Origin of the sequence: Achromobacter sp. LC458 (assembly GCF_001005835.2) — a bacterium.
Taxonomy (GTDB): domain Bacteria; phylum Pseudomonadota; class Gammaproteobacteria; order Burkholderiales; family Burkholderiaceae_B; genus Achromobacter; species Achromobacter spanius_B.
Genome location: NZ_LBHW02000007.1, coordinates 1 through 57,671, shown reverse-complemented (window position 1 = coordinate 57,671; position 57,671 = coordinate 1). Strand labels below are relative to the sequence as shown.

Genomic DNA, 57,671 nt, shown 5'->3' with positions numbered 1-57,671 from the left:
GGCGGCTCCGCGCTGGTGGCGCGCTGCGGGCATTGGCTGCGCGTGAAACAGCATGGCCTGTTCAGGGCCGGCATGGTAACGGGCGCGGTGTTGCTGGGCGTGGCCTCCGGGCTTGAGCTCCATGGACACTGGGCACATGGGCTGCGGCCGCAGGCCTCTGCCTATGCGGCGGCCGTGTACGCGGTGTCTGGCTTGCAGGCATTTTTTGCATTGATCGCCATGACGATGGGCGCGTTCACGGTGGCACGCTCGGTTGCGGGCCGGCTGTCCTACACGCGGCGCGCCTGCTATCACGCCACGATGATGATGTGGCACTACATCGTGGCACAGGGTCTGTTGGGGTTGGGGCTGATGCACGCCTTTCCCCGGCTGGTGGGGTAGGGCGATGAAGCTGCCTCTGACCCCGCGCCTGACCTCGCCACTCGGCCGCGACCTGTTGTTGCTGATTGCCGGCCCGCTCATCTGGATGGTGCACTTTCTAAGTATCTACATCGTCAACGCATTGGCATGCGCGCGGCCCGATTCCGCGTTCGCGATGCAGGCGGGTGGCCTGCCAGTGTCGTCCTGGGTAATTATTGCCGCCAGCATCGCCGCGTGGATGGCAATGGCGGTGGCCGCGCGCCACGCGGCCCGACGGTCCAGGCATGAAAACGCCCCGGACGGCGCGCGCTTTCGCGCTTGGCTGACCGGGGCGTTGTGCGTGTTGTCGGCGTTGGCGGTCGTTTGGCAGACCGTGCCGGTTTTCCTGGTGGCCGCCTGCGGCTAGCGGCCTGGCGTCAAGGCTACTTTTTCACGCCCTGTTCCAGCGTCTTTGCCATTTGCAGATGCTGCTGCAAGATGGGCAGGGTTTCAGCCGCAAACTGCTTGACCTCCGGGTCCTTGGCATTCTTGGACGCGTCTTCAAACAGCTTGACCGCATCTTCATGCGCCGACACGCCCACGCCTTCCGCATAGGCCTTGTCAAACCCGTCGTCGCGCATGCCCAGCGTCTTCAACTTGGCTTGCTGCATCAGCGACGGCTCGGTCGGCGCGTCATAGCCCTTGCTCTTCGCCAAGCTGGCCAGCTTTTGTCCGGCCTTGCCGTGGTCGTCGATCATCTTCTGCGCAAAGCTCTTGATTTCAGCGTTCTGCGACTTCTGCAGGGCAAGCTTGCTGCCTTCCACTTCCATATGACCCGACTGTGCGGCATTTTCCAGAAAATCGCGGTCTTTGCTGTCCAGCTTGGAATCGGCGGCCATCGGCGTGGCGGGCGCGGCGGGCGAAGTCTGCTGCGCAACAGCAGCGGTGCCGACACCTAGCGCGGCAACCGAAAGCAGGGCGGCGGTAAGGGTGCGAGTTTTCATGTACGTCTCCCAAGGGGGTGGCGCGGCGCGCCGTTGATAAGAACTACCCTTGTGCTATCCAGCAAACCGCGTTCCCGCCGTCATGGCTTGTTCTCGGATTCCTCAAGCGTGGAATTCTCCGGCACGGGATGTTCGGTCTGGTTGATTACGCTGAATTCGCCGGTGGGTTCCAGGTACGCGCGCTTGACGCGGCCGATGTCGCCCACGCCTTTCAGGCGCAGTTGTTCCATCAATTCGCCCCGGCTGATGTGTTCGCGCTTCAAACCCGCCACAAGGATGCGGCCATCGCGGATCAGGCAGATACGCTGCGGTTCCAGAAAGCGCTGCAAGGGCGGGATGTAATAGCACAGGCGATCCAGCAGATAGCTCCACCCGACAATCGTCGTGACGACGATGATGCCGTCTCCCATGGAATAAGAATCGCCCGACATGGCATTACCCGCCGCGTCGGCCACCAGCACCAACACGAGCATGTCCGCCACGCCCAACGATCCTATGTCCCGGCGGCCCGATATGCGCAGCAACGCGTACAACACCCAATACATGGTGGTGCCGCGGACCATCATTTCCGCGAACCCGGCTTGAAGCGCAAAAATTTCAGCAATATCCGACATCGTGGCGACAACACGTAAGCCGCGCTGGGGCGGCGATGCCGAGGAAGCAGCAAATGTTGTGCCTGTGGGGGTGGGGCTGCTGCCCGTCGTATCCGTCGCCCCACGAATGCCTTAACGTGCTAACGCATCCTATACAGCTCGAAATGGAAATGACGCGCGACCGGGAAGCCGTGGGCGGCAAGATCCTTGCGTAGCGCCTCGCCCAATGCGGAGGGGCCACAGAACCAGAGGCTGGCCTCGCGCCATGCGGGCACCAGCGCACGCATCCTTTCACCATCGAGCCTGCCGTCGCGCGCGCGAATCAATAGGTGCAGCCGCACACCGGCTGCCTCGGCGCGCGCCCGTAGCCGGGCAAGCGCGGCGTCATCGACTTCGGTGGTCATGTGAATCAGGTCGATTGCTGGCGGCGTGGCAGGGTGGGAGTTGCCGTTGCCGTTGGCACTCGCATCGGCATTCGCCTTGGCATCGGCCAGGGCGTCCATGCGGGCCAGGAAGGGCGTGATGCCGATACCGCCCGCCACCCAGATCTGGCGCGGCATGCCGTCGTCAAACGTGAAGTCGCCGTAGGGGCCCTCGATGCGTACCGCCTGGCCCGGTTTCAGGGTATGCGGCAAGCGGCGGGTATGGTCGCCCAGCGCCTTGGCGATGATGGTGATGCGGGCCGCGTGGGGTTTCCAGGCGGAAGCAATCGTATAAGGGTGCGGGCCTTCCGACGCATTCGACATGGCAAAGACGAACTGGCCGGGACGATGGCCCGGCCACCCCGGGCTGGTTTCCAACTCGATTTCCAGCGATTCCACCCCCGGAAAATGCGTCAAGCCGACCACCTTCGCCCACACTTGTCGCCCGCTGTTGGTGGCCCGAAGCAGCAAGAGCACGGCGGCCACGCTGCCGGCCGCCATCAATGCGGCGGCAAGCCACCCCACCGGCTGCGTCCAGTAGGCGTAGTCCAGCAGAACCACGGCATGCACGACCAGCACCAGGAATAGGGCCGCGATAATCCGATGCGTCTTGTAGAACAGCCGATAGGGAAAAAAGCGCAGCAGCGCCAGCACCACCAACACCACGACACCGTAAAACGCCCATTCGCCCAGCGCTTCCGCGTCGTGCCGCCACCGATGCAGAAACGTGTCGACGACATCAACCGGGGGCTGGCGCGGCGGCCGGGCGCCGGGCTCGAACCAGCCCCACTGGATCGCCGGCCGAAAGCCGTTCTTGAACAACCAGTGCAGCAGCGAGAAGAATAGGGCACCGATGCCCAACCATTTGTGCAGCCGGTACATCTTGTCCAGGCCGCCCAGCGGTCGCTCGGGCCAGCGCGGGCGCGCCGCCAGCACCAGCGCCAGGCTCATACAGGCAAGGGCAAGCAAGCCGGACAACTGGATCAGCGCGGCGCGCACCGTATAAGGACTTGATGCGCCCCACAACCGGGAATCGGCCAGCGCCCACAACAGCGCGACCAGCAGCAAGGAAAAAACCAGTGTCAGCTTGATCGCGCGCATCTTGCTCCTCCGGGTTCAGCGCGCATGGGTCCGGGCAAGCGCTGTCGACGTGGTTGATGGAACCGGCCATCAAGATGCCTCTGCGGTGACGGGATACCGCGACCCTCTCTGTCACCGAATTGTTCGATGAATATAGTCCTGCATCCGGCGAAAGTCTTGGACAAAGATCAAGGTTTTCAAGGCGCCATTGCTTCGCGCGCCAAGCGCGCGACCTCTTGGGCCACGCCTTTGCGTTCGCTGTACCGGTCCGTCAGGTAGTCGCAGCGGTCGCGCACCAGCAAGGTGAACTTGACCAGTTCTTCCATCACGTCGACCACGCGGTCGTAGTAGGCGGACGGCTTCATGCGCCCGGCATCGTCAAATTCCTGGAACGCCTTGGCCACCGATGATTGGTTGGGGATGGTGACCATCCGCATCCAGCGGCCCAGCACGCGCAGCGCGTTCACCGCGTTGAAAGACTGCGACCCGCCCGACACCTGCATGACCGCCAGCGTGCGGCCTTGCGTGGGGCGCACGCTGCCGGTCTCCAGCGGCAGCCAGTCGATCTGGCTCTTGAAGACGCCGGTCAACGTGCCGTGCCGTTCGGGGCTGCACCACACCTGGCCTTCGGACCACAGCGACAGCGCACGCAGCTCGGCCACCTTGGGATGATCGGCAGGCGCGCCGTCCGGCAACGGCAGGCCGTGCGGATCGAAAATGCGCGTCTCGGCGCCCAATCGGTTCAGAATGCGAGCGGCTTCTTCGACCAGCAGCCTGCTGTAAGAACGCTCGCGCAGCGAGCCGTACAGCAACAGGATGCGCGGCGGATGGGACGCGCCATGGGCCAGGGAGAGCTTGTCGTGGCTGGGCACGTCCAGCAGGGCTTCGTCCAACGCGGGCAGGGCTCCGTTTGAAAGGAAAGGGGAAGGGTAGTTCGTCATGGCAACAAGTCTCTTTCTGCTTGAATCAAATGAAGTCTGGGCCGGCTCATCCACGCAGCCAGCCAGAAAGTGGCGGCCAGCACGCCGGCCACCGCGACGATGGCGATCAGCGCCGTGTCGTAAGACGCGTCCACCGCCCACAATGCCGCGGCGCCCACCGGCGCGGCGGCACGCGCCAAGGTCATGGGCACCGTCAGCAAACCATTGATCGCCCCATAGGCATGGCGGCTTAACATTTCGGGCACCACCATGCCACGCACGATCGTGAATATGCCGTTGGCCGCGCCGTAGACCACGCAAGCACTTGCCACAGTCAGAAAATCAGCGGGCAGGAACGCCAGCGCGGCAAAGGCCAGCGGAAAGATCGCGACCACCACGGCTCCCACCGCGCGCATCGGCGCTTGCGCCGCGAACAGGCTGACCATGACGCGCCCAGCCACCTGCGCCGGGCCAATCAACGCAATGGCCTGCACGACCGATGCGGTGTCGAGGCCGCGCTCGCGCAGCAATGGATACATATGAAAAGTGAAGGCCGAGAACAAGGCTGCATACGCCGTCAAGGACACCAGCAACGTCCAGAAAACCGGCCGGTGCAGCGCGACGACGACGGCCTGACGATTGTGCTCCCGCTGCTGCGCGGCATTGGAGCCGCCTGCCGGCTTCGCGTCGCGCGCCGGCTGGATGAAGAGCAGGTAGGCGCTAGAACAGACCAGTACATTGACCGCGGCCAACGTCAGCAGCGCTGCGCGCCACCCCCATTCATCCAGCAACCATTGCACCAGCGGTATGAAAACCGTGCTGGCGAATCCGCCCCACAGCGTCAACGCCGTGATACCGGCGCGCGAATGGCCGGGCCCGACGCGACGCGCGACAACGGCAAAGGCCGGCTCGTACAGCGTGGCCGCCTGCAATGCCCCGATGGCGCCAACCAGCACGTAGAACGCCACCAGCGACGTCACTTGTGACCACAGCATCAGCAAGCCGCCCGCTGCCAGCGAAGACAGCCCCATGACCCAGCGTCCATGACCCCGGTCCACAGCCAGGCCGACGGGGTACGCCGACAACGCCGCCAGGATCAGGCCCAGCGTGGCGGCGCCGTAAAGATCGGGCTTGCTCCATCCCAAATCGGCGCCCATGGCCTCCGCAATCAGCGGAAAGCTGTAATACAGCGAACCCCAGGAACAGATTTGGCCTATACCCAGTGCAGTGACCAGGCCGTGCGCCTTGTCGGGACGGGGGGCATCCGGGGCCGTCGGGCGGTTTGCCATGGGGAGGCGCTAGCGCACGCGGCGTCCGCTGTCGTCGATCACGACTTCGCCATCTTCCTTGGTGAAAGCGCCGCGCTGCGGCTGTTCCAGAATGTCCAGCACCAGCTCCGAAGGCCGGCACAGACGTACGCCGGCCGATGTGACGACAAAGGGCCGATTGATGAGGATGGGGTTTTCAAGCATGGCGTCGAGCAAGGCGGCTTCGGACAGCGATTCATCATTCAGTCCCAGCGCCTGATACGCCGATTCCTTCTGGCGGATGGCGTCTCGTACCGACAGGCCGGCGCGCGAAATCAGGTCGACCAGTGTGGCGCGATCGGGCGGCGTCTTCAAATACTCGATGACTTCCGGCTCGATGCCTGCGTTGCGAATCAGCGCCAGGGTGTTGCGCGAGGTGCCGCACTTCGGATTGTGGTAGATGGTGACGGAGCTCATGGGGGTCCTGTGATGTGCGGTTAAAAGTCGCAACGAAAGAAAGAAGGCAGAAAGGGGAAGGGCAGGCTCATCGCGCTGGGTCGGTGTCCAGGGTCGGCTCGACGCAGGCCACGCCATTGCAACATTCGGCGGTCAAGTAATCGACCAGCCCGAACATCAAAGTGGTGTTCGCGCGGTAGCGCAGATAGCGTCCTTCCTGCTCGACGGTGAGCAGGCCGGATTGCGTCAGCGCTTTCAAATGGAAAGACAAATTCGTCGGCGGTAAGTCGAGTTCGGCGGCAATCTGGCCCGCGACGCAGCCGTCGGGCGCAGCGCGCACCAACAGACGAAAGATGTCCAGCCGGACCCCGGAGGCGAGCGATTCGAAAACAGTGACGGCGGTGTTTTTGTCCATTTGCGGATACTACAACAATTGTTGAAGTATCGGAATATCTGCTTTACTTCTTTATGAGGGTTCCACTACATTCGAACAATGGAAATTAACGACGCCGTAAAAGCCCTGTCCGCGATCGCCCACGAATCGCGGTTGACCGTATTTCGCCTGCTGGTTCAAGCGGGGCCGGGCGGCCTGCCGGCGGGCCACCTCGCCGAGCGGACCGGTATCCCCCCATCGTCCCTGTCTTTTCACCTGAAAGAACTGGTGCACGCCGGCTTGTTGCATTCGCGTCAACAGGGCCGGTTTGTCATCTACGAAGCTCGCTTCGAATCCATGGCGGCGCTATTGACCTATTTGACGGAGAACTGCTGCGGCGGCCAGCCCTGCATGCCGGACGCGGGACGCCATTGGAGCTCAAGCAGATCGGCGCGCAGCCGCCCGTGATCTGACGCGGGGGCTCCATGTTCGCAGCAATAACGATCTTTGCCATTACCTTGGTTTTAGTTATCTGGCAGCCCAGGGGCTTGGGCATAGGCTGGAGCGCCAGCCTGGGAGCAGTCGTCGCTCTAGCGGCGGGCGTGGTCCAGATGTCGGATATTCCTATCGTGTGGAATATCGTCTGGAACGCCACCGCCACGTTCGTGTCGGTCATCGTCATCAGTCTGTTGCTGGATGAGGCGGGCTTCTTTGAGTGGGCGGCGTTGCACGTCGCGCGATGGGGCAGGGGTAATGGCCGCGTTCTGTTCGCACTGATCGTCCTGCTGGGCGCGGCAGTAGCGGCATTGTTTGCCAACGACGGCGCGGCGCTCATCCTTACTCCCATCGTAATGGCGATGCTTCTGGCTCTGGGCTTCAGCCCGGCGGCGACGTTGGCATTCGTGATGGCGGCGGGGTTTATCGCCGACGCGGCCAGCCTGCCGTTGATCGTGTCGAACCTGGTCAACATCGTGTCGGCCGATTTTTTCGATATCAGCTTCGGACGCTACGCCGCCATCATGGCGCCGGTGAACCTCGTTGCGGTCGTGGCGTCGCTGGGCATGTTGTTCTTTTACTTCCGCAAACAGATTCCCACGGACTATGACCCAACCCAGCTCAAACCAGCCGCCGTGGCCATCCGGGACTTGAACACATTCCGGTCCGGATGGGCGGTGCTGGTGCTGTTGTTGGTCGGTTTTTTCTGGCTGGAGCCCTTGGGGGTGCCCGTCAGCGCGGTTGCCGCGGCGGGAGCAGTGATATTGCTGCTGGTCGCCGGTCGTGGACACAAGATCAGCACTCGCAAGGTAATCCGGGAAGCGCCCTGGCAAGTCGTCGTGTTTTCTTTAGGGATGTACCTGGTGGTGTACGGGCTGCGCAACGCCGGGCTGACCCAATATCTGGCGGAGTTGCTGTCATGGATTGCCGGGCAGGGCATCTGGTCCGCCACGATGGGGGCCGGTATTCTGGCGGCGCTACTGTCGTCCATCATGAACAACATGCCCACGGTACTGATCGGCGCCTTGTCCATCGAGGCCAGCCAGGCGTCCGGCGTGGTCAAGGAAGCAATGGTCTACGCAAATGTCATCGGCAGTGACCTGGGCCCGAAGATAACGCCCATCGGCAGTCTGGCCACGCTGCTATGGCTGCATGTGTTGGCGCGCAAAGGAATGACTATTTCGTGGGGCTATTACTTCAAGGTGGGGGTTGTGTTGACGTTGCCGGTGCTGCTGATCACGCTGGGCGCGTTGGCGATCCGACTGGGGTAGCGCGTGGCGACTAGCGCCTTGGCCGACCCAGCCGATCCATTACTTTACATAATACACATTATGCGCATTACGCCAATGCGGCAGGGTTCGGCGAGACCTGCCGTCTTAGATCAAGGTTTCAACATCCGTTCAGCCTCTTTAGACAAGTCGACGCCGCCCCCCTCGCTTTTTTGTTCGCCCCAGCTATATGCGCTACCGCCCGTGGACAACGCCATGCAGACGTCCAGCTTTTCCAACCCGGTCAAGTCCACCAGGTTGATCCGTAGCCGCGGCTTCTCGCGGTGTATTTCTTTCGCCGTGGCACACACGTCCTCTCCGCAAGAATCATCGCCACCCGCGAACACAAAAATCAATCCATCTCGTTCCTTGCCATCCATTTCCGCCGCAGCCGCTCGCAGACTGGCGGCCAAGGGAGCGTTGCCCTCGTTCCTGGCTTGCCGTACGAGTGCCAGCAACTCGCCGCGCCTGCTGGCTTCAAATGCTCCATGGCCCGCGTCCGCTACACATTTTTTGCCGGCGTACCGCACAAGACGTGTTTCGGTCGCCGGTGGCAGCACACCGATGATTCGCTCGATTTCCCGCTTGGCGAGTTCCTTGCGCAGGGTCGAACTCAAAGCGGTCCGGCGCGTCATGGCGGCGGACGTATCCAGCACAAATGCGACCTGCGTCGGCCATTGTTGCGGGGGTTCGGGTGTCGGCTCCGGCTCTGGCTCGGGCTTCGCTACCTCCACAGCCACTGGCTTGGCTACCGGAACCACGGGAACCCTTGCTCGAATCATGAACCACCACCAAAGCAATGCCAGCAATAGCACCAGTGCCAGCAGTGCGATCAACCCGAGCCACACCCATCGCCGCATCGGGTTTGTCGGCGGGCTTGACGCGGGTTCGGCGGCCACAGGCGTTTTGTTTGGCCACCACGTCATCAACAGCCGACCTTCAACGCTATACATCGTCGCCGGCTCGGCGGGCGTCAGCAATCCGCGCAGCAATTCGGCCTGCGGTTGCATGCCACGAGACTCCAGCGTATGGGCCAGGCTGCCAAGCTGGGTTAGGTGTTGTGCATGCCGTTGCAACAGAGCGCTCTGCTCTTGCTCCGATAACTGCGCGAACGGCGTCACTTGCCCCTGCTGTGTCGTCCACCACTCAATGGCCCCGTCGCGACCCGGTTTGGGAATGGCATAGACCTGGGCCACACTAGGCGGAAAATGCCGCTCGATGATTGCCACGCGCTCGTCGAAGCCGCGTACGAGGTGCTCTGAAGTTGAACCACTGGGATTTATATCCCGCTTAAATCGCTGCACAGTTTTGGTCTGATAATAGATTCGGCCGATGAGGCGATGTCTCGCTCATCGGCTCCCGCCCTAGGGGGCTTGCAGAACGCTGGTGCGCACGCGCTTTACCATCTGTTCCAGTTCTTGAACCTTGCGTTGACGCGCCGCTATCTCTTGGCTGCTGTCATCATGCGCGATGGGTTGGGCCTGCAACGCCGCGAGATCTTTCTCCGCCAATTGCAGTTGCACGTTTAGCCGAGCATTCGAGCCGCTTTGTTGTCGAACCCGGTCAAGCAGTTTGCGGGTGGTCGCCACGACGTTGTCACGCGCCCTCTCCTGCTCTTTAACGGACTGTCCGATCGATGCGCGCTGAGCCTCCAATGCGCTCAGAGAATCGCGGAACATCGCATTTTCCGCCTGCGCGGAAGTCAGCCGTGCTTCCTTGTCGTCCACCGTTTTCCGGTATCCGCCCGATCCGTCGCATTGCATCTTTTGAATGATGCTCACGTCACGGTCATTGGGATCGCAGGCGCCGGGCGGCAAGGCCGCGCAGCCGGCGAGCCCCATTAGCATCAATGGGAAAAGCAAACGCAGGTTCATACCGTTTTGCCCCAGTCAAGCGAATCACGCTGCGTCGTCAAGGTACCCATGGCGCCGCGCAGCTTGTCCGCCTCGACTTGCAGCTTTTCAATCTGGGCATCGAGCTTTTTGATATCCACCTGTGACCCCGCTTTCGTGGATACCGAGGCTTCTCGATAACTGCCAATCTTGTTATCGATGTTCTCCTGTTCTTGCTTGATGCGCGCAATGTCGGCGTCGATATCACGCAATTTCTTGCGCGCGACCGTTTGGTCGATCGTCCCCTGTGCGACGTCAAGCCGCAACTGTTCAATCTTTTGCGTGTCCGTTTCAATCACGGCCTGAAGCGTCTGAGACCGTTGCTGAAGCTTGGCGGTGTCCTTTTCCACATCTTGCGTGATGGCGTCAAGCATTGCGCCTGTGGATTTGTACTGACTGCGGCGGTAATCCAAGTAGTAGTTCGTGCCCATGGCAATACCGCAAGCGCCGATGCCCGCGATCACCGCGCACATTGCCTTCTTGTTGGCAGGCGCGGCGAGCAGGCACGCCGTCACACCGACTGCCGCCGCGCCCGCGCACGCGCCAAAGCCCGAGCGACTAAAAAACTCGGCGTCGTTACCTTCCGTCAGCCGGGGATCCAACTGCGCACCGCTCAACATAGAGCTCCCCGTGCTTGCACAACCGCTGATTGCCAGCGTGGCAACGACCAACCACGCGATAGATGCGCGACGCAAACCCTTCCCAAATGCCCGCATGAACTTCTCCTTTTCTTAGTTTTTGATGGCTGCGATGCAAGTCGGCAACCAGTTTTCCTTGTCCACTTTCCAAGACTTCAAATAAACCTGCTGATGCGTCCAGTACACGTTCAGGAACGGCTCCAGACCTTTAAGTTTCTCGTTTTGCTCAAGCATCTTTTTCACCACTGGCACTTGCTTGGCGATGTTTTCCTTGCCATACAACGTCGCGGCGTCAACCAAACTGCTTGCGTAGTACTGATTCGTCTGCGCAAGCTCATAACGCCGCTTGTCGATGTTGGCTTTGTAGGTTGTGCACTCCGCCGCGTCAGGCGACGCTTGGCAAAGATCGTCGTACGTCTTCTGGACGTAATTGACATAGCGGCCGTCGTCCCGCAATTTGGTACATAGAAAGGCGCCCAGATTCAAGCTTGCGCGGATTGCCTGATCGCGGGCCTCTTCCTGTTTGAGGTTGCTGGCCCTCAGCTTTCCTTCGAGATCCTTAAGCTGCTCTTTGAGTTTGCGGTCCTCGACTTTGCCGGCAAGGTCTCCAAGCTCCTGCACGGCGCTTTTGCCTTTACCCGTAGCGTCGGCGGAAACATTGCCGCTACCCAGGGACTTCCACCCGTCCTCAAGCTGCTGAATCCTTTCTCTGGACGTCAGTTCCGGCGCGGCGATAACCCAACGCACGCCTAACGTGTTGTCTTTCTGCTCGCCTTCTTCGCTGTAATAACGCCCCTCGCGCCGTGCGGCAGAGCGGATGCCCTCTTCAGCCTTGCGGAAGTCACCGCCGCGAACAACGAACGCGCCTGTGCCGCCGTGCTGCCGGTCCAGCTTGTTCAGCCGGAACGGGTCCTGGGTCATTTCCGCGGCATTGCCCAGCATGTCGTGTAGGCCGAGAGGATTGGGCTTCAACAATCCGATCTGCTGGAGCTTTCCATTGGACGATTGCGCGCCCGCATACCATTCATAACCGCCCAGGCCGTCCGGCATCGGATAGCGGGTTTCGACATAAGCGGCGGGGTCCACGTTCACGCCACCCCGAGCCGCGAATTCCCACTCGACTTCGGTAGGTAAGCGAACGAATCCACTAATGTGGTCCTCTTTGGGCAACGCGTCCTTTTTCTCGGTGCGCAGCCAGAGGTTGTACAAGTGGGCCGCGTGCACCGCATCGAACCAACTGATATGGGTCACGGGGATCATTCCGGCTCTCGCGGGCGCGGCACAGGCCTTGTCATTCCCGCCGACAAGCGTCAGCAACGCGCCGTATTGCTGCGTGCTCAACTCGTATTTGGCGATCAGGTAATAGCGCGCAGCGTTCTTCGCTTTCGTATCAGTGAAGCTGCCGGCGATGTGCGCCAACCGGCGTTGCTCCACGAAGGCAAATGTCTCGGTTTCCTGCCCCACGGAAATAGGCAGGTCGTCCAATGGCCCGGCTGCCGGCACGATGACCTTGCGAAATACGATTGCGCCATCGCACGGCAGCGGTAGGACGATGTCGCCTTCCTGCGGCTTCGGGTTGTAGTAGCGCTCTTCCCACTGGGATGCGGACTGCGCCGTCCCCGCAAACGAAAACGCAAACAGTGCAACGAAGACAATCCAATTAGATTTCACGCAAACTCTCCGCGGGTTGAATGCGCCGCGCGCTCATCGCGCCCCAAAGGGAGGCCAGGATCGCGACCGCAAGCGTCAAGGAAAATGCCGCCATGACATGGGCCGGGGTTACTTGCGCGGCAAAGCCACCGGTGTCCACGCTTGAACCCAGCAACTGGTTAAAAACCCGGCTGACGGCGGCATAGACGCCGATGCCTATCAGAAATGCGATGGCAGTCAACGCCAACGCCTGAATAACGATGTATGTGGTGATCGCCGCGCCGTTCATGCCGATCAGCCGCAACGTCGCAATTTCACGGCGTTTACGACGGACATTGGCGAGGAACGCGCCAACCAGCGACATCAGACAACCGAATATCGAGGTGCCGGCGATCACGCCGAACACGGTGGACAGCAAGTGATCGATCGCCTTCACGTTGCGTATGTCGGCCAAGCGGCTTGCCGTTTCTATGCGTTGACCATTAAGCACCGCCTCCAAGGCCTGGACAGATTCAATGTCCCGCGCGTACACGCGCGCCTTTGCATAACGACGTTTGGCGCCGGTAATTGGCTGCCCGTCCGCTTCGTCTTTGGCCAGCCCCGGAACGGCATAGCCGTCCCGGTACCACTCCATGTCCTGAAGCAACGCCAATCGCACGAACCCCGCGGGCCGGGGATAGGCTTCGGCTGCCAGCACCGCGTACACGGTCACGACAAGAATTCCGTGCTGGTCCTGCCCGTCCAGCCGGCGCGCGACCTTCATGCGAACGGCGTCGCCGGGTCCGATCTGGAGCTTTTTCGCCGCCTGGGCACTTAGCACCACCGCCCTGCCCTCCAGCCCCGAGACGTCCATACCGGCCAGTATCGGGTCGCCTTGCCCGGTGGGCACAATTTCCGCTCCATCCACGAACTGCGAGCCGCTGACATATAAATCCGCTTGCGTATTCAGTGACCTGGTAAGGCCAACGACAAAGCCGGCCTCGGGCCGCCGTGCCAACGTTTCCAGCCATGCGTCGTCATAGCTTCCGCTGCTCAACATGCGTACCTCCAGATTGCGGGGGTCGCTCAGGAGTTGGGCTTGCAGCGCGCTTACGACGCCGTGCTTTAGCCCGAACAACAGCAGCAGCGGAGCAATAACCGCCACCAGGGACGTCACCATGCATAGCGAAACCAGCCAGTCGTGCTTCAGGTCGGCGCAAGACAGGCCGGCAATGTGGCGAAGCTTCATTGCCGCTCCTCGTCCAGCACGAATTCGCTTCTGCCAGGCTCGAGTACGGGCCGCATGCTGGGCAAGCCGAACTCGCGCACCAGGCTCCAGTCGTGCGAGACGATGACGGTTGCCATCCCCGCACTGCGCGTGAGCTCGATAAGCAGACCGAAAAGGCGGCGGGCATTGTCGGGATCCAGCGCGGAGGTGGGCTCATCGGCCAGCAATAGTCGCGGACGATGCGCTAGCGCGCGGACGACTGCTACCCGCTGTCGCTCTCCAATGGACAAGGCGGCGGGCTTCTTCTCGAGCAGATGCGCCAGGCTCAATGTATCGATCGCGAAGCCAAGTTCATCGTCCATCCCCGGCAAACCCAACAAACGGCGGGGCAACATAATGTTCTCGAAGGCGGTCAGATAAGGCAGCAGGCCACCCGATTGGAGGACAAAGCCCAATCGCACCGATCGCACAGCGGCCAGTTCCCGATCGTGTCTTCGTTGCAGCAGCGGCGTGACATCGATGTCCGCGCCCAACACATATCGGCCGATATGCGCGGGCGACAGCAGCAGGCCAATGCCCTCGAGCAAGGTGCTCTTTCCGCAACCGCTGTTTCCAACGACGGCAAGAACGTCTCCCGCATTCAAGCGTAAGGCGGGCAGGTCGACTCGATACGCGTTCGGACCAATACCTCGAATCAGCCGCAGATCCTCGATGTGAAGCATCACAACAGGCTCAAGGCATCATTTCCAATGGCACGGGATACACATGATCCCGTTGGTCGCTGTCTTTGGCCAACGCCACCCAGCGATCCACATCCGCGTTGTACAACTGATAGTGCTTTAACTTGACGTTCAAGTTGCGGATGAACTTCTCTTGCGCCAGACCATCCATGCTCTTCCAGGTTTCCTCATCCAGGTTAAGCACTTCACTTTGGTACGGCAGGCCTTCGAGGTATTCCGCGACGAAGCCCATTTCGGACAGTTTCCTATCCGACTGCTTGAGCTGATTGGGGTCGGCACCCATGGTGGCCGCAACCGCCCGCAACTGATTGAACATATCAGCGGGCGATATCAGACCTTGATTGGCGGCGTCCACAATCTTACGCATGACGTCGTTCAAGTCGCTTAACTGGCCTTTCGTCAGCAAGACCCGAACGTCGGTCGTTGGGACGTTTTGTTTAATCAGATCGCGGTCGCTGATCCACGCCTGGAATACCGGAGGAACGCGGGCCCCGATTTTCTCGCCAAGATAAGCCAATTTCATCGCGTTGCCGACGAGTTCTGCCTCGTCTTTCATTTTCTCGTCTGCGTTCACCGGCTTACGACCCGGATCGCTGGCGTTGGCGGCGCTGCCCACTGCGTCTTCACCCATATAGGCTGACTTGACCTGCATCGTGATGGCGCTGGCCAGCATGTCTACCTTCTTGCCGAACTCGTCCACATCGCCAGCGTTCACGGGGTAATAGAGCGAGACGTTCGTGCCGCCATATGTAGACAGGTTGCGGTATTGCGCCTCTGCGTGCGCATGGTTCTTTACGCCTGCCGGCGTTTTCAGGTGCAACGTGTAGATCGCCACGCCCGGCTTGGAGGCTTCAAGTCGAACCTGACTGGCATCCAGGCCGGTGGAGGACAGCTTGTTGTCGGCTTCGATCGCTCCGGCGTCCGTTATCAGGACGACATATCGCGCACCAAAATTTCGCCAATCTACGCTGTTGATGGCGTCCATGACGCCCGCGTACGCGTCTTCATCAAACAGGCTGCTGGAAACCTTGGCTTGTGTCAGCCCTGATACCTTGTTCAGAAAGTCCGCACCGCTTTGGACCTTGTTGGGGTCCGCATAGATCTTGCTGACGTACTCAAGCCCCGGGACGGCCTTCACGTTCGATCGAAAGGCCACCAAGCCAAATTTGACGCGATCGCCCAGCTTTTCATGATCGATCTGTGCGTAGACTCGCTTTACGGCTTCCCGCGTCCGATCAATGTAGGGGTTCATCGAAATGCTGGAATCCACGACAAAGACCACCGCCGCGGAAAACTCCTTGATTTGATTCACTCGCTGCTCGGCAGTCGAAGCCTCCCCCGCAACCGAGGCGGCGGCGGGCGCGGCCATGCTGACCGAGGCAACATTCAGGACCCGGGTGCGGAAGCCCTGCTCCGTCATAACCTCTTCGCCGCTCAGAATTGGCAAAAGATAGAAGTTCTTTTGCATATCCACGAACAGCTCTGGCTCCTGTGCCACGATGCCGTCCGCCTTGCCGTTGAGCTTCAACTGGTGCCTTGCCGGTGCAATCTTGTCGACAGGGTCAATCGCGTTCAGGACAGCGTCCAGGCCGTTTCGATCTTTGAAAAACAGCGTACGCTCACGCCCTGCCGGATTGGTGAAGGCCAATGACAGCTGCATGTTCCAATCCACGGTGCACGACTTTTCAACCCACCCAGCGGTCTTGCCGTACGAGTCCGGCCCAACGTTGAGCCATTTGACGTTGGCAACGTCCTGCACGGCGTAGACATAGAAACGGGTGAACGCAGGCTGTAAATTGCCCGATGCCGCCCCAGGGCTTGCACGCAATTGACAGCCCGGCGTCGTAAGGACGCGCTGATACAACGTCTTTTTCCCTTCTTGTAGCAAGGGTGCGGCCGCCATCGCGACGGACGTGGCGCCCAGTAGTGCGCATCCGAGCGACAAGGCAGCGAATAGTTGTTTAACAGGGGTGGGCAACATAGGCATCTGGCGACTCGTCATACGGAACACGTATCAGTTGGGCAAGGACTGCAGGCTGGCGAGCGCCCCGGCTTGTTTCGGATCGCGCTCCAATACGGCTTCATACCAATAACGCGCAGTGGCCGCTTCGGCCTTGAAACAAGTGTTCTTGGATGATGCCGGGTCATATTCGGCGGCGTACGCCAGCGCGATGGTGATATCGCCAGCGTTCGCGCGATTCGCATACAGCCGTTGCGCAATCTCGCACTGTCCCGAATCGCGCGCTGCCCGAATTACCTTAAGCAACGCTTCGGATTCCTTGACGTCGCGCACGCACGCCTGCACAAAACCCATCTTGTCCGCGCTTGCATCGGCCAGCGACGCAACGGTACAACCCGCAGGCGGCAAGGCCGCAGGAGCGGATGCCGATGACGGTTGCGGATCGGCGTCAACGGACCTGTCCTTCCAAAGGAAATAGTAGGCGGCGATACCTGCAGCCACCAGCAATGCGGCCAGACCCAGTGCAAGCGCCAATGTGCGACGTCCCTGCCCGGACGCATGCCTGGAATTGATTTCCGGGGCTGGCTCCGGCTTCGGCTCCTGCTCGATGGCGGCTTGCGGTTCGACGGGTTCCTGAACAGCGGGAGCGGCCAGCTGGCTGCTGCTGCCCACGGTGGGCGCCGCCCCGGCGGCGGCGCCAGGCAATACATCCGGTTCAATTCGAAATGCGTACTGAACGGCCGCCCCACCTGCCACACGCAGGAACCCGCGGCAACGCGGCCCTTGGGTGCCCGCCAGCAACGGGTCGACGAATTCGGGTCCCACTGGCATGACCAGCGTCTGCGCACGCAGGCTCGCACCTTGCAAGCGGATCCACTGCTCGTCGCCGACCCATTGCCGATTGACGACGTCAAGGTGCGCCGCCCCTTCGCTGCGTCGTACCGACAGTTCGACATGGTCGGCGCCCTGCTCCCAAGGAGTGACATGCAGCTCAGCGCGCCCGGGCGATACCGCCTTCAGAAGAATAATTGTCATCGAATTGCACTACGCCTCTCGGACGTTGGCAAGAATGCGTGCCAACGCCTGGTTCTGTTCAAGATTGATTTCGCTACCCGCCGTATGGCCTGCGTTATGCAGCACAACGTCTTGCAGACCGGTTAACCAATAACCAACGTAATCCGCGTTGGTATCGAGCGGTACTTCGTGCAAGTCCGGCAGGCCGGCTGAGTCTAGGCTCGTAGTGCGGGCGAAGAGCTTGTGCTTGTTGACGATGCTGACAGGTCTTTTCTCGAACTCGACATTCAAAAATCCCAACCAGGCAACAAAGTCGTTAAGACCCAGCTGCGCGCGCAGCACTTGCCGCATCACCAAGTGCTCGCGCTTGGAGCTGCTGTCCTGACGCGCGGTCAGGCGCCCTTCGATCATTGCTTGCAAATTGACGCGGTTGGCGGTGGTAATCAATTCATCCACCAAGATCTGCGCCACTTCCCGTTTGACGCCCATGGCGTCAAGCAGGCGTTTTCGCTCAGGCAGATCACGCAGGTGCGCCACCCAGCGTTGAAAAACCGCCTCGGCGTACAAATGATCGGCCGTCCTCAGCGTCAATTTGATAGAAGAGTTGGCCCCCGACTCCGCTTGCGTAACGGTGTCTGGCTTCGCAAATGGGTTGTGCTCGGCGGTATCTTCGAATGCAAATGGGTTGACTTCTTCCGCGTCGTCACACGCCTGCGAATCTTGCGCCGTCGGCTTGGGCGCTTGCGCGTGCAAACCGTTCAAATAGAGTTCACGCAGGTCTTCCTGCGATAGTTCCATGGCTTGCATCAGAATCGGGATCCATCGACGGCTGGCGTAGAGCGCCTGCGCCAATTGCTGACCTAGTTTCCGCTTCTTTTCGACGTCGTCCCCGTCGATGTCCTGGTGATAGCTGGCCAGCCGCGCCAAGGCGCTGCCCCTGCCCTCAAGTTCATCATGCAATTGCTGGCGCAAGCGCCCCAATTTGAATTCCAGATCGGCGATCCCTTTGATCCCCGCCGCCAGCCGGTTCATGCCGCCGTCGTTCTCCGTCATGACCGCGTCCCAGGCCAGCCTGGGGTCTGCGATACGGCGTCGAATGTCCGGGTGATCGCAAAAGCTCTCGCCCAGTCGTTCCAAGGCCTGGCGCTTATCCGGATCGATCTGCTCTTTTCCCTTGCCCAGCTTTTTGACAAAGGAGCTGTCCATGCCGGGCTTGCGCACGAGGTAGACGTTATTGAACTGCACGCCACCGGACCAATCCTTCATGAACGGCAGATTGCCAAAGCGCTCTTCCATTGCGCCGCGCAGCATGCCCGCCCACCCCTCGTCAATCTGGGAACCCCCTTCGTGGGTCAGCATCGCCTGGAGGCGCATGTCGAACATGGTCAGGGCCCAGAACAGGCCGCAGGCCCGTTCGCTTCGCGATTGCGCGGTCTCGCCTTGGGTACATTCCACCCAGCGCTCAAGTACTTGCGCGGTTTCGCTGACCTCGCCCTGCTTGTACGAGCAAACCACGAGGCCGTTCATGGCCTGCGTGATGGTGTAGTTCTCAAACAAATAGGCAACCTTCCCGCGCAGCAGCATTTGGCCGACAGGGTTGCCTTCAGAGGAGATCTCCGATAATTCGCGCGCCTTGTATCGCCCGCGGTAACCCGGAAAGTCCAATAGGTCGACCGATGACACTCGTGGCTCGGACTCCGTTTCGACCAGCGGGAAAATAAGCTCCACGGTCAATACGGCCAGATGCGAAATCAGGAGTTCTGTCGGGGCGCCCAGCTTTCCATCTACGACGGGACGGACAGCGAGGTTTTTGTCCCGTTCCGAGCCTTGCCGCAACAAGACGTCCACCGACATGATGCTGTCGCGGCCATACTGCAGCTCGTCTCCTTCCCGAGTTGCCAGCGCCGACAGCGGCAAGTAGGCCGTCTCTGCATTTTTCAGTTTTCCCAAGCTGGCCGCGACGGCCGCATACATCTGCGTGAATTCAGGCAGTTCTCCCCACAACACGGAAAACAATTGAGCGCGCTCGTCCGGTGAGAGATGCGGCGCCAGCTTCATTGCGTGCTGCCAGTACCCATTCTCCAATAGCCGCAGCGGCTTTGCGAAGGACGCGCGTGCGTAATCCCATAGCGACACCACGTCGTCGGCATTGACGCCGCGTTGTATCGCCCCGCCGTCCCTTCCGTGGAACCGGGCCAGCATCTGTTCTATACGGGCTTCATCGAGCCGATATTCCACGCGGTGCTGGTCGAAATCGTTGAACCAGGAATTGCTCAGGATCTTGGCAAGGTCAATCTCGCGAAACAGGCGCACTTCAACCGGATACGCATCATCTTCCGAAGGCTGCGCATTGCGGGTAAAGCGCGTCACCAAGCCCGTCGCCTCCTTGCCCGTTCCGGGGGGATTGATGTGCGTGATGAAGTTGACCAGTTGGCCGCCGTAGTTGGCTTCGAATTGACCACGCTGATCGGCACCAAGCGCAGATATCAAGTACGACTTTCCCGCCTGGGACTCACCGAAAAATCCGATGGTCATGGGCGACTGCGCCGCGCGCATAAGGTCGCGGCTTTTATTGCGTAATTGGCGCAACTGATGGACCAGGCTATCCGCCTCGCTGTTCAACTGCTTGGAGTTGCCACGTACCTGGTCGACCCAATCGATGGCGGCGCCGGCTCCCTCCAAAAGGGCGTTCCACTGGCGGGCGAGTTCGTTTTGCTGTTGTGTCATGGTGTCAGATCTTCACGCTGCCGCTATCGAGCCAATACGAGTCCTGCCCCAAGCCGGCGTGCAGCAGCGTATTCATCTCAAAGCGGATATGGCTCTTTTGAATCTGGACGGCGTCCGCTCCCTCTACCCGTTCGATGCCCAATTCATCACTGATCAGGCCTTGCCGGCGATCGCGCTCCGAAGGCTGCTGCACGGTGAAGTACACGTGAGCCCGGGCGTCAGGCACGCTAGCGTCGCGCTCCTGGCTTTCGCGGAATTTCTTCTGCCAGGCAGGCTGAAATCCCAACAGGTAAATCGGCGCGGCGGGCCAACGTTCGCAAGCCAATTGCCGATACCCCAGGCGTGTGTCCGCGTTCAGCAAATACGGTTTTGCATCGCCGGAACCATCCCGGGGCAGCTCAATGCAGCCATCTTCCGGAGGCAAGCCGTCGGGCGTGCGAGTCTTGATGTCCGAATAAAGGACGTCCGCCTGCTTGATCAGGTTATTGCCGTCGATCCGGCCAAAGTAGCGGATCAGGGGCAAGGGTCGAATCCTGGAAGGACTGAAGTAGAAATTTGCCAGGCGGCGATTTTCAGTAAGCCAGCACACCATGGCACCGACCGCCGCCGTCGTCTTGGGATCGCCGATCAGACCGCCCTTGTGAAACGGGAACCAGGTGCCGCTGCGGTAGTTCTGCATTGGCAGCACGCGGCCAGAGGGCAACGCGGCAAGCTGGCGGATCAGCGTCTGCACGCCGGGCAGGCACGACGGGCGCCCGGTCAACAACAGTACATCGCAGTCGTAATGCGCAACGACTTCGCTGAGCGAGGTCAGCGTCTTGCAGATGTTCAGGCCGTCCGTCAGGAAATGCTTGTGCAGGACCGCCGGATCGAACGTCAACTCGATCCCGCCCAGATCAAGAATGGTCGGCACGCCCAGATCACTGCTGAGGTTTTTGGACACGAAATCGCGTACCGGCGCGCTGATGCGGTTGTCTGTTCCGAGCCAATGCGCCCATGTTGCTGTCCGCTTGCGGCTGCCTTGTTCCAGATCGAAGCGTTCGTATTCAGCCAATAGGGCCAGTGCCAGCGGATAGAACGCCTGCAACGTCAGTTGTTGACGCAGCACCATGTCGCCAGCGCCAAGGCTGCGAGCGCCGCAAATCCGATCCGCAAGGTCGCCCGGATGTTGGGCGCCCTTCTCTTTCAGCGCCGCTTCAAACGAGGGCAAAATGAAATGCCGTATGACGTCCAGAACGATGTCGTCACCGGCAACCTTGAAGCCGTCACGGAACCGCTGTACGGGCGTGATCGGCGCGTTGCTGCCGCTGCCCGCCGCGTCGCGCTGCATTACATATTCATTGATAACAAGGTCCGTCGTGCCCCCGCCGATGTCGATAGAGGCGACGGTGATCGATTCATGATCTTGTTTTCCGGGTCTTGCAATGGTCTCGAAGAACTCCTCCGGATGTCCGCCGAAGTTCTCGCCGATCTCGGTATACAGGTAGACCAGCTGCGCGCACGTCGCCTCGTCCCACTTCACCACCACCTTGGGCAAGGGAACATGCAGGCGGTTCTCGTCGCCGGCATCGTCATGCGGGTCGTCGTTATAGTCGGCGGCATGCCAGCCCATGCTCTTCCAAAGCAGGCCGAGCGCGTCGCGTACACGATTGCGGAACTTGGTGCGCTCAACTTGCGGCGTGCTGGGCGGTACCGTCAGGATGACGGTTCGCAACCAGCGCGAGGTCGCCGCATTTTCTTTATCTTTGCGATACAGAATGCTATTGATCTGGGCTACCGCTTGGGTAAACACCTCGTTGAGCATGAGCGTCATTAATGAAGACCGCGAATACTTGGTCTCAAAAACGGATTCCACGCCTTTAGTCACATACAGCGCCCGCCCTTCGTCATCAATCAGGTCGGCTAATGGCTTCAGGGTGGCCATGGGCTCCTGTTGCCCTTTCAAGCTGCTTGTATTCAAACGCCAAACTTGGTCGTAGGGGCGAGAATCCCATAAATAGCGCTTTGGGCTGGACAGGCCCGTGGACCCTTCCGTACCTTCGCGCAACGCGGCCAGTTTTGATGCCTCTGTCCCCACTCGCGTCATGCTGCCCCACGCGAACGCATCGTGCCGCCCGCTTTGCATTGACCACTGATCCAAGCCCAGATTGATCTTCGCGAATTCCACGCGCGATTCAAACGGATGGTCGTAGATCTGCTCAGGCGCGCTCATGTCACGCAGCACCAGGTGAGTGTTGCCATGCAATCCGCGATTATTCTGCTCAGGATCTTCGACCAAAATGCCGCAAGTACGGGAATTACCCACGTCCAGAACCAGGTCCACGGCGATGGGTTTACCCGCACCGACCGCGTTGCGCAGTTTTACCTTCACCGTCGGAACCGCCACCTGCGCTTCTCTATTGGGATAAGTGGTGGGCGCAGGTCCCCGCAATAGGCTCAGCAGGTTCAGGTAATGCGCGATGTGGCGCTTTTGGGCCAACTCGCTCTGAATGTCCTCAAGCTCGCGCTTGGCGGCCACACATTTGTCCTTGAAGACCTCGGCCAACCACTCTTTCACCCAGATCAGGTCCAGGAACCAGCGCATCTCGCTAAGATGCACTGCCAAGCGAAATGCCTGCCCGTTGCGCAGATCTTCGTCGTTGGGCGCGAGATAGGCCACGCCCTCGCGTTTGGGCATGATGCGGGTATCGAACGCGAGCGTCAGCCGATGGGTATGACCGTGTTCATCAGGCGTGGCGAGCCTGACGATACGTAAACGGCTCCAGTTGTTCGGCCCCTGGTCAAAACGGGTCGGCGAGAGGTATCGAAAAAATGGCACCGGCAGCCAAAGCCCGTCAAGGATATCCAGGCTTTCTTTCATGCTCACATCATCCAGACCCGGAGCGGGGTGCCCCCGGTCCATTTTCTCAGCTTCGGATTCAAAACACAGTGTGCCGTCGTTGGCCTCGAAAAGACGCGCCAGCAGGCCATTGCCCAACAAGGCAAACTGACCCGCCGGCTCGCGGCGCAGGTCGAGCGTTACCGCAAGATCGAGAAACTGGATGCCGGTGTCTCCAAAGAGATCGACCGTTTGGATTTCGGTATAGGTGTCGACTTTAGGCAGCATGACGGTATGAGTCGCTTCAGGACTACGGCTGGCGCATGGTCAGCGGGAATTGTTCGGAGCCGTAGTTGCCCGAGCAGGCGGCAACATGGGAGGCGTTCGGTTCGCAACGGATAGCGGGCATTTCATAGGTCGAGCCGTCGTTACATGAGGCCTGCGCGCCGGTGCTGATCAGCAATGCACCACTGGCTACCACCGCGCTTACCGGCGCTTGGCATTTCGAGCCATTCCGCCTGTCCAGCGTGACATGGCCCTTGCCTTTTTCGAATTGATATTGCAGGCGGAGGGGCTCGCCGGTATTGCGGTCCTGAATTCCAGCCCGCACGCGCCAATCCCCATTCAGAAAAGCCGCGGTGCCGTCCGCCAGTGCGGGAGGCAATACCAATGGATTGCCATCGGGGCCTCGGCCCGCCACTGGCGCGCTGGCATCGCCCATAGGCGGTGCAGTCTGGGCGCGCGCGTCTCCCGTCGCCACGCCGCCGTCGCCAATTCCATGGGAAACATCGGGCTTGAGCGCCTGGACGTCGTTCGCGGCCGTGCCTTCCGCTGCCGCCTGTATTCCGTTCGTGCCGCCGGCGGAAGCTGTCTGCGAGCCAACAAGCGCTGCGGTCGGCGCATGGCCTGCGATGGACGATTCCGCATGGGGCATGTCCGCCCGCGTCCGATCGACCGGCGGCGTCTGTACGAGGGACGCCGAGCGATCGTCAACCGGAGGCGCCGATATCTGCGCTGCGCCGATCAGTGGCAGCCCTGCCAGGACAGGCACTGAAGGCGCGCAAGCGCGAAGGGCGAAGAGCAACAGCGCCGCCAACAACAGCGGCAATAGCAGCCACCACCACCGGCTGCGCCACCACGGCGCGGCTGCGGTCAGCGGCGCGCTCACGGGCGCCACTGGCGCCGCGACAGCGGGGGGCAAAGCCGTTCGGTACGGTGCAGGCGAAAGCAACGAATGCAAAGGAGCTACCGAACGGTCTGCCCCGGCATTCAAAAAGCCCCAAAATGTGATGACAGGTTTGCCGTTGACCAGATACACATGGCTGGGATCTGGATGGTGAAGGACCCATTTCAGCAACGAGCCGAACAGCGATTCGGAGTTGGCCGTCAAGTCGGCGCGCAACGCTTCGACCTCCTGACGGACGGTCGCAAGCTGCGTGGAAGCGATGGATTTTTCGTCTTCGGTGGCTGCGGTCCAGGGCACGACCGGACCGGCGCTAGGCGCATACCAATCAACCAGACTGCCATCCGCGCTGGCCTGGGGAATCGCAAAATGTTCTGCCAGGTCCCCCCGCCGTCGCTTGAGCGTAGAGAGGATTTGCGACGCGGCCATATAAACCGGCTGGCCACGCTCGCCTAATGCGTCGTACTGATCGATTCTTTCGCTACGAAGCTTTACTCCGGACATGCCGTGGCCACCACATCAAAAATATGGCCCCTAAAATTAGGGGCCAGAAGAAGGATGACAACAAATTTAACATAAATTTAGTAATATGTTTAACAAATTAACTTCTGTTATTACATACAGCACCATTCATTCAGATAAATCGCCTTCTAAACCGCGATTCGACTTGTCAAAAGCGGGCGGCCGGTGTGGCGCGACAGAATCGCGCCGGCAAATCCGCAAGTAATTGTTACTTAATCCGCCCAATCGTCGCCCCGGCCGCCACCGACTTACCCGGCGCTGCTTCCTGTTTGAGCACGCCGTCCCGATGCGCCAGCACTTGCATTTCCATCTTCATGGCTTCCATCGTGGCGATCAGTTCGCCTTGTTTGACGGTGGCGCCGTCTTCCACCTTCCAGGCTTGGATGGTGCCCGCGATGGGTGCCGGCACGCTGTCGGCGGTGGCGACATTGCCGGCAGACTGCGCTGCGTCCGCCGTTGCGGCCGCGCCGGCGGATTGCAGGCCTCGGAGCAGTTCGGCCGGCAGGCCCAGGGACACGCGGCGGCCGTCGATTTCCACGGCGGTCCGGTGCAGTGTCACCGTGCCCAACGGCGTTGGGCGCACTGCCGCCTCCAGGTCATTGGCAAAGTCGGTTTCGATCCAGCGCGTGTGGACCTTGAAGCCGGTGTCGTCGCCCAGGAAGTCGTCATGCGCCAGCACCGCGCGATGGAACGGCAGGACCGTGGCCACGCCTTCAATGCGGAATTCGGCCAGCGCGCGGCGGGCGCGCGCAATGGCCTGTTCGCGGGTGGCGCCGGTGACGATCAGCTTGGCCAACAGCGAATCGAACGTGCCCGGTATGGTCGAACCCGACTCCACGCCGCTGTCCACGCGCACGCCCGGTCCGGACGGCGGCGCAAACTGCTCGATGCGGCCCGGCGACGGCAAGAAGCCTCGGCCCACGTCTTCGGCGTTGATACGGAATTCGATGGCGTGGCAGCGCGGCGCGGGCGCGGTGGTGAACGACAGCGGCAAACCGTCCGCGATGCGCAATTGCTCAACAACCAGATCCAGCCCGCAGGTTTCCTCGGTGACCGGGTGCTCGACTTGCAGGCGCGTGTTGACCTCCAGGAACGAAATCGCGCCCGATGCGCTCAGCAGGAATTCGACGGTGCCGGCGCCGACATAGCCGGCGTGGGCGCAGATGTCGCGGGCGGACGCGTGGATGCGTTGGCGCTGGTCGTCCGTCAGGAACGGCGCGGGCGCTTCTTCCACCAGCTTCTGATTGCGCCGTTGCAACGAGCAATCGCGTGTGCCCAGGACGACGACGTTGCCGTGCTTGTCGGCCACCACTTGCGCTTCGACGTGGCGCGGCCGGTCCAGGAACTGTTCCACATAGCATTCGCCGCGACCGAACGCGGTGACCGCTTCGCGCACGGCGGATTCGTACAGGTCGGCCACGTCTTCCATGCGCCACACGACTTTCAGGCCCCGGCCTCCCCCGCCAAACGCGGCTTTAACGGCAATCGGCAGGCCGTGTTCGTTGGCGAAGGCCAGCACGTCTTCGGCGCCGTTGACCGGGTCTGCCGTGCCCGCGACCAGCGGGGCTCCGACCGCCAACGCGATCTTGCGCGCCTGGACCTTGTCGCCCAGCCGTTCGATGGTTTCCGGCGACGGGCCGATCCACGTCAAGCCGGCGTCGATGACGGCGCGCGCGAAGGTGGGGCTTTCGGACAGGAAGCCGTAGCCGGGATGCACGGCGTCGGCGCCACTGCGCCGCGCGACGTCCAGCAGCTTGTCGATGTTCAGATAGGAATCGGCGGGACGGTCGCCGTCCAGCCCGTACGCCTCGTCGGCCATGCGCGCGTGCAGCGCGTCGAAATCGGCGTCGGCGTAGACCGCAACGGATTTGACGCCGTAGTCGGCGCAGGCGCGGATGATGCGGACGGCGATCTCGCCACGGTTGGCAATCAGGACTTTCTTCATGGCAGGCAGATTCAGTTAGGTCGGGTTGACGGACACGGCCGGAACATCAACCGGAACGAAGTCGGAAATGGGATTGAAGCGCACGCGAGCGCCGATGGGAATTTGCGCGGCGCGGTCCAGATGCCACGGCGCCACCGAGCCAATGACGGGGTAGCCGCCGGTCAAGGGGTGGTCGGCCAGGAACAAAACCGGCTGGCCGCTGGCGGGCACCTGGATGGAGCCTTTGCGGGTGCCTTCGCTGGGCAGTTCGGCGTGATTGGCGCGTTGCAGCGGCGCGTCGCCGTTCAAGCGGATGCCGACGCGGTTGGACTGCGGCGTCACCGTCCAGGCCTGGCGCGACAAGAGCGCAACCGCCTCGGCATCGCACCAATCCGTGCGCGGCCCCAACACCACGTCCAGCACCACCTCGACGTTGGTCGTGGGCAGATCCGCCGGGGCAATTTCGGGTGCACCGACGATGGCGCCCTGCCCGGCTGGCCGGATGCCGATGCGGTCGCCCGCCGCCAAGGGCTCGGGGCCGACGCGGGCCAAGGTGTCGGTTGAGCAGCTGCCCAGCACCGATTGCACGTCGAAGCCGCCGCGCGCGGCCAGGTAATAACGAATGCCGGCGGACGGCTGGCCCAGGGACAGCGTGTCGCCGTCATCCAGCGCAATCGCCTGGTACGTGTTCGCCGTCCACGTGCTGCCGGCGGCATTGCGCAGCGTGACGTCGCCAAGCGCGCCGGTCACGGCTACGACGCTGGGGCCGTGCGCCCGCAGCTGGAATCCGCCGTAGACGATTTCAATGGCGGCTTCGCCAGGCGCGTTGCCCACGAGGCGGTTGGCGGCGCGCAGTGCGCCCCGGTCCATGGCGCCGGACGCGGCCACGCCCTGACGCGCCTGCCCTGCCCGGCCCAAGTCTTCAAACACGGCCTGTAATCCGGGCGATACGACTTCCAGCGCGGGTGTGGCGCGGGAATCGCTGGCGGCCGCGTCGGCGGAAGTCGAGGACGAAGCCTGGGCGGAGGTTCCGGTCGAAGTCCCGGTCAAAGTTCCGGTCGAAGTTCCGGTCGAAGCCCCGGCTGAAGCCCCGGCATCAATGAACCGCACCCGATACCCCGGTTGCAGCAACGCCGGCGTCTCGCGCGATAAGTCCCACATGGGGACCGGGGTCACGCCCAGGATCTGCCAGCCGCCGGGGCTGGCTTGCGGGTAGACGCCGCTGAATGTGCCGGCCAATGCGACGGCGCCCGCGGGGATGCGGGTGCGCGGGGTCTTGCGGCGCGGCACGTCCAGCGTGGGGTCGCCGCCGCTGAGATACGCGAAGCCGGGTGCGAAGCCGGTGAAGGCCACGCTGTACGTGCCGCCGGTGTGACGGCGCACGACTTCGTCCGGCGTGATGCCCAGCAACTGCGCGACTTCGTCCAAGTCTTCGCCGTTGTAATGGACGGGGATTTCGATCAGCTTGCCATCGCGCGCCACGTGGGCCGTGGTGTCGCGGGAGCCGATGTCGGCAATCAGCGCATCGCGCGACACCAGGCTGGGTTGAAAGATGACCAGCACCGTGCGCGCGGCGGGAACCATTTCGGTGACGCCAGCAATGGGCCGGTTTTGCAGCGCGGCGAACAGCGCCAGCGTCTGTTCAAGATCGTCCAGTTCGACCAGTAGCGCGTCGGTGTTTACAGGCAGAAAACGCACACGGCCTCCTAGGCGGATTGTGCCGGGGCAGCGTCAATGAAAGACCGGATGGCGACACCCGACTGTTCAAGCTGGCGCCGCAGTTCGCGCGCCATGTCCACCGCGCCGGGGCTGTCGCCATGCACGCAAATGGAATCGGCTTGCACGCGCGTCAGGCTGCCGTCGATGGCTTCGATGACGCCCTCTTGCACCAGGCGCAGCATGCGCGCGGCCACGGCCTGCGGGTCATGCAGCACAGCGCCCTTTTCGCGGCGCGATACCAGCTCGCCCTTGGGCGTGTAGGCGCGATCGGCAAAGGCTTCGGCCACCACGCGCAACCCGCGTTCACGGGCGCGCGTCAGCAGGGGCGAGCTGGCCAGACCCACCAGGACCAACGTGGGGTCGATTTCCAGAATGGCGGCAATTACGTCGTCACCCTGGCGCGCATCGTGCGCGATGGTGTTGTAAAGCGCACCATGCGGCTTGACGTAGCGCACGTCGGTGCCGGCGGCGGCGGCCAGCCCCTTCAAGGCGCCGATCTGGTAGATGACATCGGCGATCAGGTCGGTGCTGGCCACGTCCATATTGCGGCGGCCAAAGCCGGACAGATCGGGATAGGACACGTGCGCCCCAACCGTCACGCCGTTATCGTGCGCGGACTTCAGGGTGGCCAGAATGCCCGCGGGGTCGCCCGCATGAAAACCGCACGCCACGTTTGCGCTGGACACCACCGCCAACATCGCGGCGTCGTCGCCCATGCGCCATGCGCCCAGGCTTTCGCCCAGGTCGCTGTTCAAATCGATCCCAGCCATGTCTTATCCTTAGTCCACGGACGCCGGGCAGGCGGATTTCCGCACGGTGCCCCGCTTGTAGTGTGGAACGATAGTTACACAATTGTTCTACAAATTGGTTAGTATGGTAGATCAAACTTGCCCAAGCGGCTATCGGTAATTGCCCCAACCGCCTATGACCACCTCCGACGCGCACCAGACCCTGACCGATAAGGTCACTGAACAGATTCGCCGCCGCTTGATCAATGGTGAATTCATGCCGGGCCAGCGGCTATCGGAAGCAACCCTGACGCAATCGCTGGATGTGTCGCGCAACACTTTGCGCGAGGCCTTTCGCAACCTGACCAAGGAAGGCTTGCTGACTTATGCGCCCAACCGTGGCGTGGCGGTGGCGGTGCCCAGCATGGCGTCCATTATCGACATCTACCGGGTGCGGCGCATGATTGAATGCCAGGCGCTGGCCCAGGCCTACCCGCACCACCCCGCCCGCCAACGCATGCGGCAGGCGGTGGACGACGCGCTGGCGTGTCGCGAGCGGCAGGATTGGGCGGGCGTGGGTACGGCCAACATGGCCTTTCACATGGCCATCGTCGAACTGGCCGACAGCGAACGCCTGAACGCGATGTTCGCCTTGCTGCTGGCCGAATTGCGCTTGGTATTCGGCCTGCTGCAAGACCCGGAATTCCTGCACGCCCCGTATGCCGACATGAACGAGCAGATTCTGCAACGCGTCGAAGCGGGAGATTTTGGCAAGGCGGCCGATGCGCTGAAGGACTACCTGGCGCAGTCCGAGCGCATCGTCCTGGCCAGTTACGCGCGCCGCGTGGCCAATTGAAAGCGCCACGACCGTAGCGCGTCAATCACCAGGAACACCAGCAGGCTGACGCCCATTACCGGCAGGCACCAGCCCAGCACGGCGGCCGCCGCCAGCGCGCCCAGCCGCGCCGGCCAGCCCAACGCGGCCCACGCCTGCGTCAGCGTCTGGCCATTCGCGCCCGCTGCCGGCCGGCGCAGCCACCACATGCGATAACCCAGCACGATCATGGTCGATAGCGCCAGGCCGATGGCGCCCATCAACAACTGGTTGGGCCAGCCGAACAGGATGCCCATGTGCATGTCCACGCCCCAGCGGATCAGCTTGGCGATCAGCGGAAAGGTGTCGAAGTCGGCACGGCTGGTGATGGCGTAGGTGGTGGGGTCGATGGCGATGGTGTCGACTTGGGTCGGCCAGGACCGGTCGACTTCACGCACCATCCACGCCTGGCCGGCGCCACGCGGTGGACGAATCTCCAGCTGCGTGCTGTCGATGCCACCCTGCCGGGCCGTTTGCAGGATGCGGTCGAACTGCGCGACGACGTCTGAGGGGGCATTCATGGGCGCATGCGTGGATGCATGCGTGGATGCATTCATCGGCGCATTCATCGGCGCATTCATCGGCGCGGCCGCCTCGGTGGACGCACCGGTAGGCGACATCGCCCCTGCCATCTGCATGCCGCCATGATGATGCGCGTGCTCATCCCCGCCGGACGCCTGCCCGGAGGCGGCCTCTGCCCCCGTCCCGGCTCCCTGCCCTGCCGTCGGCAGCTTCAGCGAAATCGCCGGCGTGATCCATCCCAATTGCGCGCGCAGCTGATCCACGCGGCCGCCCGCCCAGTTCGACCACGTCAAGCCCGTGGCGGACAAAAATATCAGCCCCAGCGCCAGCCACAAGCCCAGCAAGGTGTGCCAACGGCGCGCCCGCAGACGCGGGCTGCGCGCGCGGGTCGCCGCCGCGCGGCGGCGCCCCGTCCACCACAACACCAGACCGCCCAGCGTGGCCAGCCACATCCAGGACGCGGCCAGTTCGCTGTAATTGCGCCCCAGTTCGCCCAGCATCAGATTGCGGTGCAGATAATCCAGCGTGGTGCGAAACGGCAGCGTGCCGCTGGTGCCGTAGACCATCATGTCGCCCTTGATGGCCAACGTGACGGGGTCGACGAACACCGCCCGGCTCTCCGAATCGCCCATACCGGCCTGCGTGAACATGACGCGGGTGGTTTCCCCCGGCGTGGGCGCGGGGCGCACGGCGAACAAGCGAGGGCCGCCCGCGCCCAGGTGGGCCTGCGCCGCTTCAACCTGTTTGGCCAAGGGTTGCGCGGGGCCGGTGGAGGCGGTGCGCAGTTGGTCCGCGTACAGCAGGTTTTCGATCTGCGGGGTCAGCACGAACAACGTGCCGGTAACAGCCGCCACCAGGATGAAGGGGCCGACGAACAGGCCGATATAGAAATGCAGGCGCGTGATCAGCGCCAGGAAAGCGCTGGGGGCCGCGGTTCGCGTGCGCGCGGGCGCGGCGGCGGTATCCAGGGTTTGTGTGGACATGAGAACTCTCGAATAGGAAACGGGGCCGCCCCAGGCGGGGGGCCAAGACTAGCCGCAAAGATCGGGCCGCAAAGATCCGGCCGCAAAAATCGAATCGAAAGTGCGGCCAAGGTCATGCGCACTAGGCGCATGCGTGCAGGGTCAACCGTCTATCGAGGGTGGTGCCCGGGGGCCCAGCGGGGGGCCCGTGGCGGGCATGGGCGGGCGCGGGCCGTCCACCTTCAGCGGGGGCTGCGCCAGCCAGTGCAGCAGCACCGGCGCCAACGCCGCCAAGGGCGGCAGGTTCAGGATTTGATGCGCGCTCAGGCCAAACGGACATTCCTGGCCCGCGCCGCGATCATCGCCCTGCCCTGAACCGTGGTGATCGTGATGGCCGTGCATCTCGTGATGGCCACCGGTGGACGCCTGCCGTAACGACATCGCCTGCAACGCCGCCAGCGCGTTGCCGCCCGCCGTGCAAAAGCCCAAGGTCAGACGGCCTTGGCGCAGCGCCTGCGCGTCCGGCATGTACCCGGTCGGCACCCACGCCCGCGCCACCAGCAACAGCAGCAGCAACAGCCGCCCGAAATCGGCGGCCGTGGCAAAACGCGGGTAATGGGGTAAACGACGGGGCGATCCGGTGCGCATGCGTCCAATCCACAACGCCGGCGGGCGCCGGCGTCTTGGCGGAATTTTACGCGCCGTCTTGGGTTTGCGCGACACCCGCCCCGCCGGCCCGCCTGCAAACGTTGCTTGCCGCCGTCCGTCTTCGGGCATAAATTCGATGTTGCCGATTTCCGCTCAAGGCCCGCTGTGGCTCTGTCTTGCGGACGGCGTCCAAAGGTTGTTTTTGATCTTTTAAGCCCGCGAGGAGCGATGCGATGAAAGTGAAACACCTGTTAGGTCCGGCAGCCTTCGCGCTGTCTACGCTGTGCACCGCGCCCAGCATGGCGCAATCCGCCGACCCCGCCCCGATGGTCACCGGCAAGCACTGGTCGGAGTCCGACCCCAACATCAAGAAGGCCTACCTATTGGGGATCGCCAACCTGCTGCAAGTGGAACGCGCGTACCAGGAACGCCGTGCGCCACCCGACAACCAAACGCTGGTGCCCCGTTTTGCCAAGGGGCTGCAAACGCACACGCTGGATTCCGTGCGCGAGGGGCTGGACAGCTGGTACGCCGCGAACCCGTCGCGGCTGGACCGGCCGGTGATCGAAACCCTGTGGTTTGAGATCGTCATTCCTGGCGCCAAGCGCAAGCCTTGAAGGAGCCGTCATGAAAGTCATCCGATCGATTCTTGTGTGCGTCGCGATCAGCGCGCTGGCGGCCTGCACGAATATGTCGTCCAAGCAGCAAGGGACCATGTCCGGCGCGGCGATAGGCGCGGCGGCGGGCGCGGGCATTGCCGCCATCGCGGGCGGCAGCGCCTGGACCGGGGCCGCCATCGGCGGCATAGCCGGTGGCGTCGCGGGCAACATCCGCGGCAGCAATTAGTACGCCGCCACTGCTTGCACACCATCACGTCAGGCCCGGAACGCACGGCGAGAGCCGCCGCGTTCCGGGCTTTTTTGCTCAGGCTGAAGTCGCCTGAACCTGGACCGAGGTGAAACCGAAGCCGGCTTGAACCTCGCCGGGCGCTCCCCGGAACGTGAAGCGCCGTAGCACTCCGCTGCCGGCTACTTGCCGCCCTGCTGCTCCCGCCAAGCCTGGTACTTCGCCTGGTTTTCTTGATTGGGCGGATACAGGCCGGGCAACTTTTCGCCCGCCTCGACCTGCTGCATGATCCAGCCTTCCAGCCGTTCCTGCTCGATGGCTATGTCGACCACCTCGTCCAGCAACGCGGCCGGAATCAGCACCGCGCCGTCGCGGTCCAGCACGATAACGTCGTTGGGAAACACCGCCACGCCGCCGCAGCCCACCGGTTCCTGCCAGCCGACAAACGTCAGCCCTGCCACCGAAGGCGGCGCCGCCGCGCCGGCGCACCAGACCGGCAGCCCGGTGCCTTCAACGCCTTCCAGGTCGCGCACCACGCCGTCCGTCACCAAGGCCGCCACGCCGCGCTTGTGCATGCGGGCGCACAGGATATCGCCAAAAATGCCGGCGTCCGTGACCCCCATGGCATCGACCACGGCGATGCAACCTTCGGGCATATCTTCAATGGCGGCGCGCGTCGAAATGGGCGAGGCCCACGATGCCGGGGTCGCCAGGTCTTCGCGCGCGGGCACAAAGCGCAGCGTGAAGGCGCGTCCCACGATACGGGTGGCGCCCGGCGCCAGCGGCCGCGCACCGCGCACCCATACGTTGCGCAGGCCTTTCTTCAACAGCACGGTAGTCAGCGTGGCCGTCGTGATGCGCGACAGGGCCGTGACGACGCGCGCGTCCAAGGGCTGAGGGGCAATCGTCATAGTGCGGGGTCTCCTTGCGCCGACTGGGCGGATATACAGGTTGAGGTTGTCGATTGTGACGCCGGCCAAAACGGTGCACAACCCTGTTTTTACAGATTCTGAATCCGCTTTTTATGCCTGCCCGGCCAGGCTCTGGCACCGCTTTTCCGCCACGGTTCGCTCCCTGCGGGCCAGGGGAATTTTGACCGGCGCGGGCAATTCCGTGTCCGGCAAGCTACCAGGAGGGAGCCCCGCCGGACAGGATTCCCCTATGAAAATCCGCCTGCGCAGGGGCTCAGGCACGAAACTTGCGCAGGGTGCGGATCTACCACCTCCGGAGAGTCCATGCCCGCCCCGACCGACGAATCCCGCCGGAGCCTGACGGTCCTGACCGTCAATACCCATAAAGGATTCACCAGTTTCAACCGGCGTTTCATGCTGCACGACCTGCGCGAGGCCTTACGCCTGGCCGCGCCTGATGTGGTGTTCTTGCAGGAAGTCCTGGGCGAACACCAGGTGCACGCCGAGCGGCACCAAGAGGCCTGGCCGGCATTGTCCCAGTACGAGTTCCTGGCCGACACGCTGTGGTCGGACTACGCCTACGGCCGCAACGCCGTCTACCCGGCCGGCCACCATGGCAACGCGATCCTGTCGCGCTACCCCATCGAGCGCTACGAGAATCATGACGTCAGCGTGGACGGCCATGAAGGCCGTGGCCTGCTGCACTGCGTGCTGCGCGTGCCGGGCGATGCGCCGGTGCATGCCATCTGCGTACATCTGGGCCTGCTGGAAAAGCATCGCGGCCAGCAAATGAACCGCCTGTGCGAGCTGGTGGCGCGCGACGTGCCCGAAGGCGAACCGCTGTTGATCGCCGGCGACTTCAACGATTGGCGCGGCAAGGCGAACCGCCAGATGGCCGGCTGCGGCACCGAGGAAGTGTTCACCAGCCGCCTTGGCCGCCCGGCCCGCACCTTTCCCGCACGTTGGCCGCTGCTGCGGCTTGACCGCATCTATGTTCGAAATGTGCGCGACTGGCGGCCGATGCCGCTGGCCTCGCGCGTGTGGTCGCGCCTGTCCGACCACGTACCCCTATCCGCGGAGATTGCATTATGAGTGCCGGTGAATTGGGATGGCGGGAAGGCAACCGCTACACCTTGCTTGAGAACGGCGAGGCTTATTTTCCGGCCGCGTTCGAGGCCATTGACGCCGCCCAGCGCGAAGTCCTGGTCGAAACCTTCATCTTGTTTGAAGACAAGGTGGGGCGACAATTGCAGCAGACCCTGATCGCGGCCGCCAAGCGCGGCGTCAGCGTGGACCTGCTGGTGGACGGCTATGGCTCCGATGTGCTGACGCCCGAATTCATCGGCGAAATGACCGAAGCCGGGGTGCGCCTACATATCTTCGACCCGCGCCCTCGCCTGCTGGGCATCCGCACCAACGTGTTCCGTCGCATGCACCGCAAGATCGTAGCGATCGATGGCGCGTGCGCGATGATCGGGGGCATTAATTTTTCGGCCGACCACCTGGCCGACTTCGGCCCCGAGGCGAAGCAGGACTATGCCGTGCGCATTGACGGGCCCCTGGCGGCGGACATTGCCGATTACGCCCGCTCGGCGCTGAACCGCAAGCGGCCCCGTCGCTGGCGCCGCGCGGCCGCGGCGTCGGTGCCCGAGGGCGACGGCGGCGGCCGCCTGGTCGTGCGCGACAACGACGGCCACACCACCGACATCGAACGCTACTACCGCGCCGGCCTGCGCGCCGCCAAGCGCGACGTGCTGATTGCCAACGCCTACTTCTTTCCTGGCTACCACCTGCTGCGCGACCTGACCAAGGCCGCTCGCCGTGGCGTGCGCGTGCGCCTGCTGCTGCAAGGCGAACCCGACATGCTGGTGGCGCGGCTGGCGGCGACCATGCTGTACGACTACCTGAAGAACGCGGGCGTTGAAATCTACGAATATTGCAAGCGCCCGCTGCATGGCAAGGTGGCCTGCGTGGACGACGACTGGTCCACCGTGGGCTCCAGCAACCTGGACCCGCTAAGCCTGGCCTTGAATCTGGAAGCCAACGTCGTGGTGCGCGACCGCTCGCTGAACGCCGCGCTGCGCGAAAGCCTGGACCGCCTGATCGCCCAGGACTGCAAGCCCGTGCCCAGCGGCCCCAAGTCCACCCGGGCGCTGCGCCGCTTCTGGGTGGGCGTGGTGGTGTTTCACTTCTTGCGGCGTTTTCCGGCGTGGGCGGGTTCGCTGCCGGCCCACAAGCCGCGCCTGCAAACCATCAAGCCGCCCACCCCCGACGAAGGTGAGACCGCATGAGGGTATATCGAACGACATTCATGCGCACCTTGCGCCACCGCTGGCCGCGCATCAAGAAAGTGCTGCCATGGCTGATCCTGGCGGTGGTCGCCGCGCTGCTGTTTTATTTCGGCCGGTCGGTGGACTGGCCGCAAGTGTGGCAGGCCATGCGCCGCATACCGCGCGACGCCATCCTGATGGCCAGCGGCCTGGTCGTGCTGGGCTATCTGAGCTACGCCGCGCTGGACCTGCTGGGCAAGCGCTACACCGGGCACAAACTAGGCTGGCCCACGGTGCTGGCCGTGGCCATGGTCAGCTACGCGCTGAACCTCAGCCTGGGCGTGCTGGTGGGCGGCCTGGGCGCGCGCCTGCGCCTGTACGCGCGGCTGGGCTGCCGCAAGGCGGTAGCCACGCGCGTGGCGGTGTTTTCGGCTGCATCGAACTGGATCGGGTATGCCTGGGTGGCCGGCGCGGTGTTCGTCAGCGGCGCCTTGCCGGTGCCCCAAGGGTGGGACGTGGGCAGCGGCGTGCTGCGCCTGCTGGGCGCGGTGATGCTGGTGGGCGCGGCCGCCTACCTGTGGGCATGCGCCCGCGCGCGGCGCCGGTCGGCCACGTGGATGGGCCAGCGCGTGACGCTGCCACGCGCGCGCATGGCGATTATGCAATGCGTGTTCGCCGGGCTGTCATGGATGTTCATGGGCGCCGTCGCCTATGTGCTGTTGCAGGGCAAGGCGCCCTACCCCGTGGTGCTGGGCATTCTGCTGTGCTCAAGCTTCGCCGCAGTGCTGACCCGGGTGCCGGGTGGGCTGGGCACCACCGAGGCCATCTTCGTGGCGGTGCTGGCGCCCGGGCTGCCGTATTCCGAAGTGCTGGGCGCGGCGCTGGCTTACCGCGCCTGCTACGCACTGGCGCCGATGTGCCTGGCGCTGGCCGCCTTTCCCTTGTTCGAAGCGCGCATCGCGTGGCGCAAGAAGCACGCGCCGGCCGGGCGGGAACAAGACTTGCTGCACCCCCGGCCATGAAGAAAAATCCGCCCCTGATAGCGTCCGATCTGGTGGTGGCGTACCCGCGCCGCGCCACTGCGTCCGAACACGAGATTGCTTCACAAGAGGCCATGGCCGCCCGCCTGGCGGCCTTGCTGGGCAGGCGTTTCGACCCCCACTTCCGGCCCACCCGGCACCGCGACGAGCCGCCTCCGTACTACGTGCCCGACCGCACCATCATCGGCGCGATACGCGCGGCGCGCCTGGGCATCACGCGCCCTGCCGACCTGTACGGCGGCGTGGCTCCGCATTCCTTCGTGGCGGGCAAGGCCATCACCCACGGCCTGGTCACCGCCCAGGCCCGTGCCCCCAAAGCCTGGGCGCACGAGCTGGGCGACGCCCTGCGCGACGTGGTGTTGAACGGCTACACCGCGTTCACCGTGGCCGATGCCGAAGCCGCGGGCTTGCAGCTGCTGCGCCAGGGGCCGCTACGCCTTAAACCCGTCGATGCCACGGCGGGGCGCGGCCAGGTGGTCGTGCGCAACGCCGACGAACTGCGCGCGGCGCTGGCCGAGCAAGAGCCGCTTGTCATGCGCCGGCTGGGGCTGGTGCTGGAAGAAGACCTGCAAGACGTGTCCACCTACAGCGTGGGTTGGGCGCGCGTGGGCAAGATGGAAATTTCGTACGTGGGCACGCAGTCGCTCACGCCCGACAACCAGGGCATACCGGTCTACGGCGGCTCGGTGCTGCGCGTGGCGCGCGGCGGGTTCGACGACCTGCGCGCGCTGGACCTGAACGAACACGAGCGCCAAGCCGTGGCCCTGGCCTGCCAGTACGACACCGCCGTGTCTACCGCCTACCCGCAATTGCTGGCGTCGCGTCGCAACTACGACGTGGCGTTTGGGCAAAGCGCGTCCGGGCAGCCACGCGCGGGCGTGCTGGAACAATCCTGGCGCGCGGGTGGCGCCAGCCTGGCCGAACTGGCGGCCATGCAGGCGTTTGCGTTGTCGCCGTCGCTGATGTCGGTGCGCGCCGCCACCCGCGAGCGTTATGGCGAACAAGAACCTCGCCCCATCCCGCAGCACCTGGTGTATCACGGCGTGGATTCGGCCGTGGGCCACATCAGCAAGTGGGCGGGCGTGCTGGAGGAGGACGCCGATGGCGGCGCATAGTGATCCCATCGCCTTGTCGGTCGACGGGCAGCAACTGGACGGCACGTTTCTGACACCGGAAGACAAGGTGCCGGGCGTGTTGTTCATCCACGGTTGGGGCGGCAGCCAGCAGTTTGACCTGGCGCGCGCCAAGGGCATCGCCGCGCTGGGTTGCGTCTGCCTGACGTTCGACCTGCGCGGCCATGCCGCCACGCGTGAACAGCAGCTGCAAGTGACGCGCGAGGATAATCTGCGCGACGTCATGGCGGCCTACGATCGGCTGGCGTCGCACCCGTCTCTGGATTCGGGGTCAGTGGCGGTGGTGGGCAGCAGCTATGGCGGCTACCTGGCGGCGCTGCTCAGCGGCCTGCGCCGCGTGCGCTGGCTGGCGCTGCACGTGCCGGCGCTGTATCGCGACGAAGAATGGCTGCTGCCAAAAAACCAGTTGAACCGGGAAACGCTGCGCGCCTATCGCAATAGCTATGTCGCGCCCGAATCGAACCGGGCGCTGAAGGCCTGCACCGAATTTGCCGGCGACGTGCTGATCGTCGAAGCCGAACACGACACGTTCATCCCGCACTCCACCATCATGAGTTACCGGTCGGCGTTCCGGCGCTCGCATTCGCTGACGCATCGCATCATTGACGGCGCCGACCACGCGCTGACGGAAAAATCCGCGCAACGCGCCTACACGGCGATCCTGGTGAACTGGGTTACTGAAATGGTCACCGGCGCGCGGATGGGAGATCCGCGGCCAGTGCCGTGATGCACGACGGCCGGGCACCCAGGCCCGGCCAGACGCCTTACCAGTAGATGTCCTGCTTGTAGTATGTGTGCAGATTGCGCGCCCACGTTTCGTCGGCCATGCTGGGCCAGTTGTCCTTGTCAAAGCCCGGGGCGTTCTTCAAGGTTTCTTCGTCGATGTCCAGCACGAAGCACTTGCGGTCGGTATCCAGCGTCAAGGCCGCCCAGGGAATGGCAAACAGCTTGTCGCCGATGCCCAGCACGCCACCGCGCGACAGCACCGCGTAAGCGACCCGACCACGCGGCACGTCAATCATGATGTCCTTGATGGACCCCAGATCTTCGCCGGCCGAGTTGTAGACGTCATTGCCTTCCAGCGTGCCGGCGGCCATGACTTCGGGGCCGGGGCCGCCAGGGCTGCTCTTGGGGCCGCCGACGATATTGGTTTGATGTTGTTCCATGTTCTATCTCCTTTGCGGGGCTTGCGCCCTGCGTACTGGTGGTAGGGACAGGCAACTCCGCAAGCGCCGTGCCCAGCTGCCCGGACACGGCGACGACATCCATTGCGCGATGCTCGATACGCGACGCCGCGTTCAGCTCGCCCACCACTGCTTGATCGTGGCGCGCAGCGCGGCGGCGCCCGTGGCGGCGTCTTCCTTGCGCAGCGCCGTCATGTACGCCTTGAACTGCTTGGCCGAAATGTGCGGCGGCATCGGCGGCACCTCGGGGTCGGTCACCACCTCCAGCACCGTCGGGCGGCCGGCCGACAGCGCGCGGTCCCAGGCGGGGCCGACTTCCTCCGGGTCCGTCACGCGTATGCCCTCCAGCCCCAGCATGCGGCCGTAATCCGCATAGGAGAAGTGCGGCAGCCATTGCGAATCGCCAAAGCGCGGGTCGGCGCCCATGACGCGTTGTTCCCACGTCACCAGGTTCAGGTCGCCGTTGTTCAACACCAGCACGACCAGCGTCGGGTCCGACCAGTCCTTCCAGCGGTGCGCGATGGTGATCAGTTCATTGATGCCCAGCATCTGCATCGCGCCGTCGCCCACCAGCGCCACCACCGGCCGGCCGGGGTGGGCCAGCTTGGCGGCCACCGCGTAAGGCACGCCGCTACCCATGCTGGCCAGGCCGCCCGACACCGAACCCATCATGCCTTCGCGCAGATGCACGTCACGCGCGTACCAGTTGGCCGCCGAACCTGAATCGCAGGTGACGATGCAACGCGGCGGCAGCCGGCTGGACAGCTCCAGGAACGGGCGCTGCGGATTCACGCCCTTGGCGTCGACCATGGCGCGCGACACCACCGTTTCGCGCCACCGCGCCACCTTCTTTTCAATGCTCTTGGTCCACCGGTCCGACGCCTTGGGTTGCAACTTGGGCAACAGCGCCTGCAAGGTCAGGCGGGCATCGCCCACCAGCCCCACTTCCACCGGATACCGCAGGCTGAGCTTGCGCCCGTCCAGGTCGATCTGCACCGCGCGCGCCTGCCCTTCCTTGGGCAGGAATTCGGCATAGGGAAACGACGTGCCCACCATCAACAGGGTGTCGCATTCGTTCATCATTTCCCAGCTGGGCTGCGTGCCCAGCAGGCCGATGGCGCCCGTCACGTACGGCAGCTCGTCCGGCACCACCGCCTTGCCCAGCAACGCCTTGGCCACGCCCGCGCCCAGCCGCTCGGCCACGGCGCGCACCTCGTCGCCCGCGTCCAGCGCGCCGGCGCCCACCAGCATCGCCACGCGTTCGCCACTGTTCAGGATGGACGCGGCGTTATCCAGCGCCGCCTCGGGCGCCACGGCGGCGTGCGCGGTCAGGCCAATGCCGGTATGCACGGTGCCGTGCTCGCGCGGCGGCGTTTCCACGGCTTCCAGGTCTTGCACATCATTGGGAAAGATCAGGCAGGTCACGCCGCGCCGCTCCATGGCGATACGCATGGCGCGGTCGATCATGTGCCGCGCCTGCACGGGCGAGGTCACCATGTGCACGAAGTCGTGCGCCACGTCCTTGTACAGGCTGACCAGATCCACCTCTTGTTGGTAATCGCCACCCAGCGAGCTGCGGGCTTGCTGGCCAACGATGGCCACCACCGGCTGGTGGTCCATCTTGGCGTCGTACAGGCCGTTAAGCAGGTGGATGGCGCCGGGGCCCGAGGTGGCCATGCACACCCCCACCTGCCCGGTGAACTTGGCATGGGCGCAGGCCATGAACGCGGCCCCTTCCTCGTGGCGCGCCTGGATGAATTCCAGTTCGCTGTTTCTTCCAAACGCGCCAATCAGGCCGTTGATCCCATCGCCGGGATATCCGAACACGCGCTGTACGCCCCATTCGCCCAGGCGGGCGAGGACAAAATCGGAAACGGTTTTCAAGTTGACGCTCCTTATGGTCGGTTCAGTCGGTTCTATTGCTTCAATCGGTTCAATCGGTTCAGCAAAAACCAGAACCTGCGCGCGCCGCAATCGCCATGCCTGGCTGGCCCGCTGGCTCCGTCCCCGACCGCCGTTCCCCACGACTGTAAAGACGGCGTTTGTTGCGCCGCTCCCAAATTTACAAACGTCAGCAACAACGACTCGCACCCCAGGGTAAGCCCGCCTTTTCCCTATGCGGCCCACCCTTGGGCACGCCACTTGCGCATATGACGGCCTTACGGAACCGGGCCCACTTTTTCAGCGGCCCTCCGACTTTCCCCGGAGCAACAAGCATGGCGACGACAATTCTCATAGTGGCTGCCGAAGCATTCCCGCTCGCAAAGACGGGCGGCTTGGGCGATGCAATCACCGGCATGACGCGGGCGATGATCCAGCGAGGCATCCCCGCCACCGTCCTGCTGCCCGCCTACCGAGGCGCGGCCAAGCAGTTGGACGGCTTGCGCGAAGTGGCGCGGCTGGAAGACCTGCCGGGCGGCGACGCGCGCCTGCTGGCCGGCGTGTGCCCCACGTCCGAGCTGTCTTTCCTGCTGCTTGAGAACGATGCGCTGTACGACCGCGCCGGCCTGTATGTAGATGAGGACGGGCAGGAGCATCCCGACAACGGCCTGCGCTACGCCGCCTTGTCGCACGCCGCCGTGCGTATCGCGCGCGGCCTGCCGGGGCTGGCGCGCCCCGATGTGGTGCACGCGCACGATTGGCACGCGGCCTTGACGCCGATGCTGATGCGCGAGGCCGGCATCCAGGACGTAAAAACCGTCTTGACCATCCACAACATGGCTTTCCAAGGCCAGTTCCCGCTAGAGGATGCCGCCGCCTATGGAATCCCGCCCGCCTACCGTGGCGAGCACGCCGCCGTTGCCTGGAACAAGCTGAACTTCATGAAGGCCGGCATCGCCCATGCCGACCGCGTCACCACCGTCAGCCACACCTACGCGCGTGAAATCCTGACGCCGGCATTCGGCTGCGGCCTGGACGGCTTGCTGCGTGAACGCGCGAGCGACCTGATCGCCATTCCGAACGGCATCGACACCGCCCTGTGGGACCCGTCGCGCGACCCGCATCTGGGCCCGTTGCGCTACACCGCGGGCGATCTGGCCAACAAGCGCCTGTGCAAGACCGTGCTGCAACGCGAGTTCGGGCTGACGCCGGATGCGCAAGCCACGCTGGTCGTCATGGGCAGCCGCCTGACCGACCAGAAGATGGCCGACGTCGCGGCCGAAGCCTTGCCGCGCGCCCTGGATGCCCACCCCGAAATGCAGGTGGCCATCCTGGGTCAAGGCGACCGTCGCCTGGAAACCGCCTTGAAGGCGCTGGCCGACCGCTACCCCCAACGTTGCGCCACGCGCATTGGCTACAACGAAGCGGGCGCGCATCGCCTGCACGCCGGTGGCGACGTCCTGCTGCACGGCAGCCGTTTCGAACCCTTCGGCCTGACGCCGCTGTACGCCATGCGTTACGGCACCGTGCCGATCGGCTCGCGCGTGGGCGGGATGGCCGACACCATTGAAGACCCCGGCTCGGATTCGCCCTTGACGGCGATGGCGTTCGCCAACGGCCTGCTGTTCGACGGCGACCACCCCGACGCCATGGCCGCTGCGCTGGCGCGCGCGATGCACTTGCGCCAGCACCCGATGCTGTGGCGCGCCATGCAGCGCAATGCCATGGGCACCGACTTCAGCTGGCAGCGTGCCGTGGGTGCGTACGAAGAATTGCTGCAATCCCTGACCGGCCGCTCGCAAGTTCAAGAGCAAGCGGTTGCGGAACCCGCGCCGGCCCGGTCGGCCGACACTCGCCAACGGCGGACCCGGCAAGCCCGTGGCTCCATGCCGATGCCCATCTGATCACAAGGCGCACACGCATGGCCGCTGCCCCCAAGCCCGTCCCCTCCCCGCCCACCGCGTTGCGCATCTGCCACGCGCCACAGGGTTTGCCGGACGGCGCCCCGGCGGCAACGGCCGACGCCGCGCTGGATGCCCGGCTGGCCCGTATCCAGCGCGCCGGATTCAACGCCGTGTTGATTCCGCCGCCCTGGGTCCGGTCGGCCGATGCGCACACCTTGGCGCCCATTGACGCGGACGCCAGCCCGACCGGCGACGGCACCGAACCCATTACCGAACGGCTCGCCCGCCTGTCGCGCGCCACCGCCGCACAAGGGCTGACCTTGATGCTGCACGTGGTGCTGGACCGCGTGTCGGTGGACGCCACGCCCACCACCGCGCCGCCCGGCTGGTATCAGCCGCCGCCCGACGACCCGGCGCGCGACCCCCGCCTGCCTGTTAGCACGTGGGGCGTCATGGCCCTGGCCGGCGAGCCGCCGCCGGAGTTCGCGCAGGCCTGGTCGGCGCGGCTGGCGCGCTGGATGCAAGCCGGCGTGGCCGGCTTTGTATTCGAAGCCCCCCAGCGCCTGCCCGCCACCAGCTGGCGCGGCGTGCTGGACCCGCTGCGCCAACACGCCACCGCCCCGCATTGCCTGGCCTGGACGCCGGGGCTGACGGCGCATCAGCTGGACACGCTGCGCGACGCCGGTTTCGACGGCGTGTTTTCTTCCCTGCCGTGGTGGGATTACAAATCCGCCTGGCTGGCCGAAGAAGCCTCGCGCCTGCAACGCGTGGCCCCGGTGCTGGCCAGCACGACGCCGCTGCACGGCGACGCCCCGAACAAGCCGCATGCCGATGCGCGGCTGGCGTGGGCCGCTGCCTTTACCGCCAACGGGTGGATGGCGGCGGAAGCCGACATCGACGCGTCGCCCCAATTGCAGGACATCAACCAGTGGCTCAGCCTGCGCGACGCGCCTGCCGGCCCGCCGCGTGTGCTGGGCGGCCGCGACGGCCGCGCCACGCTGGTGCTGCGCGATGAGCCCGACGGCGCCACGGCGGTGCTGGCATTGAACCCGAACGTAGCCGCCCCGGCGCGCATCGATTGGGACGCCGTGGCGTCCAGCCTGCCGCCTGGCGACATCCTGCCCCAACGCATGACCGACGCGCCCCTGCTGGCGGGTGACACCCTGCCCGCGGGCGGTTGCGCCCTGATGGCCGTGACGCCGATGCCGCCCGTGCGCGAAGCCTCGCGCCATCCCGGGCCGCGCACGGAAGGCGGCGCGGGCCTGCGCATCGCCATCGAAAGCGTATCGCCCGCCGTTGACGACGGCGCGCACCCCATCAAGTGCACGGTGCACGAACGCATCACCGTCCAGGCCGACTTGCTGATGGACGGCCACGACCGCATCGCGGGCGAAGTCCGCTGGCGCGCCGCCGATGAAGCCAACTGGCGGCGCACGCCGCTCAAGCTGCTGTCCAACGACCGCTGGCAAGCCAGCTTCCGACCGCGCCGCATCGGGCCGCACGAGTTTCAGGTGGCGGCGTGGTTCGACGTCTGGGAAACCTACCGCCATGACCTTGAGGTCAAGCACGCGGCCGGAGTGGACGTGCACCTGGAAGTGTCCGAAGGCGTCTTGCTGCTACGCGAAGCCGACAAGCGCGCCAGCCAGCACGCGTATCCGGCCAACAGCGTGGCCGTGGTGAAGGCCGCGTTGAAAGCCCTGCCCGGCGCCAAAGCCGACATCGCACCCACCGACGCGCACATTGCGCTGCTGCTGGGCGCCGAGCTGGCGCAGGCGATGCGGGAACTGGACGCGCGCCCGTTTGAAACCGTCACGCCCGACCCGTATCCCGTCTGGGTCGACCGCCCGCAAGCCTGCCACAGCGCCTGGTATGAATTGTTTCCTCGGTCGCAAGCCCGCGAGCCCGGCCGCCATGGCACGTTTGACGACGTCATCGCGCGCCTGCCCGACATTCAGGAAATGGGCTTCGACGTGCTGTACCTGCCGCCGATACACCCCATCGGCCTGCGCAATCGCAAGGGGCCGAACAACAGCCTGATCGCCGGGCCGGACGACGTGGGCAGCCCGTACGCCATCGGGTCGGCCGACGGCGGCCACGACGCCATCGAGCCCAAGCTGGGATCGCTGGATGATTTTCTGCGACTGGTCAGCGCCGCGCGCGAGCACGGCATGGAAATGGCGCTGGACTTTGCCATCCAGTGTTCGCCCGACCATCCCTGGCTGAAGTCGCATCCCGATTGGTTCTCATGGCGCCCCGACGGTTCCATCCGCTACGCCGAGAACCCGCCCAAGAAGTACCAGGACATCGTCAACGTGTCGTTCTACGGCTCGCCGCCCCGCCGCGCGCGCAAGCTGGCGCTGTGGCGCGCGCTGCGCGACGTGGTGCTGTTCTGGGTGGACAAGGGCGTGCGGATCTTTCGCGTGGACAACCCGCACACCAAGCCGCTGCCCTTCTGGCAATGGCTGATTGCCGAGGTGCACGGGCAGCACCCCGATGTGCTGTTCCTGTCTGAAGCCTTTACCCGGCCCAAGATGATGTACCGCCTGGCCAAGGTGGGCTTCACGCAGTCGTACACGTACTTCACGTGGCGCAACGAACGCGCCGAGTTGCAGGCGTATCTGGAAGAAATCTCGAACCCGCCGCCGGCCGATTTTTTCCGCCCGCACTTCTTTGTGAACACGCCGGATATCAACCCGGTGTTCTTGCAGACGTCGGGGCGGCCGGGATTCTTGATCCGCGCCGCGCTGGCCGCCATGGGCTCGGGCCTGTGGGGCGTGTACAGCGGCTTCGAGCTGTGCGAGTCCGCGCCGGTGCCGGGCAAAGAGGAATATCTGGATTCCGAAAAGTACGAACTGCGCCCGCGCGACTGGCGCCAGCCCGGCAACATCCGCGCCGAGATCGCGCGGCTGAACCAGATCCGCCGCGCCAACCCGGCCTTGCAGACGCATCGCGGGCTGACCGCGCTGCGCAGTGGCAACGACCGCGTCCTGGCCTTTGTCAAAGCCACGCCGGGTCTGGGCAACGTGGTGCTTACCGTCATCAGCCTGGACCCCTTTCAACCGCAAACCGCATATCTGGAGGTGCCGTTCTGGTTGTTCGGCGACGCCAGGCCCGCTCATCTTGAAGTCGAAGACCTGTTGACGGACAGCCACGAGACCTGGCGCGACGCGACGCGCACCGTGACGCTGTCCCCCGACCAACCCTATCGCGTCTGGCGGCTGTCCCTGCATGGTTGACGCCCGGAGCCCACGATGATCAGTGAAACCAATCCCATCAAGGATGACGGCCTTTGGTACAAGGACGCCGTTATCTATCAGCTGCATGTGAAGTCGTTCTTCGACTCGAACGACGACGGGGTGGGAGACGTGCCCGGCCTGATCATGAAGTTGGATTACATCGCCAGCCTGGGCGTGAACACGATCTGGCTGCTGCCGTTCTACCCGTCGCCCCGGCGCGACGATGGCTACGACATCGCGGACTATCGCGGGGTGCATCCCGACTACGGCACGGTGGCCGACGTGCGCAAGCTGATCCGCGAAGCCCACGCCCGCGGGCTGCGCGTCATTACCGAACTGGTGGTCAACCACACGTCGGACCAGCACCGCTGGTTTCAGCGGGCGCGCACCTCGCGCCCGGGATCGGCGGCGCGCAACTTCTACGTGTGGTCCGACAACGACAAGGCCTACGCCGGCACGCGCATCATCTTTTGCGACACGGAAAAGTCCAACTGGACGTGGGACCCCGAGGCCAACGCCTACTTCTGGCATCGCTTCTATTCCCATCAGCCCGACCTGAACTACGACAACCCGCAGGTGCTCAAGGAAGTGCTGTCCGTCATGCGCTATTGGCTGGACATGGGCGTGGACGGGCTGCGGCTGGACGCCGTGCCGTACCTGGTGGAACGCGAAGGCACCAACAACGAAAACCTGCCCGAAACGCATCAGGTGCTCAAGCAGATCCGCGCGGTGATCGACCAGGAATACCCGGGCCGGCTGTTGTTGGCCGAAGCGAACCAGTGGCCCGAGGATGCGCAGGAGTATTTCGGCGCGGGCGACGAATGCCATATGTCGTTCCACTTTCCGCTGATGCCGCGCATGTACATGGCCATCGCGCAGGAAGACCGCTTTCCGATTACCGACATCATCCGCCAGACGCCGGATATTCCGGACACCTGCCAGTGGGCTATTTTCCTGCGCAACCACGACGAGCTGACGCTGGAAATGGTGACCAGCCGCGAACGCGATTACCTGTGGAGCGTGTACGCCGCCGATCCGCGCGCGCGCATCAACCTGGGTATCCGCCGCCGGCTGGCGCCCTTGCTGGAGCGCGACCGCCGCCGCGTCGAACTGATGAACAGCCTGCTCTTGTCCATGCCCGGCACGCCGGTGCTGTACTACGGCGACGAACTGGGCATGGGCGACAACGTGCATCTGGGCGACCGCGACGGCGTGCGCACGCCGATGCAGTGGTCGCCGGACCGCAACGGCGGGTTTTCGCGCGCTGACCCCGAGCGCCTGCCGCTGCCGGTATTGATGGGGCCGTTGTACGGCTACGAGGCGGTCAACGTCGAAGCCCAGCAACGCGACCCGCATTCGCTGCTGAACTGGACGCGCCGCATGTTGGCGCAGCGCCGCCAGACGCATGCGTTTGGCCGGGGCACGCTGCGCTTCATCCAGGCCGGCAATCGCAAGATCCTGGCTTACTTGCGGCAGTGGAACGACACTACCATCCTGTGCGTGGCTAACCTGTCGAACGCGGCGCAACCCGTGGAACTGCCCATGCAGGAATTCAACGGCCGCGTGCCGGTGGAAATGCTGGGCGGCACGCCGTTTCCGGCCATCGGTGAACTGCCCTATCTGCTGACCTTGCCGCCCTACGGCTTTTACTGGATGGACCTGAGCATGGACGCCGCGCCGCCGGGATGGCATGCCAGCGGCCCCGCCCAGATGCCCGAGCTGACAACGCTGGTGTTGAAGTCGCGCGGTGGCGCCGCGCTGACGGACTCGTCGCGCAATGTGCTGGAAAACGAAGTGCTGCCCGAGTACCTGGCGCGCCAGCGCTGGTTCCCGGGGTCGAAGGCGCCGTCTCGCGCGCGCCTGGCCTACGCCACGCCCTTTGCCGCCAGCAGCGCGGGCATGGGCGGCGGCCGCAGCGCCGGTGGCGAGTTCTACTGGGCCGAAGTCGAACCCGAAGACGGCATAGACGACGGCCTGCGCGTGCAAGCCCCGTTCGTGTTGGTGTGGGACGAAACCGCGCAGGTGCAATACCCCATCGCGCGGGTGCGGCGTGGCCCGGAAGTGGGCACGCTGGCCGACGCCTTCCTGCAACCCGGCTTTGTGCTGGGCGTGATCGACGCGCTGCGCGCCAAGCAGGAACTGGACGGGCGCGACGGCGGCAAGCCGGGCGACAAACCCGGCGTCATCCGCTACCTGCCTGAACCCGGCCTGGCCGACGTGGACTTTGGCACGGAACCCGAATTGCAGTGGATTCGGGCCGAACAATCGAATAGCTCGGTGATTGTGGGCAGCCAGGCCATCCTGAAGCTGATCCGCAATGTGAAGCCCGGCGTGTCGCCGGAAGTCGAGGTGTCGCGCCATCTGACGCGCGCCGGCTACGCCAACATTCCCGCGCTGCTGGGCGAGGTGGTGCGCGTGGACGCCGAAGGGGTGCCGCACACGCTGGCGGTCATGCACGCCTTCGTCAGCAACGAAGGCGATGCGTGGACGTGGACCCTGGACTACCTGAAACGCACGCTGGGCGCGGCCCTGCTGGGCGGCAACAGCCCCGAGGAATTCGAGGCCAGCCTGGAAGGCTACACGGTGATGGCCGGCACCATCGGCCGCCGTCTGGCCGAGCTGCACAACGCGCTGGCGCAAGCCACGGACGACCCGGCCTTTCCGGTGCAGACGGCCACCGCCGAGGATGCCCAGGCACACGCCACGCGCATCGCCGGGCAACTGGACCGCGCCGACGAGGACCTGCGCGCGGTAATGGACCGCCTGGAAGCGCCGTCGCACGCTTGCGCGCAGTGGCTGTTTGAACATCGCGACCGGCTGCGCAAGCAGGTGGACACGATGGCGCAGGCGTTGGTGGGCGCGCCGCTGATCCGCGTGCATGGCGACTTCCACCTGGGCCAGGTGCTGGTGGCGCAGACCGACGCCTACCTGATCGACTTCGAAGGCGAACCAATCCAGACGCTGGAGGCCCGGCGCAACATCACCACGCCGTACAAGGACGTGGCGGGCATGCTGCGCTCGTTCGATTACGCCGCCGCGTCGGTGGCGCGATCGGACCCGATGGGCGGTGCGCCCACCGACGCCAACGCGGGGGCCGCCGACTCGGCCGCCGCGCCGGGCGTGCCGCAGGATCTGCGTGACACGCTGCTGGCGCGCTTTGGGTCGCGCGCGGTCGAGGCCTTCTTGCAGGGCTACCAGGAAGCGGCGTCCACGGCTATTGCGCTGCCGGGCGCGCAGGAAGACACCCTGCTCAAGCTGGCCCAACTGGAAAAAGCCGCTTACGAAGTCAGCTACGAAGCGGCGCACCGGCCGGACTGGATTTCTATTCCGCTGTGCGCCCTGACCGGACTGGCACGAGAACTCTTGCAAGATGCGGCGATCAGCGCCGAGGAAAAAACACGATGAGCCTTCCTGATAACGGTGGCTTGCCGCCGTCCTCCACCCCCGCCGGCCAGGTTGACGCGGCCACGCTGCAAGCCCTGGCCGGGGGCCAGCACGCCGACCCCTTCGCCGTGCTGGGACCGCATGACGGCGCCGTTCGCGCGCTGCTGCCCGGCGCCAACGCGGTGGCGGTGATCAGCGCGGATGGCACCCGGACGCCCCTGCATGAACAAGCACACGGCCTGTACACCGGCGCCGCACCCGGCGCCCGCCCCGGCGACCCGGCCTCTTATCAACTGGCCATCCAATGGCCCGGCACGGAGCAGGTGACGGCGGACCCGTATGCCTTCGGGCCGGTGTTGTCGGACGCGGACCTGGGCGCCTTGTCCAGCGGGGACTGGCGCGCTGCGCTGGACTTGCTGGGCGCGCGCCTGGTGGAAATGAACGGCGTGTCCGGGCTGCGTTGCGCGGTCTGGGCGCCCAATGCGCGCCGCGTCGCGGTGGTGGGCGACTTCAACAGCTGGGACAGCCGCCGGCATCCCATGCGCCTGCGCCACGCCGCCGGCGTGTGGGAATTGTTCATCCCCGGCGTATGCGCCGGCGATTGCTACAAGTTCGCCATCACCGATAGCGCGGGCGCCATCGTGTTCAAGGCCGACCCCATGGCACGGCGCGCGCAGGCCGCACCCGCGACCGCGTCGGTGGTCGACGACCCCACGCCCCACGTCTGGACGGACGAAGACTGGATGCAATCGCGCGGCGCGCGCCAACAGCCCGACGCACCCATTTCGATTTACGAAGTGCAGGCCGGCTCGTGGGTGGCCGCCGACAACGAACGCTGCGTCTGGGACCAGCTGGCCGACAAGCTGCCGGCCTATGCGCACGCCATGGGCTTCACCCATGTGGAATTGATGCCCATCATGGAATACCCGTTCGGCGGGTCCTGGGGCTACCAGCCGCTGGGCATGTTTGCCCCGTCGGCGCGCTTTGGCCCGCCGGCGGCATTCGCCCGCTTCGTGGACCGCTGCCACGCCATGGGCGTGGGCGTGATCCTGGACTGGGTGCCCGCGCACTTTCCGAACGACGCGCATGGGCTGGCGCGCTTTGACGGCACGCCGTTGTATGAATACGCCGATCCGCGCGAAGGCTATCACCCCGACTGGAACACGCTGGTCTACAACCTGGGCCGCACCGAAGTCAAAGCGTTCATGATCGCCAGCGCGGTGCACTGGCTGCGCCAATTCCATATCGACGGCCTGCGCGTGGACGCGGTGGCCTCGATGCTTTATCGCGACTACAGCCGCAAGGCCGGCGAGTGGATTCCCAACGTGTACGGCGGCCGCGAGAACCTGGAAGCCGTGGCGTTCCTGCGCGACCTGAACAGCACCGTACGCCACGAAGCGCCGGACGCCATCGTGGTGGCCGAAGAATCCACCGCATGGCCGGGCGTGACGGCGCCGGTGTCCGAGGGCGGCCTGGGCTTTCACTACAAATGGAACATGGGGTGGATGCACGACACGCTGCGCTACATGGAGGAAGACCCCGTGTATCGCAAGTATCACCATCACGACATCACCTTCGGCATGGCCTACGCCTATTCCGAACGCTTCATCCTGCCGCTATCGCATGACGAAGTGGTGCACGGCAAGGGCTCGCTGCTGAACAAGATGCCGGGCGACCACGGCACCAAGCTGGCGAACCTGCGCGCCTACCTGGGCTTCATGTGGGCGCATCCCGGCAAGAAGCTGCTGTTCATGGGCGGCGAGCTGGCGCAGCCGGCCGAATGGAATCACGACGCCACCATCAACTGGAGCCTGCTGGACGACGCGGGCCATAAAGGCGTGCAGCGCCTGGTCGCGGACCTGAACCGTGTCTATCGCGATTCGCCCGCGCTGCACGAAATGGACGCCCAGCCCGAAGGCTTCGCGTGGCTGGTCATGGACGACGCCGACAACAGCGTGGCCGCGTTCCTGCGCCGCAGCGGCGCATCGACCATGCTGGCCATCTGCAACTTCACCCCCGTTACCCGCCACGGCTACCGCGTCGGCGTGCCGCTGGCGGGGCGCTGGGCCGAAACGCTGAACACCGACGCCGGTTGGTACGGCGGCTCGGGCCAAGGCAACCAGGGCGCGGCGCAGTCCGCCGACCAACCCGCTCACGGCCACGCGCAATCCTTGTCGCTGACGCTACCTCCTCTTGCCACCTTGTTCTTCACGCACGAAGGCTGAATCCATGGACCCCACTCAGTTCACCCGCCTTACCTCCGGCAAGCCGTATCCGCTGGGCGCCGTCAGTGACGGCTTGGGCGTGAATTTCGCCGTGTTCTCGGCGAACGCCACCCGGATCGAACTGTGCGTGTTCGATGCGCGCGGCCGCAAAGAACTACGACGCTTCGACCTGCCGGAATGCACCGACGAAATCTGGCACGGCTACCTGCCCGATGCCCAGCCCGGTTTGATCTACGGCTATCGCGCCCATGGGCCTTACGACCCGCGCAACGGCCACCGCTTCAACCCGCACAAGCTGCTGCTGGACCCCTACGCCCGCCAGCTGACCGGCCCGGTCAGCTGGAGCGATGCGCTGTTCGGGTACCGCCTGAACCATGCGCGCGGCGATTTGTCGATGGACCGCCGCGACAGCGCGCCGGCCATGGCCAAGGCGGTGGTGACCGAAGACGTGCCCTTTAACTGGGGCAACAGCAAGGCGCCCGACACGCCGTGGACGGACACCACGATCTACGAAGTGCACCTGCGCGGCGTGTCGATGCAGCGCGAAGACCTGCGCCCGCCGCTGCGCGGCACCTGCGCCGCGCTGGCGGACCCGCGCTTTATCGAACACCTGCATCGCCTGGGCGTCACCGCCGTCGAACTGCTGCCCGTGCACGCCTTCCTGCAAGACCGCTTCCTGTTGGAACGCGGCCTGCGCAACTACTGGGGCTACAACACGCTGTCGTTCTTCGCGCCCGAACCGACCTACCTGCAACGCGGCCCCAACGACCTGCGCCAGGCCGTGCGCCGCCTGCACGCCGCCGGGCTGGAAGTGATACTGGACGTGGTCTACAACCACACCTGCGAAGGCAGCGAACTGGGCCCCACCCTGTCGTGGCGCGGCCTGGACAACGCCAGCTACTACCGCCTGATGCCGGGCGAAGAACGCTACTACATCAACGACACTGGTTGCGGCAACACCGTCAACCTGTCGCACCCGCGCGTGCTTCAGATGGTGACGGATTCACTGCGCTACTGGACGCAGTCGTATGGCGTGGACGGCTTTCGCTTCGACCTGGGCGTGACGCTGGGCCGCGAGGGCACGGGCTTTGACCCGGGCTCCGGCTTTTTCGACGCCTTGTTGCAGGACCCGGTGCTGGCCGGCGTGAAGCTCATTTCGGAACCCTGGGACATCGGCCCGGACGGCTACCAACTGGGTAGCCACCCGCCCGGCATGGCGGAATGGAACGACCGCTACCGCGACACGGTGCGCCGCTACTGGCGCGGCGACGAAGGCATGCGCGGCGACATGGCGGCGCGGCTGTGCGGGTCGCGCGATGTTTTCGACCGCCGCCACCGCCGCCCTTGGGCCAGCGTCAACTTCATCGCGTCGCACGACGGCTTCACCACGCAGGACGTGGTCAGCTACGACGGCAGCCACAACGAAGCCAACGGCGAAGGCGGCAACGACGGTCATTCGGAAAACTACAGCCACAACTGGGGCGTCGAAGGCCCGACCGACGACGCCGCCATCCTGGAAACGCGCGGCCGCGTGCAGCGGGCGCTGCTGGCAACCCTGTTCATGTCGGACGGCACGCCGATGATGTTGGCGGGCGACGAATTCGGCAACAGCCAGGACGGCAACAACAACGCCTATTGCCAGGACGGCCCCGTGTCGTGGCTGGACTGGACGCAGGCGCAAAGCGACGAAGGCCGCGCACTGAGCACGTTTGTCGCGCGTGCGGTGGCGCTGCGGCGCGACCACCCCAGCCTGCGCGCCGCCCGCTTTGGCGACGCGGCGCAGGAAGTGTGCCCAGGCGTCAGCGCGATCGGCTGGTTCGACACGCACGGCGGCCCCATCGACCAGGGCGCGTGGGATGACCCGCAACAACGCACGATGGCGCTGCGGCGCGCGGCGCTGCGCGAGGACGGCAGCGCGGACATCACTTTGCTGCTGATGAACCCGGGCGCCGAACCCGCCACGTTCGCCCTGCCCGAGCCCGGCCAGGCTTGGCTGCGCGAGCTGGATTCCGCGACGCAGGTGCCCGCCGCGCCCGTCACCGAAAACGAAATCACCGTACAGGCGCACAGCCTTGTCCTGCTGTCTGCTACCTGCATCTCCGGAAATGGATCATGACCGTGTTGCCCGAACCGTATACCCACGGCGCGCTGCCGCTGCCCGATGGCCGCACGCGTTTTCGCCTGTGGGCTCCCTCCGCTCCGCCCGACCTTGCGCTGGTTATTCCCGGCCGTGATCCCATCCCCCTGCATCCCGAGGCCGATGGCTTTGTGCAGGTGGACGTCGATTGCACGGCGGGCACGCGTTATCAATACCGCCTGGGCGCAGGCCTGCTGGCACCCGACCCGGCCTCGCGCCTGCAAGATGGCGACGTGCACGACGCCAGCGTGGTGGTGGGCGCGGACAGCTATCCGTGGCGGCACCCGTCCTGGATGGGCCGGCCGTGGCGCGAAGCGGTCATCTACGAAGCGCACGCCGGCCTGGCGGGCGGCTTTGCGGGCCTGACGCAAAAGCTGCCCGAGCTGGCCGACATGGGCTTTACGGTGATTGAGCTGATGCCGATTGCCGACTTTCCCGGACCGCGCAACTGGGGCTATGACGGCGTGCTGCCCTATGCGCCGGACACGGCTTATGGCACGCCCGATGATCTGAAAAACCTGATCGACACGGCGCACGGGCTGGGCCTGTGCGTGATGCTGGACGTGGTCTATAACCACTTTGGCCCGGACGGCAACTACCTGTCGCAGTACGCGGCCCCGTTCTTTCGGGATGACGTGGCCACCCCGTGGGGGTCGGCCATCGATTTTCGCCAGCCCCCCGTGCGCCGCTACTTCGAAGAGAACGCGTTGTACTGGCTCACGGAATACCGCTTTGACGGCCTGCGCCTGGATGCGGTGCACGCTATCCCTGACCCGGAATGGCTGGTAGAGCTGGCGCAATTTGTGCGCGGGCAGATTCCGGCGCAGCGCCATATCCATCTGGTACTGGAAAACGATGACAACCGCGCCAGCCTGCTGACCGATGGCTACGACGCCCAATGGAACGACGACGCGCACCACGTGCTGCACCACCTGTTGACGGGGGAATCGCGCGGCTATTACGCCGACTACGCAGACCGCCCCGCCCAGGCCCTGGCGCGCTGCCTGGGCGAAGGCTGGGTCTACCAAGGCCAGCCGTCGCCCTACCGCCAGGGCGCCGCCCGTGGCGAGCCCAGCGCGCACCTGTCGCCCACGTCGTTTGTGCTGTTCCTGCAAAATCATGATCAGACCGGCAACCGCGCGCGCGGCGAACGGCTGACCCTGCTGACCGAGACCACGGAACGGCTGCGCGCCGGCGTCGTGCTGCAACTGCTGGCCCCGCAGATTCCGTTGGTGTTCATGGGCGAAGAAGCCGGCAGCCGCGCGCCGTTCCTGTACTTCACCAGCCATACCGACCCGGCCTTGGCCACGGCGGTACGCGAGGGTCGTCAGCGCGAATTCGCCGCCTTCCCCGAGTTTTCGGGCGCAAACAGCGAGGCCGTACCCGACCCCAACGCCGAAACCACCTGGGACCAGAGCAACCCCTGGACGCCCGAGGCCAGCCCCGACGCGCAGCAGTGGCGCGACCTTTACCGCGCGCTGCTGGACATGCGCCAGCGCGTCATCGCCCCGCGGCTGGACGGCGCCAAGACCGTGTTCGCGCGTGCCGTCGGTGCACACAGCGTGCATGCCAGGTGGCGTTTGGCGGACGGCGCGCTGCTGTCCGCGTACGTCAACCTGGGCCCCGTGCCGGAGGCACTGCCGCGTCAACAAGCGTCGGCCGCGCCCTTGTTTTCGGCGCTGCTGTTTGAGTCGCGCGCCGGTGCGTTCGACGCGTTGTGCCAGGGCAACCTGTGCTCGGAAAGCACGGTATGGCTGCTGGAGGAACCCGCATGAGCGCCGAGGCCCCCGCCGGGCTATCGGAGTTGGCGGCCGACGCCGGTATCGCGGAACACTGGACGGACGCGGACAAGCGCCCGCAACGCGTATCACCCGACACGCTGCGCGCCCTGCTCGCCGCGATGGACCTGCCCGCCGGGTCCGAGGCGGATATTCGCGACAGCCGACAAAGACTGGCCGACATGCAATCGCGGTCGCACCTGCCCGCGATGCTGGTGGCCGTCACCGGTGAAGCCGTGTTTCTGCCACGCAACTGCGCCGGCGCTTATCGCATCGAACCGCCGGCCGGGCCCGCCATCACCGGCCAAACCACGGACCAGAACATTGACCGGCCCGAGGACCAGCCTGCCGGCCAAGGCGCAGGCCAGCGCACAGGCCAAGGCGCAGGCCAAGGTGCAGGTCAACGCACAGGCCAACGCGCAGACCAACGTACCGGCCGACCCACGCAGGCGGGCGGCACCGCGCCAATGTTGCGCGCCCCGTCCACGCCGGGCTACTACACGCTGCACACGGCCGGCGGCGTGACGACGCTTGCCGTTGCGCCCGCCCGCGCGCCTTCCGTGGACGAGCTGCTGCAAGAGCGGGACGCGCGCGCCTGGGGCCTGGCCGTGCAGGTCTACAGCCTGCGCCGGCCCCACCCCGATCCCACGCAGGCCACGCATGGCTTTGGCGACTTTGGCGCGCTGCGCGACCTGGCCCAGGCAGCCGGCAATGCCGGCGCGGACGCGCTGGCGATCAGCCCCGTGCACGCCATGTTTGCCGCCGACGCGGCGCAGTGCAGCCCGTATTCGCCGTCCAGCCGGCTGTTCTTGAACACCTTGTACGCCGATCCCGCCGCCGTCCTGGGCGCCGACGCCGTGCGCGATGCCCTGGCAGGGATGACCCACACGCGCTTGCGCTCGCTGGATGCCCAGCCGTTGATCGATTGGCCCGCGGCCGCCGGGTTCCGGCACCAGCTGCTGCGGCGTCTGCATGGACGTTTCACCACTGCCGCCGGCGATGAACAGCGCCGCGCCTACGACGCCTTCCGCAACGCGGGCGGGCAAGACCTGCGTGACCACGCGCTGTTTGAAGCGCTGCACGCGGCGCACAGCCTGGAGGCGGGCACGCCCGTGCCGTGGACGCAATGGCCGGCCGATCTGCGCGACCCGCGCTCATCCGCCGCGCAGCAGTTCGCCGCGCAGCATGCCCAAGAGGTGGACGCGCATGCGTTTGCCCAGTGGCTGGCCTCGGCCAGCCTGAAGCAGGCGCAGCGTGCCGGCCGCGATGCGGGCATGCGCGTGGGCATCGTGGCGGACCTGGCGGTGGGCGCAAGCCCGCTGGGCAGCCACGCATGGAGCCGCCAGGCCGACCTGGTCAAGCGCGCCAGCGTGGGCGCGCCGCCGGATATCTACAACCCGCTGGGCCAGGGCTGGGGGCTGACCGCGCTGTCGCCCGCCGCCTTGCAGAAGTCGGGCTATTCGGCGTTTCTGGCCATGCTGCGAGCCTGCCTGGCCCACGCGGGCGGCCTGCGTATCGACCACATCCTGGGCATGGCGCGGATGTGGCTGATCCCTGATGGCGCCGGTCCCCAAGACGGCGGCTATGTGCGCTATCCGCTGCGCGAATTGCTGCGCCTGACTGCCCTGGAAGCGTGGCTGCATCGCGCGCTGATCGTGGGTGAAAACCTGGGCACGGTGCCGGAAGGCTTTGACGCGCTGCTGGAAGAACACGGCGTGCTGGGCATGGACGTACTGTGGTTCATGCGCGCCCCTGCCACGCCCGACAGTTCCGATACGCCCGACACGTCCGACACGTCCCACCATTCCGACACATCC

General features: G+C 64.6%; 45 protein-coding genes (1 of these 45 running past the window's edge). 19 read left to right on the top strand and 26 right to left on the bottom strand.

Going from position 1 to position 57,671, the window contains the following annotated elements:
* Both YH64_RS08060 and YH64_RS08055 read left to right on the top strand, forming a co-directional pair.
* A protein-coding gene (locus YH64_RS08060) for a cbb3-type cytochrome c oxidase subunit I (RefSeq protein WP_143215298.1) crosses the window boundary here: on the top strand, nucleotides 1-381 show its 3' end. The gene continues 2,142 nt to the left of window position 1, outside the view; only the last 381 of its 2,523 coding nucleotides appear in the window; the start codon falls outside the window, past its left edge; it ends in the stop codon at nucleotides 379-381.
* Nucleotides 382-385: 4 nt separating this feature from the next.
* Nucleotides 386-766, top strand: coding sequence for a hypothetical protein (locus YH64_RS08055; RefSeq protein WP_046805689.1), 381 nt, complete (start codon nucleotides 386-388; stop codon nucleotides 764-766).
* Between the two features lie 16 nt (nucleotides 767-782).
* On the opposite strand, the gene YH64_RS08050 is transcribed toward YH64_RS08055, so the two are convergent.
* The 7 genes from YH64_RS08050 to YH64_RS08020 form a co-directional block, all read right to left on the bottom strand.
* Nucleotides 783-1,343: a DUF4142 domain-containing protein gene (locus YH64_RS08050; protein WP_143215288.1), complete on the bottom strand. Its 561-nt coding sequence runs from the start codon at nucleotides 1,341-1,343 to the stop codon at nucleotides 783-785.
* An 80-nt stretch (nucleotides 1,344-1,423) separates the two neighbouring features.
* Nucleotides 1,424-1,909, bottom strand: a complete 486-nt coding sequence (locus tag YH64_RS08045; RefSeq protein ID WP_255444206.1) for a DUF421 domain-containing protein — start codon at nucleotides 1,907-1,909, stop codon at nucleotides 1,424-1,426.
* A gap of 167 nt (nucleotides 1,910-2,076) precedes the next feature.
* Nucleotides 2,077-3,459 (bottom strand): ferric reductase-like transmembrane domain-containing protein, encoded by a 1,383-nt coding sequence (locus YH64_RS08040; protein ID WP_046805692.1) that lies wholly within the window; start codon nucleotides 3,457-3,459, stop codon nucleotides 2,077-2,079.
* A gap of 176 nt (nucleotides 3,460-3,635) precedes the next feature.
* On the bottom strand, nucleotides 3,636-4,379 hold the full coding sequence (gene arsH, locus YH64_RS08035) for an arsenical resistance protein ArsH (protein WP_046805693.1): 744 nt from the start codon (nucleotides 4,377-4,379) through the stop codon (nucleotides 3,636-3,638).
* Nucleotides 4,376-5,647: an MFS transporter gene (locus YH64_RS08030; protein WP_046805694.1), complete on the bottom strand. Its 1,272-nt coding sequence runs from the start codon at nucleotides 5,645-5,647 to the stop codon at nucleotides 4,376-4,378. The genes arsH and YH64_RS08030 overlap by 4 nt, the downstream gene beginning before the upstream one ends.
* A 9-nt stretch (nucleotides 5,648-5,656) precedes the next feature.
* On the bottom strand, nucleotides 5,657-6,082 hold the full coding sequence (gene arsC, locus YH64_RS08025) for an arsenate reductase (glutaredoxin) (protein WP_046805695.1): 426 nt from the start codon (nucleotides 6,080-6,082) through the stop codon (nucleotides 5,657-5,659).
* Nucleotides 6,083-6,149: 67 nt separating this feature from the next.
* Nucleotides 6,150-6,476: a helix-turn-helix transcriptional regulator gene (locus YH64_RS08020; protein ID WP_046805696.1), complete on the bottom strand. Its 327-nt coding sequence runs from the start codon at nucleotides 6,474-6,476 to the stop codon at nucleotides 6,150-6,152.
* A 78-nt stretch (nucleotides 6,477-6,554) separates the two neighbouring features.
* Between YH64_RS08020 and YH64_RS08015 the strand changes: the two genes are divergently transcribed.
* Together YH64_RS08015 and YH64_RS08010 are read left to right on the top strand one after the other, a co-directional pair.
* On the top strand, nucleotides 6,555-6,902 hold the full coding sequence (locus YH64_RS08015; protein WP_046805697.1) for a helix-turn-helix transcriptional regulator: 348 nt from the start codon (nucleotides 6,555-6,557) through the stop codon (nucleotides 6,900-6,902).
* A gap of 17 nt (nucleotides 6,903-6,919) precedes the next feature.
* Nucleotides 6,920-8,200, top strand: coding sequence for an arsenic transporter (locus YH64_RS08010; RefSeq protein ID WP_046805698.1), 1,281 nt, complete (start codon nucleotides 6,920-6,922; stop codon nucleotides 8,198-8,200).
* A 110-nt stretch (nucleotides 8,201-8,310) separates the two neighbouring features.
* Here the strand turns inward: YH64_RS08010 and YH64_RS08005 are convergent, their stop codons facing one another.
* The 14 genes from YH64_RS08005 to YH64_RS07940 form a co-directional block, all read right to left on the bottom strand.
* Complete coding sequence (locus YH64_RS08005; RefSeq protein ID WP_143215287.1) at nucleotides 8,311-9,426, bottom strand: hypothetical protein; 1,116 nt, start codon at nucleotides 9,424-9,426, stop codon at nucleotides 8,311-8,313.
* 135 nt (nucleotides 9,427-9,561) lie between these two features.
* Nucleotides 9,562-10,071 carry a hypothetical protein gene (locus tag YH64_RS08000; RefSeq protein WP_143215286.1) on the bottom strand — a complete coding sequence of 170 codons (510 nt, stop codon included), beginning with the start codon at nucleotides 10,069-10,071 and terminating at the stop codon, nucleotides 9,562-9,564.
* The gene (locus YH64_RS07995; RefSeq protein WP_046805701.1) at nucleotides 10,068-10,805 is read right to left on the bottom strand and encodes a hypothetical protein; all 738 of its coding nucleotides are present in this window, start codon (nucleotides 10,803-10,805) and stop codon (nucleotides 10,068-10,070) included. Before YH64_RS07995 ends, YH64_RS08000 begins: the two co-directional genes overlap by 4 nt.
* Nucleotides 10,806-10,820: 15 nt before the next feature.
* Nucleotides 10,821-12,398 carry an SUMF1/EgtB/PvdO family nonheme iron enzyme gene (locus YH64_RS07990; RefSeq protein WP_221935894.1) on the bottom strand — a complete coding sequence of 526 codons (1,578 nt, stop codon included), beginning with the start codon at nucleotides 12,396-12,398 and terminating at the stop codon, nucleotides 10,821-10,823.
* The gene (locus YH64_RS07985; protein WP_046805702.1) at nucleotides 12,388-13,605 is read right to left on the bottom strand and encodes an ABC transporter permease; all 1,218 of its coding nucleotides are present in this window, start codon (nucleotides 13,603-13,605) and stop codon (nucleotides 12,388-12,390) included. The genes YH64_RS07990 and YH64_RS07985 overlap by 11 nt, the downstream gene beginning before the upstream one ends.
* Entirely contained in the window at nucleotides 13,602-14,306 is a 705-nt protein-coding gene (locus YH64_RS07980; protein WP_046805703.1) for an ABC transporter ATP-binding protein, read from the bottom strand. Before YH64_RS07980 ends, YH64_RS07985 begins: the two co-directional genes overlap by 4 nt.
* Before the next feature lie 10 nt (nucleotides 14,307-14,316).
* Nucleotides 14,317-16,311, bottom strand: coding sequence for a vWA domain-containing protein (locus tag YH64_RS07975; protein ID WP_255444204.1), 1,995 nt, complete (start codon nucleotides 16,309-16,311; stop codon nucleotides 14,317-14,319).
* Between the two features lie 27 nt (nucleotides 16,312-16,338).
* Nucleotides 16,339-16,956 (bottom strand): hypothetical protein, encoded by a 618-nt coding sequence (locus YH64_RS07970; protein ID WP_185975344.1) that lies wholly within the window; start codon nucleotides 16,954-16,956, stop codon nucleotides 16,339-16,341.
* Nucleotides 16,957-17,328: 372 nt separating this feature from the next.
* The gene (locus YH64_RS07965) at nucleotides 17,329-20,025 is read right to left on the bottom strand and encodes a virulence factor SrfC family protein (protein ID WP_046805705.1); all 2,697 of its coding nucleotides are present in this window, start codon (nucleotides 20,023-20,025) and stop codon (nucleotides 17,329-17,331) included.
* Nucleotides 20,026-20,029: 4 nt separating this feature from the next.
* Complete coding sequence (locus tag YH64_RS07960) at nucleotides 20,030-23,131, bottom strand: virulence factor SrfB (RefSeq protein WP_143215284.1); 3,102 nt, start codon at nucleotides 23,129-23,131, stop codon at nucleotides 20,030-20,032.
* Nucleotides 23,132-23,153: 22 nt separating this feature from the next.
* Nucleotides 23,154-24,530: an SrfA family protein gene (locus tag YH64_RS07955; protein ID WP_046805707.1), complete on the bottom strand. Its 1,377-nt coding sequence runs from the start codon at nucleotides 24,528-24,530 to the stop codon at nucleotides 23,154-23,156.
* Nucleotides 24,531-24,756: 226 nt separating this feature from the next.
* Nucleotides 24,757-26,493, bottom strand: a complete 1,737-nt coding sequence (locus tag YH64_RS07950) for a biotin carboxylase N-terminal domain-containing protein (protein ID WP_046805708.1) — start codon at nucleotides 26,491-26,493, stop codon at nucleotides 24,757-24,759.
* A gap of 15 nt (nucleotides 26,494-26,508) precedes the next feature.
* Nucleotides 26,509-28,170, bottom strand: coding sequence for a 5-oxoprolinase/urea amidolyase family protein (locus YH64_RS07945; RefSeq protein ID WP_046805709.1), 1,662 nt, complete (start codon nucleotides 28,168-28,170; stop codon nucleotides 26,509-26,511).
* A gap of 8 nt (nucleotides 28,171-28,178) precedes the next feature.
* Nucleotides 28,179-28,961, bottom strand: a complete 783-nt coding sequence (locus YH64_RS07940) for a LamB/YcsF family protein (protein WP_046805710.1) — start codon at nucleotides 28,959-28,961, stop codon at nucleotides 28,179-28,181.
* A gap of 154 nt (nucleotides 28,962-29,115) precedes the next feature.
* On the opposite strand from YH64_RS07940, the gene YH64_RS07935 reads away from it, so the two are divergent.
* Nucleotides 29,116-29,775, top strand: coding sequence for a GntR family transcriptional regulator (locus tag YH64_RS07935; protein ID WP_046805711.1), 660 nt, complete (start codon nucleotides 29,116-29,118; stop codon nucleotides 29,773-29,775).
* Here YH64_RS07935 and YH64_RS07930 read toward each other — a convergent pair.
* Nucleotides 29,751-31,298, bottom strand: a complete 1,548-nt coding sequence (locus YH64_RS07930) for a PepSY domain-containing protein (RefSeq protein ID WP_046805712.1) — start codon at nucleotides 31,296-31,298, stop codon at nucleotides 29,751-29,753. The two genes, YH64_RS07935 and YH64_RS07930, sit on opposite strands and share 25 nt — an antisense overlap.
* A 141-nt stretch (nucleotides 31,299-31,439) precedes the next feature.
* Nucleotides 31,440-31,925 (bottom strand): DUF2946 family protein, encoded by a 486-nt coding sequence (locus tag YH64_RS07925; protein WP_052946052.1) that lies wholly within the window; start codon nucleotides 31,923-31,925, stop codon nucleotides 31,440-31,442.
* Nucleotides 31,926-32,158: 233 nt separating this feature from the next.
* Here YH64_RS07925 and YH64_RS07920 point away from each other — a divergent pair, with 233 nt between their 5' ends.
* Both YH64_RS07920 and YH64_RS07915 read left to right on the top strand, forming a co-directional pair.
* On the top strand, nucleotides 32,159-32,542 hold the full coding sequence (locus tag YH64_RS07920; protein ID WP_082134535.1) for a hypothetical protein: 384 nt from the start codon (nucleotides 32,159-32,161) through the stop codon (nucleotides 32,540-32,542).
* A gap of 10 nt (nucleotides 32,543-32,552) precedes the next feature.
* On the top strand, nucleotides 32,553-32,771 hold the full coding sequence (locus YH64_RS07915) for a YMGG-like glycine zipper-containing protein (protein WP_046805713.1): 219 nt from the start codon (nucleotides 32,553-32,555) through the stop codon (nucleotides 32,769-32,771).
* A 182-nt stretch (nucleotides 32,772-32,953) separates the two neighbouring features.
* On the opposite strand, the gene YH64_RS07910 is transcribed toward YH64_RS07915, so the two are convergent.
* Nucleotides 32,954-33,682, bottom strand: a complete 729-nt coding sequence (locus YH64_RS07910; RefSeq protein WP_046805714.1) for a ribonuclease activity regulator RraA — start codon at nucleotides 33,680-33,682, stop codon at nucleotides 32,954-32,956.
* Nucleotides 33,683-34,006: 324 nt separating this feature from the next.
* Here YH64_RS07910 and YH64_RS07905 point away from each other — a divergent pair, with 324 nt between their 5' ends.
* From YH64_RS07905 to YH64_RS07885, 5 genes are read left to right on the top strand one after another with little or no spacing between them, the layout of a single operon-like run.
* The gene (locus tag YH64_RS07905; protein ID WP_046805715.1) at nucleotides 34,007-34,774 is read left to right on the top strand and encodes an endonuclease/exonuclease/phosphatase family protein; all 768 of its coding nucleotides are present in this window, start codon (nucleotides 34,007-34,009) and stop codon (nucleotides 34,772-34,774) included.
* Nucleotides 34,771-35,973 (top strand): cardiolipin synthase ClsB, encoded by a 1,203-nt coding sequence (clsB, locus tag YH64_RS07900; protein ID WP_046805716.1) that lies wholly within the window; start codon nucleotides 34,771-34,773, stop codon nucleotides 35,971-35,973. The genes YH64_RS07905 and clsB overlap by 4 nt, the downstream gene beginning before the upstream one ends.
* Nucleotides 35,970-36,974, top strand: coding sequence for a lysylphosphatidylglycerol synthase domain-containing protein (locus tag YH64_RS07895; RefSeq protein ID WP_082134536.1), 1,005 nt, complete (start codon nucleotides 35,970-35,972; stop codon nucleotides 36,972-36,974). Before clsB ends, YH64_RS07895 begins: the two co-directional genes overlap by 4 nt.
* Entirely contained in the window at nucleotides 36,971-38,107 is a 1,137-nt protein-coding gene (locus YH64_RS07890) for a DUF3182 family protein (RefSeq protein WP_046805718.1), read from the top strand. Before YH64_RS07895 ends, YH64_RS07890 begins: the two co-directional genes overlap by 4 nt.
* Complete coding sequence (locus YH64_RS07885; RefSeq protein ID WP_046805719.1) at nucleotides 38,094-38,852, top strand: S9 family peptidase; 759 nt, start codon at nucleotides 38,094-38,096, stop codon at nucleotides 38,850-38,852. Before YH64_RS07890 ends, YH64_RS07885 begins: the two co-directional genes overlap by 14 nt.
* A 37-nt stretch (nucleotides 38,853-38,889) precedes the next feature.
* Here YH64_RS07885 and YH64_RS07880 read toward each other — a convergent pair whose 3' ends face one another.
* On the bottom strand, nucleotides 38,890-39,291 hold the full coding sequence (locus YH64_RS07880) for a PRC-barrel domain-containing protein (protein ID WP_046805720.1): 402 nt from the start codon (nucleotides 39,289-39,291) through the stop codon (nucleotides 38,890-38,892).
* 132 nt (nucleotides 39,292-39,423) lie between these two features.
* Complete coding sequence (locus tag YH64_RS07875) at nucleotides 39,424-41,193, bottom strand: thiamine pyrophosphate-requiring protein (protein ID WP_046805721.1); 1,770 nt, start codon at nucleotides 41,191-41,193, stop codon at nucleotides 39,424-39,426.
* Between the two features lie 332 nt (nucleotides 41,194-41,525).
* Between YH64_RS07875 and glgA the strand changes: the two genes are divergently transcribed.
* The 7 genes from glgA to malQ form a co-directional block, all read left to right on the top strand.
* Complete coding sequence (glgA, locus tag YH64_RS07870) at nucleotides 41,526-43,094, top strand: glycogen synthase GlgA (protein WP_046805722.1); 1,569 nt, start codon at nucleotides 41,526-41,528, stop codon at nucleotides 43,092-43,094.
* Between the two features lie 17 nt (nucleotides 43,095-43,111).
* On the top strand, nucleotides 43,112-46,330 hold the full coding sequence (locus YH64_RS07865; protein WP_052946053.1) for an alpha-1,4-glucan--maltose-1-phosphate maltosyltransferase: 3,219 nt from the start codon (nucleotides 43,112-43,114) through the stop codon (nucleotides 46,328-46,330).
* A 15-nt stretch (nucleotides 46,331-46,345) separates the two neighbouring features.
* A complete protein-coding gene (treS, locus tag YH64_RS07860; RefSeq protein ID WP_046805723.1) occupies nucleotides 46,346-49,735 on the top strand; it encodes a maltose alpha-D-glucosyltransferase in 3,390 nt (1,129 codons plus the stop codon).
* Nucleotides 49,732-51,939, top strand: coding sequence for a 1,4-alpha-glucan branching protein GlgB (glgB, locus tag YH64_RS07855; RefSeq protein ID WP_143215283.1), 2,208 nt, complete (start codon nucleotides 49,732-49,734; stop codon nucleotides 51,937-51,939). Before treS ends, glgB begins: the two co-directional genes overlap by 4 nt.
* A 4-nt stretch (nucleotides 51,940-51,943) precedes the next feature.
* Complete coding sequence (gene glgX, locus YH64_RS07850) at nucleotides 51,944-54,055, top strand: glycogen debranching protein GlgX (RefSeq protein WP_046805725.1); 2,112 nt, start codon at nucleotides 51,944-51,946, stop codon at nucleotides 54,053-54,055.
* Complete coding sequence (treZ, locus tag YH64_RS07845) at nucleotides 54,052-55,851, top strand: malto-oligosyltrehalose trehalohydrolase (protein ID WP_046805726.1); 1,800 nt, start codon at nucleotides 54,052-54,054, stop codon at nucleotides 55,849-55,851. Before glgX ends, treZ begins: the two co-directional genes overlap by 4 nt.
* On the top strand, nucleotides 55,848-57,671 hold a 1,824-nt coding region (malQ, locus tag YH64_RS07835; RefSeq protein WP_255444200.1), incomplete at its 3' end, for a 4-alpha-glucanotransferase. The genes treZ and malQ, both read left to right, overlap by 4 nt.

Coding starts and splice junctions, on each gene's coding strand:
- glgX (WP_046805725.1), top strand. CDS start 51,944: ATGGACCCCACTCAGTTCACCCGCCTTACCTCCGGCAAGCCGTATCCG.
- YH64_RS08010 (WP_046805698.1), top strand. CDS start 6,920: ATGTTCGCAGCAATAACGATCTTTGCCATTACCTTGGTTTTAGTTATC.
- glgA (WP_046805722.1), top strand. CDS start 41,526: ATGGCGACGACAATTCTCATAGTGGCTGCCGAAGCATTCCCGCTCGCA.
- YH64_RS07890 (WP_046805718.1), top strand. CDS start 36,971: ATGAAGAAAAATCCGCCCCTGATAGCGTCCGATCTGGTGGTGGCGTAC.
- YH64_RS08050 (WP_143215288.1), bottom strand. CDS start 1,343: ATGAAAACTCGCACCCTTACCGCCGCCCTGCTTTCGGTTGCCGCGCTA.
- YH64_RS08055 (WP_046805689.1), top strand. CDS start 386: ATGAAGCTGCCTCTGACCCCGCGCCTGACCTCGCCACTCGGCCGCGAC.
- YH64_RS07915 (WP_046805713.1), top strand. CDS start 32,553: ATGAAAGTCATCCGATCGATTCTTGTGTGCGTCGCGATCAGCGCGCTG.
- YH64_RS07885 (WP_046805719.1), top strand. CDS start 38,094: ATGGCGGCGCATAGTGATCCCATCGCCTTGTCGGTCGACGGGCAGCAA.
- YH64_RS07980 (WP_046805703.1), bottom strand. CDS start 14,306: ATGCTTCACATCGAGGATCTGCGGCTGATTCGAGGTATTGGTCCGAAC.
- YH64_RS07880 (WP_046805720.1), bottom strand. CDS start 39,291: ATGGAACAACATCAAACCAATATCGTCGGCGGCCCCAAGAGCAGCCCT.
- YH64_RS07930 (WP_046805712.1), bottom strand. CDS start 31,298: ATGTCCACACAAACCCTGGATACCGCCGCCGCGCCCGCGCGCACGCGA.
- YH64_RS07865 (WP_052946053.1), top strand. CDS start 43,112: ATGGCCGCTGCCCCCAAGCCCGTCCCCTCCCCGCCCACCGCGTTGCGC.
- arsC (WP_046805695.1), bottom strand. CDS start 6,082: ATGAGCTCCGTCACCATCTACCACAATCCGAAGTGCGGCACCTCGCGC.
- YH64_RS08030 (WP_046805694.1), bottom strand. CDS start 5,647: ATGGCAAACCGCCCGACGGCCCCGGATGCCCCCCGTCCCGACAAGGCG.
- YH64_RS07925 (WP_052946052.1), bottom strand. CDS start 31,925: ATGCGCACCGGATCGCCCCGTCGTTTACCCCATTACCCGCGTTTTGCC.
- YH64_RS07895 (WP_082134536.1), top strand. CDS start 35,970: ATGAGGGTATATCGAACGACATTCATGCGCACCTTGCGCCACCGCTGG.
- YH64_RS08015 (WP_046805697.1), top strand. CDS start 6,555: ATGGAAATTAACGACGCCGTAAAAGCCCTGTCCGCGATCGCCCACGAA.
- arsH (WP_046805693.1), bottom strand. CDS start 4,379: ATGACGAACTACCCTTCCCCTTTCCTTTCAAACGGAGCCCTGCCCGCG.
- YH64_RS08040 (WP_046805692.1), bottom strand. CDS start 3,459: ATGCGCGCGATCAAGCTGACACTGGTTTTTTCCTTGCTGCTGGTCGCG.
- treS (WP_046805723.1), top strand. CDS start 46,346: ATGATCAGTGAAACCAATCCCATCAAGGATGACGGCCTTTGGTACAAG.
- YH64_RS07905 (WP_046805715.1), top strand. CDS start 34,007: ATGCCCGCCCCGACCGACGAATCCCGCCGGAGCCTGACGGTCCTGACC.
- YH64_RS08045 (WP_255444206.1), bottom strand. CDS start 1,909: ATGATGGTCCGCGGCACCACCATGTATTGGGTGTTGTACGCGTTGCTG.
- glgB (WP_143215283.1), top strand. CDS start 49,732: ATGAGCCTTCCTGATAACGGTGGCTTGCCGCCGTCCTCCACCCCCGCC.
- YH64_RS07965 (WP_046805705.1), bottom strand. CDS start 20,025: ATGACACAACAGCAAAACGAACTCGCCCGCCAGTGGAACGCCCTTTTG.
- YH64_RS07920 (WP_082134535.1), top strand. CDS start 32,159: ATGAAAGTGAAACACCTGTTAGGTCCGGCAGCCTTCGCGCTGTCTACG.
- YH64_RS08000 (WP_143215286.1), bottom strand. CDS start 10,071: ATGAACCTGCGTTTGCTTTTCCCATTGATGCTAATGGGGCTCGCCGGC.
- YH64_RS07975 (WP_255444204.1), bottom strand. CDS start 16,311: ATGCCTATGTTGCCCACCCCTGTTAAACAACTATTCGCTGCCTTGTCG.
- YH64_RS07995 (WP_046805701.1), bottom strand. CDS start 10,805: ATGCGGGCATTTGGGAAGGGTTTGCGTCGCGCATCTATCGCGTGGTTG.
- YH64_RS07985 (WP_046805702.1), bottom strand. CDS start 13,605: ATGAAGCTTCGCCACATTGCCGGCCTGTCTTGCGCCGACCTGAAGCAC.
- YH64_RS07960 (WP_143215284.1), bottom strand. CDS start 23,131: ATGCTGCCTAAAGTCGACACCTATACCGAAATCCAAACGGTCGATCTC.
- treZ (WP_046805726.1), top strand. CDS start 54,052: ATGACCGTGTTGCCCGAACCGTATACCCACGGCGCGCTGCCGCTGCCC.
- YH64_RS08020 (WP_046805696.1), bottom strand. CDS start 6,476: ATGGACAAAAACACCGCCGTCACTGTTTTCGAATCGCTCGCCTCCGGG.
- YH64_RS07935 (WP_046805711.1), top strand. CDS start 29,116: ATGACCACCTCCGACGCGCACCAGACCCTGACCGATAAGGTCACTGAA.
- clsB (WP_046805716.1), top strand. CDS start 34,771: ATGAGTGCCGGTGAATTGGGATGGCGGGAAGGCAACCGCTACACCTTG.
- YH64_RS07910 (WP_046805714.1), bottom strand. CDS start 33,682: ATGACGATTGCCCCTCAGCCCTTGGACGCGCGCGTCGTCACGGCCCTG.
- YH64_RS07955 (WP_046805707.1), bottom strand. CDS start 24,530: ATGTCCGGAGTAAAGCTTCGTAGCGAAAGAATCGATCAGTACGACGCA.
- YH64_RS07940 (WP_046805710.1), bottom strand. CDS start 28,961: ATGGCTGGGATCGATTTGAACAGCGACCTGGGCGAAAGCCTGGGCGCA.
- YH64_RS07950 (WP_046805708.1), bottom strand. CDS start 26,493: ATGAAGAAAGTCCTGATTGCCAACCGTGGCGAGATCGCCGTCCGCATC.